The 55961-nt window shown below is 71.3% G+C and carries 56 protein-coding genes, 1 pseudogene and 1 riboswitch (2 of these 58 running past the window's edge); of the genes and pseudogenes, 35 read left to right on the forward strand and 22 right to left on the reverse strand.

The features are described 5' to 3' along the window. The 5 genes from smpB to ACLQ2S_RS18605 form a co-directional block, all read right to left on the reverse strand. Positions 1-188, reverse strand: the 5' end (the start) of a protein-coding gene (gene smpB / locus ACLQ2S_RS18585) for an SsrA-binding protein SmpB (RefSeq protein ID WP_155219780.1). 304 nt of this gene lie to the left of the window's left edge; 188 of the gene's 492 nt are visible here — the first part of the coding sequence; the start codon lies at positions 186-188; the stop codon falls past the left edge of the window. 50 nt (positions 189-238) lie between these two features. Next, complete coding sequence (locus ACLQ2S_RS18590) at positions 239-2581, reverse strand: hypothetical protein (RefSeq protein ID WP_425702205.1); 2343 nt, start codon at positions 2579-2581, stop codon at positions 239-241. 122 nt (positions 2582-2703) lie between these two features. Continuing rightward, positions 2704-3216 carry an NUDIX domain-containing protein gene (locus tag ACLQ2S_RS18595; protein WP_155219774.1) on the reverse strand — a complete coding sequence of 171 codons (513 nt, stop codon included), beginning with the start codon at positions 3214-3216 and terminating at the stop codon, positions 2704-2706. A gap of 33 nt (positions 3217-3249) precedes the next feature. Further along, entirely contained in the window at positions 3250-5310 is a 2061-nt protein-coding gene (locus ACLQ2S_RS18600) for an amylo-alpha-1,6-glucosidase (RefSeq protein WP_155219771.1), read from the reverse strand. Next, positions 5307-5696 (reverse strand): SCP2 sterol-binding domain-containing protein, encoded by a 390-nt coding sequence (locus tag ACLQ2S_RS18605; RefSeq protein ID WP_196222566.1) that lies wholly within the window; start codon positions 5694-5696, stop codon positions 5307-5309. Before ACLQ2S_RS18605 ends, ACLQ2S_RS18600 begins: the two co-directional genes overlap by 4 nt. Here ACLQ2S_RS18605 and ACLQ2S_RS18610 point away from each other — a divergent pair. Next, positions 5671-6174: a hypothetical protein gene (locus tag ACLQ2S_RS18610; RefSeq protein ID WP_196222565.1), complete on the forward strand. Its 504-nt coding sequence runs from the start codon at positions 5671-5673 to the stop codon at positions 6172-6174. The genes ACLQ2S_RS18605 and ACLQ2S_RS18610 overlap by 26 nt on opposite strands. After that, the gene (locus tag ACLQ2S_RS18615) at positions 6167-6487 is read left to right on the forward strand and encodes a TraR/DksA family transcriptional regulator (protein WP_155219765.1); all 321 of its coding nucleotides are present in this window, start codon (positions 6167-6169) and stop codon (positions 6485-6487) included. Before ACLQ2S_RS18610 ends, ACLQ2S_RS18615 begins: the two co-directional genes overlap by 8 nt. Positions 6488-6597: 110 nt before the next feature. Here ACLQ2S_RS18615 and ACLQ2S_RS18620 read toward each other — a convergent pair whose 3' ends face one another. Continuing rightward, a complete protein-coding gene (locus ACLQ2S_RS18620) occupies positions 6598-7128 on the reverse strand; it encodes an ATP-binding protein (RefSeq protein WP_425702183.1) in 531 nt (176 codons plus the stop codon). Between the two features lie 268 nt (positions 7129-7396). On the opposite strand from ACLQ2S_RS18620, the gene glpK reads away from it, so the two are divergent. Next, on the forward strand, positions 7397-8914 hold the full coding sequence (gene glpK, locus ACLQ2S_RS18625) for a glycerol kinase GlpK (protein ID WP_425702184.1): 1518 nt from the start codon (positions 7397-7399) through the stop codon (positions 8912-8914). Positions 8915-9054: 140 nt separating this feature from the next. Further along, positions 9055-10377 (forward strand): carbohydrate-binding domain-containing protein, encoded by a 1323-nt coding sequence (locus ACLQ2S_RS18630; protein WP_155219756.1) that lies wholly within the window; start codon positions 9055-9057, stop codon positions 10375-10377. 66 nt (positions 10378-10443) lie between these two features. On the opposite strand, the gene ACLQ2S_RS18635 is transcribed toward ACLQ2S_RS18630, so the two are convergent. Then, positions 10444-11343: a TetR family transcriptional regulator gene (locus ACLQ2S_RS18635; protein ID WP_425702185.1), complete on the reverse strand. Its 900-nt coding sequence runs from the start codon at positions 11341-11343 to the stop codon at positions 10444-10446. Positions 11344-11450: 107 nt separating this feature from the next. On the opposite strand from ACLQ2S_RS18635, the gene ACLQ2S_RS18640 reads away from it, so the two are divergent. The 3 genes from ACLQ2S_RS18640 to ACLQ2S_RS18650 all read left to right on the forward strand — a co-directional run bounded on the left by ACLQ2S_RS18640 (position 11451) and on the right by ACLQ2S_RS18650 (position 15109). After that, the gene (locus ACLQ2S_RS18640; protein ID WP_155219751.1) at positions 11451-12368 is read left to right on the forward strand and encodes an ABC transporter ATP-binding protein; all 918 of its coding nucleotides are present in this window, start codon (positions 11451-11453) and stop codon (positions 12366-12368) included. Further along, a complete protein-coding gene (locus ACLQ2S_RS18645) occupies positions 12365-13987 on the forward strand; it encodes an ABC transporter permease (protein WP_425702186.1) in 1623 nt (540 codons plus the stop codon). Before ACLQ2S_RS18640 ends, ACLQ2S_RS18645 begins: the two co-directional genes overlap by 4 nt. Before the next feature lie 186 nt (positions 13988-14173). Next, the gene (locus tag ACLQ2S_RS18650) at positions 14174-15109 is read left to right on the forward strand and encodes a DUF559 domain-containing protein (RefSeq protein WP_425702187.1); all 936 of its coding nucleotides are present in this window, start codon (positions 14174-14176) and stop codon (positions 15107-15109) included. Positions 15110-15126: 17 nt separating this feature from the next. Here ACLQ2S_RS18650 and ACLQ2S_RS18655 read toward each other — a convergent pair whose 3' ends face one another. From ACLQ2S_RS18655 to ACLQ2S_RS18665, 3 genes are read right to left on the reverse strand one after another with little or no spacing between them, the layout of a single operon-like run. Then, entirely contained in the window at positions 15127-15858 is a 732-nt protein-coding gene (locus ACLQ2S_RS18655; RefSeq protein WP_155219742.1) for an amino acid ABC transporter ATP-binding protein, read from the reverse strand. Continuing rightward, on the reverse strand, positions 15855-16637 hold the full coding sequence (locus ACLQ2S_RS18660) for an amino acid ABC transporter permease (protein ID WP_309223501.1): 783 nt from the start codon (positions 16635-16637) through the stop codon (positions 15855-15857). The genes ACLQ2S_RS18655 and ACLQ2S_RS18660 overlap by 4 nt, the downstream gene beginning before the upstream one ends. A gap of 35 nt (positions 16638-16672) precedes the next feature. Next, positions 16673-17530 carry an ABC transporter substrate-binding protein gene (locus tag ACLQ2S_RS18665; RefSeq protein WP_309223500.1) on the reverse strand — a complete coding sequence of 286 codons (858 nt, stop codon included), beginning with the start codon at positions 17528-17530 and terminating at the stop codon, positions 16673-16675. 279 nt (positions 17531-17809) lie between these two features. Further along, positions 17810-17919, reverse strand: a riboswitch (SAM riboswitch). Positions 17920-18307: 388 nt separating this feature from the next. Between ACLQ2S_RS18665 and ACLQ2S_RS18670 the strand changes: the two genes are divergently transcribed. From ACLQ2S_RS18670 to ACLQ2S_RS18695, 6 genes and pseudogenes are all read left to right on the forward strand, one after another. Then, positions 18308-18610, forward strand: coding sequence for an urease subunit gamma (locus ACLQ2S_RS18670; protein ID WP_309223499.1), 303 nt, complete (start codon positions 18308-18310; stop codon positions 18608-18610). Continuing rightward, on the forward strand, positions 18607-18930 hold the full coding sequence (locus ACLQ2S_RS18675) for an urease subunit beta (protein WP_309223498.1): 324 nt from the start codon (positions 18607-18609) through the stop codon (positions 18928-18930). The genes ACLQ2S_RS18670 and ACLQ2S_RS18675 overlap by 4 nt, the downstream gene beginning before the upstream one ends. A 55-nt stretch (positions 18931-18985) precedes the next feature. Next, positions 18986-20689, forward strand: a complete 1704-nt coding sequence (locus ACLQ2S_RS18680; RefSeq protein ID WP_425702188.1) for an urease subunit alpha — start codon at positions 18986-18988, stop codon at positions 20687-20689. Beyond that, entirely contained in the window at positions 20689-21447 is a 759-nt protein-coding gene (locus ACLQ2S_RS18685) for an urease accessory protein UreF (RefSeq protein ID WP_155219731.1), read from the forward strand. Before ACLQ2S_RS18680 ends, ACLQ2S_RS18685 begins: the two co-directional genes overlap by 1 nt. Then, positions 21437-22189, forward strand: a complete 753-nt coding sequence (gene ureG / locus ACLQ2S_RS18690) for an urease accessory protein UreG (RefSeq protein WP_305070132.1) — start codon at positions 21437-21439, stop codon at positions 22187-22189. The genes ACLQ2S_RS18685 and ureG overlap by 11 nt, the downstream gene beginning before the upstream one ends. Then, positions 22189-22857: pseudogene (locus ACLQ2S_RS18695) on the forward strand (urease accessory protein UreD); the annotation flags it as partial. The gene ureG and the pseudogene ACLQ2S_RS18695, both read left to right, overlap by 1 nt. 120 nt (positions 22858-22977) lie before the next feature. Here the strand turns inward: ACLQ2S_RS18695 and ACLQ2S_RS18700 are convergent. Then, complete coding sequence (locus tag ACLQ2S_RS18700; RefSeq protein ID WP_425702206.1) at positions 22978-23520, reverse strand: MarR family winged helix-turn-helix transcriptional regulator; 543 nt, start codon at positions 23518-23520, stop codon at positions 22978-22980. Between the two features lie 6 nt (positions 23521-23526). On the opposite strand from ACLQ2S_RS18700, the gene ACLQ2S_RS18705 reads away from it, so the two are divergent. The 7 genes from ACLQ2S_RS18705 (at position 23527) to ACLQ2S_RS18735 (ending at position 32031) form a co-directional block, all read left to right on the forward strand. After that, positions 23527-24654, forward strand: a complete 1128-nt coding sequence (locus ACLQ2S_RS18705) for a substrate-binding domain-containing protein (protein ID WP_230462706.1) — start codon at positions 23527-23529, stop codon at positions 24652-24654. Positions 24655-25107: 453 nt separating this feature from the next. After that, the gene (urtA, locus tag ACLQ2S_RS18710) at positions 25108-26352 is read left to right on the forward strand and encodes an urea ABC transporter substrate-binding protein (protein ID WP_425702189.1); all 1245 of its coding nucleotides are present in this window, start codon (positions 25108-25110) and stop codon (positions 26350-26352) included. 73 nt (positions 26353-26425) lie between these two features. Further along, positions 26426-27313, forward strand: coding sequence for an urea ABC transporter permease subunit UrtB (gene urtB, locus ACLQ2S_RS18715; protein ID WP_309223497.1), 888 nt, complete (start codon positions 26426-26428; stop codon positions 27311-27313). Beyond that, the gene (gene urtC, locus ACLQ2S_RS18720; protein ID WP_230462705.1) at positions 27310-28476 is read left to right on the forward strand and encodes an urea ABC transporter permease subunit UrtC; all 1167 of its coding nucleotides are present in this window, start codon (positions 27310-27312) and stop codon (positions 28474-28476) included. Before urtB ends, urtC begins: the two co-directional genes overlap by 4 nt. Beyond that, positions 28473-29246 carry an urea ABC transporter ATP-binding protein UrtD gene (gene urtD, locus ACLQ2S_RS18725; protein WP_155219722.1) on the forward strand — a complete coding sequence of 258 codons (774 nt, stop codon included), beginning with the start codon at positions 28473-28475 and terminating at the stop codon, positions 29244-29246. The genes urtC and urtD overlap by 4 nt, the downstream gene beginning before the upstream one ends. Positions 29247-29254: 8 nt before the next feature. Beyond that, positions 29255-29938: an urea ABC transporter ATP-binding subunit UrtE gene (gene urtE / locus ACLQ2S_RS18730; protein WP_230462704.1), complete on the forward strand. Its 684-nt coding sequence runs from the start codon at positions 29255-29257 to the stop codon at positions 29936-29938. Between the two features lie 110 nt (positions 29939-30048). Further along, positions 30049-32031 (forward strand): cellulase family glycosylhydrolase, encoded by a 1983-nt coding sequence (locus ACLQ2S_RS18735; protein WP_155219714.1) that lies wholly within the window; start codon positions 30049-30051, stop codon positions 32029-32031. Between the two features lie 141 nt (positions 32032-32172). Here ACLQ2S_RS18735 and ACLQ2S_RS18740 read toward each other — a convergent pair whose 3' ends face one another. From ACLQ2S_RS18740 to ACLQ2S_RS18765, 6 genes are all read right to left on the reverse strand, one after another. Then, positions 32173-32667 carry a Rieske (2Fe-2S) protein gene (locus ACLQ2S_RS18740; protein ID WP_155219711.1) on the reverse strand — a complete coding sequence of 165 codons (495 nt, stop codon included), beginning with the start codon at positions 32665-32667 and terminating at the stop codon, positions 32173-32175. Between the two features lie 26 nt (positions 32668-32693). After that, positions 32694-33257 (reverse strand): DUF6529 family protein, encoded by a 564-nt coding sequence (locus ACLQ2S_RS18745; RefSeq protein WP_196222571.1) that lies wholly within the window; start codon positions 33255-33257, stop codon positions 32694-32696. Between the two features lie 68 nt (positions 33258-33325). Then, positions 33326-34120: a hypothetical protein gene (locus ACLQ2S_RS18750; RefSeq protein WP_155219706.1), complete on the reverse strand. Its 795-nt coding sequence runs from the start codon at positions 34118-34120 to the stop codon at positions 33326-33328. A 103-nt stretch (positions 34121-34223) separates the two neighbouring features. Next, entirely contained in the window at positions 34224-34892 is a 669-nt protein-coding gene (locus ACLQ2S_RS18755) for an STAS domain-containing protein (RefSeq protein ID WP_155219704.1), read from the reverse strand. An 87-nt stretch (positions 34893-34979) separates the two neighbouring features. Beyond that, positions 34980-35249 carry a GlsB/YeaQ/YmgE family stress response membrane protein gene (locus ACLQ2S_RS18760; RefSeq protein WP_155219701.1) on the reverse strand — a complete coding sequence of 90 codons (270 nt, stop codon included), beginning with the start codon at positions 35247-35249 and terminating at the stop codon, positions 34980-34982. Positions 35250-35295: 46 nt separating this feature from the next. Then, positions 35296-35739 (reverse strand): STAS domain-containing protein, encoded by a 444-nt coding sequence (locus tag ACLQ2S_RS18765; protein WP_309223496.1) that lies wholly within the window; start codon positions 35737-35739, stop codon positions 35296-35298. Positions 35740-35892: 153 nt separating this feature from the next. Here ACLQ2S_RS18765 and ACLQ2S_RS18770 point away from each other — a divergent pair, with 153 nt between their 5' ends. The 8 genes from ACLQ2S_RS18770 (at position 35893) to ACLQ2S_RS18805 (ending at position 42300) form a co-directional block, all read left to right on the forward strand. Then, positions 35893-36582: a response regulator transcription factor gene (locus ACLQ2S_RS18770; protein WP_155219695.1), complete on the forward strand. Its 690-nt coding sequence runs from the start codon at positions 35893-35895 to the stop codon at positions 36580-36582. Next, on the forward strand, positions 36579-37934 hold the full coding sequence (locus tag ACLQ2S_RS18775) for a HAMP domain-containing sensor histidine kinase (protein ID WP_155219692.1): 1356 nt from the start codon (positions 36579-36581) through the stop codon (positions 37932-37934). Before ACLQ2S_RS18770 ends, ACLQ2S_RS18775 begins: the two co-directional genes overlap by 4 nt. A gap of 83 nt (positions 37935-38017) precedes the next feature. Then, positions 38018-38566, forward strand: a complete 549-nt coding sequence (locus tag ACLQ2S_RS18780; RefSeq protein ID WP_309223535.1) for a GerMN domain-containing protein — start codon at positions 38018-38020, stop codon at positions 38564-38566. Between the two features lie 137 nt (positions 38567-38703). Next, on the forward strand, positions 38704-38973 hold the full coding sequence (locus ACLQ2S_RS18785; RefSeq protein ID WP_309223495.1) for a GlsB/YeaQ/YmgE family stress response membrane protein: 270 nt from the start codon (positions 38704-38706) through the stop codon (positions 38971-38973). A 239-nt stretch (positions 38974-39212) separates the two neighbouring features. Beyond that, on the forward strand, positions 39213-41069 hold the full coding sequence (gene htpG / locus ACLQ2S_RS18790) for a molecular chaperone HtpG (protein ID WP_196222569.1): 1857 nt from the start codon (positions 39213-39215) through the stop codon (positions 41067-41069). A gap of 87 nt (positions 41070-41156) precedes the next feature. Beyond that, the gene (locus ACLQ2S_RS18795; RefSeq protein WP_230462703.1) at positions 41157-41342 is read left to right on the forward strand and encodes a hypothetical protein; all 186 of its coding nucleotides are present in this window, start codon (positions 41157-41159) and stop codon (positions 41340-41342) included. Between the two features lie 260 nt (positions 41343-41602). Next, positions 41603-41947 (forward strand): hypothetical protein, encoded by a 345-nt coding sequence (locus tag ACLQ2S_RS18800; RefSeq protein ID WP_155219690.1) that lies wholly within the window; start codon positions 41603-41605, stop codon positions 41945-41947. 50 nt (positions 41948-41997) lie between these two features. Then, positions 41998-42300, forward strand: a complete 303-nt coding sequence (locus ACLQ2S_RS18805) for a hypothetical protein (RefSeq protein WP_425702190.1) — start codon at positions 41998-42000, stop codon at positions 42298-42300. A 38-nt stretch (positions 42301-42338) separates the two neighbouring features. Here the strand turns inward: ACLQ2S_RS18805 and ACLQ2S_RS18810 are convergent, their stop codons facing one another. Further along, positions 42339-42665: a hypothetical protein gene (locus tag ACLQ2S_RS18810; RefSeq protein ID WP_155219685.1), complete on the reverse strand. Its 327-nt coding sequence runs from the start codon at positions 42663-42665 to the stop codon at positions 42339-42341. 160 nt (positions 42666-42825) lie between these two features. Between ACLQ2S_RS18810 and ACLQ2S_RS18815 the strand changes: the two genes are divergently transcribed. From ACLQ2S_RS18815 to pdxY, 3 genes are read left to right on the forward strand one after another with little or no spacing between them, the layout of a single operon-like run. Further along, entirely contained in the window at positions 42826-43494 is a 669-nt protein-coding gene (locus ACLQ2S_RS18815) for a HEAT repeat domain-containing protein (RefSeq protein WP_425702191.1), read from the forward strand. Between the two features lie 6 nt (positions 43495-43500). Then, the gene (locus ACLQ2S_RS18820) at positions 43501-44505 is read left to right on the forward strand and encodes a MerR family transcriptional regulator (RefSeq protein WP_309223493.1); all 1005 of its coding nucleotides are present in this window, start codon (positions 43501-43503) and stop codon (positions 44503-44505) included. Positions 44506-44554: 49 nt separating this feature from the next. Further along, positions 44555-45406 carry a pyridoxal kinase PdxY gene (gene pdxY, locus ACLQ2S_RS18825; RefSeq protein ID WP_425702192.1) on the forward strand — a complete coding sequence of 284 codons (852 nt, stop codon included), beginning with the start codon at positions 44555-44557 and terminating at the stop codon, positions 45404-45406. A 450-nt stretch (positions 45407-45856) separates the two neighbouring features. On the opposite strand, the gene ACLQ2S_RS18830 is transcribed toward pdxY, so the two are convergent. The 3 genes from ACLQ2S_RS18830 to ACLQ2S_RS18840 all read right to left on the reverse strand — a co-directional run bounded on the left by ACLQ2S_RS18830 (position 45857) and on the right by ACLQ2S_RS18840 (position 48591). Further along, positions 45857-46735, reverse strand: a complete 879-nt coding sequence (locus tag ACLQ2S_RS18830; RefSeq protein ID WP_425702193.1) for a hypothetical protein — start codon at positions 46733-46735, stop codon at positions 45857-45859. Positions 46736-46816: 81 nt separating this feature from the next. Then, positions 46817-47518 (reverse strand): LytR/AlgR family response regulator transcription factor, encoded by a 702-nt coding sequence (locus ACLQ2S_RS18835; protein ID WP_309223491.1) that lies wholly within the window; start codon positions 47516-47518, stop codon positions 46817-46819. Next, the gene (locus tag ACLQ2S_RS18840) at positions 47515-48591 is read right to left on the reverse strand and encodes a sensor histidine kinase (RefSeq protein WP_425702194.1); all 1077 of its coding nucleotides are present in this window, start codon (positions 48589-48591) and stop codon (positions 47515-47517) included. Before ACLQ2S_RS18840 ends, ACLQ2S_RS18835 begins: the two co-directional genes overlap by 4 nt. 118 nt (positions 48592-48709) lie before the next feature. Here ACLQ2S_RS18840 and ACLQ2S_RS18845 point away from each other — a divergent pair, with 118 nt between their 5' ends. Next, positions 48710-50311, forward strand: coding sequence for a TolB family protein (locus tag ACLQ2S_RS18845; protein WP_425702195.1), 1602 nt, complete (start codon positions 48710-48712; stop codon positions 50309-50311). A 162-nt stretch (positions 50312-50473) separates the two neighbouring features. Beyond that, on the forward strand, positions 50474-52099 hold the full coding sequence (locus ACLQ2S_RS18850) for a sugar ABC transporter permease (protein WP_425702196.1): 1626 nt from the start codon (positions 50474-50476) through the stop codon (positions 52097-52099). 59 nt (positions 52100-52158) lie between these two features. On the opposite strand, the gene ACLQ2S_RS18855 is transcribed toward ACLQ2S_RS18850, so the two are convergent. Beyond that, positions 52159-52539, reverse strand: a complete 381-nt coding sequence (locus ACLQ2S_RS18855) for an MmcQ/YjbR family DNA-binding protein (RefSeq protein ID WP_155219664.1) — start codon at positions 52537-52539, stop codon at positions 52159-52161. A gap of 342 nt (positions 52540-52881) precedes the next feature. Between ACLQ2S_RS18855 and ACLQ2S_RS18860 the strand changes: the two genes are divergently transcribed. Next, a complete protein-coding gene (locus ACLQ2S_RS18860; RefSeq protein WP_309223490.1) occupies positions 52882-53937 on the forward strand; it encodes a serine/threonine-protein kinase in 1056 nt (351 codons plus the stop codon). A 13-nt stretch (positions 53938-53950) separates the two neighbouring features. Further along, a protein-coding gene (locus ACLQ2S_RS18865) for a helicase-related protein (protein ID WP_425702197.1) crosses the window boundary here: on the forward strand, positions 53951-55961 show its 5' portion. It continues 788 nt past the right edge of the window; only the first 2011 of its 2799 coding nucleotides appear in the window; it begins with the start codon at positions 53951-53953; the stop codon falls past the right edge of the window.

Raw genomic sequence — 55961 nt, forward strand, 5'->3', positions numbered from 1 at the left:
AGCATGATCTCCCCGTCGCGTTCCTGCGCGAAGGCGTCCACCAGCGAGACCCGTCCCGCCCGCAGCGACTTGACCTCGGTCCCGGCGAGCACGATGCCGGCCTCGTAGGTCTTGAGCACCGTGTAGTCGTGGCGGGCTCGGCGGTTCGACGCGATCAGGGTCCGCTCGGCGCTGGGGGAGGTGCCCATTCGGGGAAGGATAGCCGCACCGCGCGCCGAGTCGTACCGGCTTCGACTGGTCAGTGCGGCCGGGGAGACTGCCGCCGCAGCCGGTCGGTCAACTCCGCCATCGCGGTCGCGAAACGCGGGTCGGACTCACCCGGCCAGTGCCCGGTGATCGGCGGCGGGACGCTGTCGCCCGGCGGCGGTACGACGTCCACCGGGTCGCGCAGCCGACGGTCCACCGTGCCGGCGGCACCGCGCACGGTCGGCGCTCGGCCAGGCCGGTGCGGCGAGAAGACCCAGCCGCCGATCGGGTCGGTGTCGCGCCACAGGTTGATCCACCGCCAGCCGACCCGCTTGCCCACCTCGCAGAGCGCCGCCTCGCTGACGTAGGCCGGGAACAGCCGCATGTAGAGCCGACGCAGCGGGGAGCCGTACGTCAGCAGCGCCAACCGGCCGCACACCTCGGTCGGCAGTTGGAGGATCGTGGCGGCGAGCAGCACGGAGCCGTGACTGTGCCCGGTGAGCAGTACCCGGTGACCGTGTTCGGTGAGGTACCCGATCCGCCGGGCCAGCTCCGGGACGGCGCGTTCGGCGTAGCAGGGCGGCGCGAAGGGGTGCGCCACCCGGGGCCAGAACGTCCCCAGGTCCCACAGCACGCCGACGTACCTGCGGAACTCGGACGTACGGTAGGCGAAGATGCCGCCGATCAGCAGCGCGAGCACGACCGACGCGATGACGAAACTGCCCACCTGGATGGCGAAGCTGGTCGCCGCGGCCGGGATGCCGGTCAACCGCTGCACCGTGGTGTCCGGGGCCAACTCCAGCATGCCGAGCAGGCTGCTGGGCATGCCCACCCCGACGACACAGGCGTAGACCACGGCGATCGTCTCGAGCCGCTCGGTGAACCGTGCCCGGGCGATCGTCCGTTCGACCTGGTGTAGTCGATATGCGGCGGCCGGTGGCGCGTCCGGGAAGTCGTACCCGACGGTGGCCCGGGCGGTACGCATCCGGGCACGCCAGCTGACCAGGCTGATGACGACGGCCGACACCAGGGTGCTCGCCGCCGCCAGGAGGAACACGAAGATGGCCCACTTGTAGCCGAGCGGTGGGCTGATCGCCTGGTTCTCGTCGGCGGTGGCACCACGGTTGAGCAGGTCGGCGACCCGGTAGACGAGGTCCGCCGAGATCGCCACCGCCAAACCGGTGGCGGCGGCCGCGATCACGGGTGCCCCCAACCCTCGTAGCGGCCCCGAGCTGAGTCCGTCGCGGCCGAAGCCGCGTCGCATCTCGCCGGGCTTGATGCCGACGGCGGGCGCCGGTTCGGGACCGGCACGACGAGGATCGCCCGCTCCGATGCCACGGGTGGCGCCCACCCGGCTCCGGTTGATCAGCACGCCGGTGCCGAGCAGGAACAGCAGGATTGCCTGCGAGAGGATGGTCAGTCCCACCGTCGTCGTGTAGCCCGGCAGCCCTCCGCTGACCCGCCACGGGGTCGGGTCCACCGCGATCGAGCCCAGCACCATCGCGGTCAGGACGATGGCCAGGGCGCAGAGCCCGCGGACGATCCGGTCCGCGAACGAACCCACCGGACGCAGGTCGATCAACGGGTGGACGCAGACCAGCACGACGCAGGTCAGCAGCACCGACCCGGTGACGACGGCCAGGGCCATGCCGAGGGGCGACGGGCCGGAGTCGATCCGGGCGGCGACCAGACCGAGGCTGAGGGTCATCAGGCCGGTGGCGACGTGCAGCGAGCGCAGTCGGCCCACGGTCGGTGCGCCGTCGGACTGGCCGACCGCGCTGAGCTGGTGCACCCCTGCCATGGTGGTGGGGGTGCGGAAGGCGTCGAAGTTGTGGCCGGGGTGCGCGGCGAGCCGCCAGACCAGCCCGAGCGCGCCGACCGGCAGGAGCGCGAAGGCGGCCAGCGTCAACCCGGTGGGGCGGTCGCCGATCCAGGACAGCCATGGCCGCCCGGCCAGACAGGACGGGTTCGGCATGCACCGCCAGGCGATCAGGTCCAGTGCCACGCCCATCGCCGCGAGCACGTACAGCATCGTGAGGGTGAGGGCGAGCAGCCGGCAGACCGCCTTCAGCACCGCACTGGAGCTGCTCTCACTGCGGGTAGGTCGCATCCAGATCGCGACGTTGCAGAGCATGAAGGGCAGCAGGAACATCAGCGACAGCGTCCGGACGGTGGTGCCGGAGGGAAGGTCGCTCCAGCGGTACGCCTCCACCGTCACGCCGGCCGTGCCCCTACTGTCCGGGTAGCCGGGACGCGGCCGGAAGAACCCGCCGCTGCGGTCCCCGGCCACCTGGTAGCTGTGCGGGCGGTCGAGAATCTGTTCGGCGCTGGCACCGGACACCCCGTGCACCCGCAGCTCCACGACGTCGTCCGGCGCCTCCGGCTCGTTGGTCATCGACACCCCCGGAACGTGTCAACGGGCCCGATCCGGCGCAGGCCCGCCACTCCGGAGTCCCGGTGCGGCTTCGCTCGTCTACCCGCGCAGCCGTCCGGCACGCCTGCCCGTGGGGTGGACGGTCAGGCCGGGTGACGCGCGAGGAAGTCCGCCAGCACCTGGGTGTGCGTGGAGAAGGCCAGCTCGGTCGGCTCGGTCACCACCAGCCACTCGGTGGCCTCCTCGGTCGGCGCCGACGGCGGAAGCTCCTCGACGGGGCGTACCGGCAGCTCACCGAAGATCAGCATGGTGCCGCCGGCGGGCGCGCTGAGCACGGTGACCAGGGTCGCGCCCTCCGCCTCGGCGTGCAGCCCGGTCTCCTCACGTAGCTCGCGGACCAGTGCGTCCTGCCACCGCTCGCCGTACTCGATGAAACCGCCGGGCAGTGCGAGCAGCCCACGGGCGGGTTCGATGTCGCGTCGGACCACGACCACACCGACGCCGGTGGCGGTCCGCACCGGCTGCACGGCCACCGCCACCGGCAACGGGTTACGCCATACCTGCTGACCGCAGGCGGTGCAGAGCCGGGGCCAGCCGGCCTGCGGCGGATAAGCCGCGCCACAGTACGAACAATGCGAGTGCGCCACGCCGGTCATGCCGCAGCACGTTACGCCGTGCCCGGTGAACGGTCACCGTCGGACCTGATCGTGGCGGGCGGGGCGCGCGTTGCCGATCGCGTCCTTGCGACCCCAGCGGCCCGGGATGTCCAGCAGCTCGATCCGGCCGAAGCGCTCCGGGATGGCCGGCTGCACCACCAGGTGCTCGCCGTACGGCTCCAGACCCAGCAGGGTGCGTACCAGCAGGAAGGTGGCGCCGGTCGCGGACGCCTGCGGACTGTTCGCGGCCGGGTACGGCACCGGATAGCGGGTCAGACTGCGGTCGTAGCCGGCGAAGGCCTCCGGCATCCGCCCGGCGAAGTACCGGGACGCCCTGACGACGGACTCGGCGATGATCCCCGCCTCCTCCAGGAAACCGTAGCGGCGTAGCCCGTAGGCGATCAGCGAGTTGTCGAACGGCCACACCGTGCCCAGGTGGTAGCCGAGCGGGTTGTAGCTGGTCTGTCCGGTGGCCAGGGTGCGTACCCCCCAGCCGGAGAAGAGTCGTGGCCCGAGCAGGTGGCCGGCGACCAGGGCGGCCCGGGACGGGTCCACGATGCCGCTCCACAGCAGATGTCCCATGTTCGAGGCCAGTGCGTCGACCTGGTCACCGTCGGGGCCGAGCGCCAACGCGAAGTACTCGCCGCCGTCGATCCAGAAGTCGCGGTTGAACCGTTGCTTGAGCTCCTCGGCCTCGCGCTCCAGCCGATCGGCGTACGCCGGGTCGTCCCAGAACTCGCGGGCGAGCCGTGCCCCGCGTCGCTTAGCGTCGTACACGTAACCCTGCAACTCGCAGGTGGCCCGTGGCTGCCCGGGTATCCGGCCGTCCCGGTAACAGATCGCCTCCGGGCTGTCCTTCCAGCAGTGGTTCTGCGCCCCGCTCTCGTTGTTGCGCGGCTGGTACCAGAGGTAGCCGTCGCCGCGCAGGTCGCCGTACTCGTCGATCCAGCGCAGCGCCGCGCGGGCGGCGTCCTGGAGGTCGCGCACCAGCGTGGCGTCGCCGGTCCAGCGTTCGTACTCGTCGAGCAGCACGACGAACAGCGGGGTCACGTCCGCTCCGCCGAAGTACGGCGACTGGGGGCGATGTTCGAAGGCGGCCATCTCCCCGTATCGGAACTCGTTGAGGATCTTGCCGGGTTCCTCGTCGCGGAAGTCGTCGAGCACCGTGCCCTGGTCCAGGGCGAGCAGCCGCAGGGTGGTCTCCGCCATCCGGGGGACGAACGGCAGCGTCTGGAAGCAGGTGAGGATGTTGTCGCGGCCGATGATGGTGGCCGACCAGGGCAGTCCGGCGGCGAGCATGGTCTTGTTCGGCATGGCCAGGGGGGAGAAGCGCAGACCGGCCAGGTCGATCAGGCCCCGCTGGTACGTCTCGGTCAACTGCCGCCAGTCGCAGTGCAGCCGTGGCGCGTCGGCGAGCCACTGGCTCAGGTCGTGGTGCAGCGGGGCGCCGACCTTGCCCCGGGGATGCCGTAGTCGTTCCCGTACGTCTGCCCCGTCCGGGCGCAGCACCCGCCCCGCCACCCGCAGGAGGGTGCTCCAGCGGCGTTGCGCCTCGACCCGGATGCGGAAGGTCAGCCCACGTTCGTCCAGGTCGGCCGGTTCGCTGCTTGATATGTCGGTCACCCGGTGGAACTTCTCCCGCCGGTAGCCGAGCCGCAGGCGGCCGTCGGACACCTCCCGGTAGCCGCGCAGCGCGGAGCGGTGCGGCCAGACCACGTCGTAGACCGGGGCGAAGTCGCTGTCCACGTCGATGCGCACCACGAAGTCGACGGCGTCGTTGCTGTGGTTGAGCACGGTCAGGTGCTCGGTGAAGGCGCTGTCGGAGATCCAGCGGTCGCGGATCACCGAGACCTTCGCGTCGACGTAGTGGGTCGGATGACCGGGCACCAGGAAGAAGCGGATCTTGTAGTAGCTGGCGTCGTGCACGGCCAGCGGCGAGAGCTGCTGCCCGTCGATGCTCAGCCGCCAGGTGGACAGGAAGCGGGTGTCGAAGGCGAAGAACCCACTCGGGTTGGTGGGGCTGAAGACCATGTCGCCGTTGACCTCGCTCAGCGCGAAGATGTTGCCGTCGAGGATGCGGACCAGTTTCCTCATCGCGGCCCCCGGTCGTCGGCGGTGGAGTTCACCGCGCCCGGCGCGGGCGCTCGGCGCTCGGGCGAGGTCGGGGATTTCTGGCTGACGGCCACCTCGCGGGGGTGGCGGGCGTTCGGCGGCGGTGCGAACAGTCGCTCCAGCACCATCACGAGGCGGAACTCTCCGTCGGCGGTGAAGTCGTTGCGTAACCACGCGGGCACCGGCTTGACCTCGCCGTGCGCCATCCGCAGGAAGAGTTCCTCGTCGGTGTGGATCACGGTGTCCACCTCCGGTGTCCCACCGTGCGTCACGGTGATCCGACCCTGGTCGATGCGGAGGTTCCAGTGGTCGACCCGGTTGGGATAGCGCAGGTCGAAGCGCATGGTGCCGGAGATCTGGCGCAGCATCCGACCCCCGCTTCTGACCAAGTTGTCGAAGAAGGTGTGCACAGCCTCCGACATCCGGCACCTCCTGCTGGCCGTGCCCGGCCACGGGCTGCCGCCGGGCGGGGTCCGCGCCGATGGCGAAGTGCTGCCCGAACTCCTCCGCCACGGCAACCTTAGCGACTTTGATCCGCCCTCGTACCGGTTCGGCGGTGTTGGTGCCGGTACGTCAGGTGCGGCGCAGATCGGCATTGGCTTCCTGCGCGCCGCGGCCTATGGTGGTTTGATGCGACCCGCCGTGCTGCTCACCCGCGTCGCCGCCGTCACGGCGGCGGCGCCGGTCGTGCTGCGCGCGCAGGCGCGTCGAGTCCCCGCGCGGGCTGGTCAGCCCCGTCCCGCCGGTCGGAGCCCTCCGGAAACCGTTCACCAACACGTGACGGCAAGGGCGAAGCGCACAGCTTCGGCCCTTTTTCTTTTTCCGGGAAGGAACCGACATGAGTGAACGGACCGACGTTCAGGACCAGCAGTGGCTCACCAACCTTGAGTCGACGCTGAATCACGAGTTCGAGGCCCAGACGGCTCGGCTGACCCAACTGACGGCCGACACCGGCGATCCGGCGCAGGCGCACACCAACGCCGCGCTGATCGCCGCCACCCGGCAGAGCATCGAGCAGATCTCGGGCGCGTTGAAGCGCCTCACCGCCGGTGGCTACGGCCGCTGCGAGAAGTGCGGCACGGACATCCCCCGGGAACGCCTGGAGATCCTGCCGCACGCGCGGTTCTGCGTGCCGTGCCAGCAGAAGCAGAACCGCTGACCCTCGGGGATCGGCAGCGGGTCACGGGATCGGCTGACCGGAATGCCGGGGCCCCGCCCCGGCGGACCCGCGTCGCGTTCTCCTGACGCTCGCGAGACCGGCCGTCGGACTTACGGGTACGGCGGCCGGTCCGTGGCAACCTGCGGCTGCGGCTGCGGCTGCGGCTGCGGCTGCGGCTGGGGCGCGGTCGGCGGTGCGGCGGGCAGGCTCGCGGTGACGGTCGCGGTCAGGCCGTCGGGTCGGCGGGTCAGCGTCAACGCCCCGGTCAGGTGGTGGGCGAGCCAGAGACCACGACCCCCGGGGGTGTTCGTCGCCGGCAGGTTCACCGGCAGGTCCCCGCCGGACTCCTGACCATGGTCGGTGACCTCGCAGACGAGCAGGTCGGCCCGCCGGAACAGGTGGAGTCGCCCGCGACCCCCGCCGTGCAGCACGGCGTTGGTGACCAACTCGTGCACCGCCAGGACGAGATCCTCGGCCACGTCGCCGGTGAGACCGGCGGCGGCCACCCGCGCGCTGAGCAGGTGCCGCAACGCCGTCACGGTCTGCGCGGTGAACGACTCGGACAGCAGCGCGACCGCCTCCTCGCCCCCGCAGGACGGATCGCCAGGATCCGGGGCGTCCGGCGGGCTGAGGTTGTTCATGCAGGCAGAGTACGTTGTCCACCGATATCCGCGACTATTGCCGAGGGGCAATGATCCGGCGCCGCCCCCGCCACCGGCCTGGGGACCGGGCCCGGCGGCGTAGCTCCCGCCGCTGCCCGACCGGATCCGCCGCCGCGCCAAGTGGGTCGACCGCCCGAGTGCGCGGCCACTGACCGGTGCCTCAGGCGCGCATGGTGGGCGGCGCGGAGATCGGGAAGGATCTACCCGAGGCCCGCACCGCAACGAGGACCATGACAAGGAGAACCGGATGGCGGATTTCGTCGGCGCCGTGGACCAGGGCACCACCAGCACCCGGTTCATGATCTTCGACCACGGTGGCAACGAGGTCGGTCGCCACCAGCTCGAACACCAGCAGATCCTGCCGCGCGCCGGTTGGGTCGAGCACAACCCGCTGGAGATCTGGGAACGGACCCAGACGGTCGTGCGTACGGCGTTGAACACGCACAGCCTGGCCGCCAGCGACCTGGCCGCCCTCGGCGTCACCAACCAGCGGGAGACGACGGTGGTGTGGAACCGGCGCAGCGGTCTGCCGTACTACAACGCCATCGTCTGGCAGGACACCCGGACCGACCGGATCGCCTCCGCCCTGGAACGCGACGGGCGCGGTGAGGTCATCCGGCGCAAGGCCGGTCTACCGCCGGCCACCTACTTCTCCGGCGGCAAGATCCAGTGGATTCTGGAGAACGTCGACGGGGTGCGGGCCGCCGCCGAACGCGGCGAGGCGATCTTCGGCAACACCGACACCTGGTTGCTCTGGCACCTCACCGGTGGCGTCGACGGCGGCGCGCACGTCACCGATCCCACCAACGCCAGCCGGACCATGCTGATGGACCTGGAGACCCTCGACTGGGACGACGAGCTGCTGTCGTTCTTCGACATCCCACGCGCCATGCTGCCCCGGATCGTGCCGTCGTCCGATCCGGACGCCTACGGCGTCACGCTGCCCAACGGCCCGTTCGCCGGTGCCGTCCCGATCACCGCGGACCTGGGCGACCAGCAGGCCGCCACCGTCGGGCAGGTCTGCTTCGCGCCGGGCGAGGCGAAGAACACCTACGGTACGGGCAACTTCATGCTGCTGAACACCGGCTCGGAGATCGTCCGGTCCGAGGCCGGGCTGCTCACCACCGTGTGCTACCAGTTCGCCGGCCAGCCGCCGGTCTACGCCCTCGAAGGGTCCATCGCCGTCACCGGTTCGGCCGTGCAGTGGCTCCGTGACCAGCTGAAGATCATCAGCAGTGCCGGGCAGAGCGAGGATCTCGCCCGCCAGGTCGACGACAACGGCGGGGTCTACTTCGTACCGGCCTTCTCCGGCCTGTTCGCCCCGTACTGGCGCTCCGACGCCCGGGGCGCGATCGTCGGTCTGTCCCGCTACAACACCGACGGGCACATCGCGCGGGCGACGCTGGAGGCCATCTGCTACCAGAGCCGCGACGTGGCCGAGGCGATGGCGCAGGACTCGGGCGTGGCGTTGGAGTGCCTCAAGGTGGACGGCGGCGTCACCGTCAACGACCTGTGTATGCAGTTGCAGGCGGACATCCTCGGCGTGCCGGTCAGTCGGCCGGTGGTCGCCGAGACCACCGCCCTCGGCGCGGCGTACGCCGCCGGGTTGGCCGTCGGATTCTGGCGGGACACCGACGAACTCCGAGAGAACTGGAACGAGAGTCGGCGTTGGCAACCGTCCTGGTCGCCGCAGCAGCGCGCGGCCGGCTACGCCGGTTGGCGCAAGGCGGTGCAGCGCACTCTGGACTGGGTGGACGTCGACTGATCAAGAGACGTGCGGTCGATCACGTTTCGGATGGATTACGTCACTGCGTGTCCATCGTTGGGATGCCGGGATGTCCGGTAGGTCTGCCTTAGCATCCCGATGTCCGGCATCTGCCGGAGGTGTGGACAGGGAGGGCATCCATGCGGATCACGCGCGGGATCATGGCGGTCGTGGTCGTACTGTCGGCCGGTGTCTTGGCCGGCGCGGCACCCGCCGCGTCACCGTTCACCGTGGTCAACGGTTCGATCCAGCCGGCGACGGGCACGCCGAGGCCGCCCTCGGGCACCCACGCCACGCTGTGGCACAACGCCAGTTACGCCACCATCTCGGTGCCGGGCGCGGGTCGCCTGGTCGTCGGCGCGATCGGGGACCACTGCGACGGCTGGCCGACGCTGCGGGTCAAGGTCGGTGGCGACCCGGTCGGCGAGATCACCGTGACCAGCGCCACCGACTACGGGAGTTACCCGGTCGGCGGGGAACTGCCGGAGGGGCGGCACGACGTCCGGATCGAGCTGGTCAACGACCGGTACACGGGCACGTGTGACCGCAACGCGCATCTGGCGTACGTGCGGACGCAGCCACCGGTCATCGACACGAGGTTCGCCTTCGCCGTGGTCCCGGACACGCAGGAGGAGGTGCTGACCGCCGGCGACGCCCGGTTGCGCCAGCGCGTGGACTGGCTGGTCGCCCAGCGCGCCGCCCTCGACCTGCGTTTCGTCGCGCACTCCGGTGACGTGGTCAACTACGACACCGCCGACCACGTGCAGTACGAACGTGCGCGCGCCGCGCTGCGTCCGTTGGAGACGGCCGGGATGCCGTACACCCTCGCCATCGGCAACCACGACACCCAGTCGGCTGGCCCGGGTGGGGAACTGCGTCGACCCGCCGGGCAGTTGTTGCGCGACACGACGGTGTTCAACCGGTACTTCACGGCCGCCCGGTTCGGCGCGGTGGGCGGCCAGTTCGAGGCGGGCAAGGTGGACAACGCGTACGCCACCTACACCGCAGGTGGGGTGCGGTGGCTGGTGCTGAGCCTGGAACTGTGGCCCCGCCGGGCTGCCGTCGCCTGGGCGCAGTCGGTGGTGGCGGCCCATCCCCGGCACAACGTCGTGATCGTCACCCATCACTACCTGGAGAGCGACGCCACCATCGGGCAGTCGGCCGGTTACGGATCCACCAGTCCGCAGTACGTCTTCGACAACCTGGTGGCGAAGTATCCCAACATCCGGTTCGTCTTCTCCGGCCACACCGGAACGGCGGCCTCCCGGGTGGACACCGGCGTGCACGGCAACCGGGTCTACTCCTTCCTCCAGACCTTCCACTCCCGGCGCACCAACCCGGTGCGGCTGGTCGAGATCGACACGGCGGCGCAGTCGCTGCGTACCTGGATCTACGCGCCGCACACCGACGAGGACTTCCCGGCGCACGAGCGCACGTACGCCGGGATCGACCTGCTGCGGTGACCTGCGCCGGTGGTGGCCCGCGACGCGTCCGGGGGCCACCACCGGCCGAGCCGTCCCGTCTCAGAACTATCTCAGAACTGTCTCATTATCGTCCGGCGCGTCGAGGTGTCGGTAGACGGTGGCGCGCGAGACGCCGAACTCGGCGGCGATCTCGTCGGCCGAGTGGGTGCCCGCGAGGTGCATCCGGCGGGCGGCCCGCGCCTGCTCCGGGCTCATCGACCGGGGCCGTCCCGGCCGTCGCCGGCCCACCCGGCCGGGCGTCGCGGCAACCGCCTCGGCGACCCCGCCAGCCGCGTCAGAGGTCTCGCCGGTCACCGCCTCCGCGCCGGTCGGTGTCTTCGTGCCGGGCGGCGGTTCCGCACCGGGCGGTGTCTCCGTGCCGGGCGGTGTCTTCGTGCCGGTCACCGCCTCCGTGTCGGTCGGTGTCTCGCCCAGCAGGCGGCGGACGCCGTCGAGCATGTCGGCCCGCAACGCCGACGCCGGCACGTCGATCAGGAACACCACCGGATCACTGCACACGCCGATCGCCTGGACCGCCCGGACCCGCTCCCGTCGGCTGGCGTCCGGCCCCGCGACGATCTCGTTGGCCCGCATGACGATCCGCAGCAGCCGGTGGTACGTGCTGCTCCGTTCGACCAGCGCGAGATCGTGGAAGAGCATGCCCAGCGGGCCACGGTGCTTGAGCATGGTGTCCACCCAGCCCTCCAGCAGGGCCCACCTCGCCTGGCGTCCCGGCAGCGCCTCGGCGTGCTCCAGCAGCGCCTCCAGGTCGCCCAGCAGCGGTTCGGCCAGTGCGATGAGCAGGTGTGACTTGCTCGGGAAGTGGTAGAGGATGGCCGCCTTGGTCAGCCGCAACCGCTCGGCGATCTGCCGCAGGGAGGTGCGTTGGTATCCCTGCGCGGAGAAGAGGCTCAACGCGGTGCGCAGGATCCGGTCGCGGGTGCTGTCCGCCTCCTCCACGGTCATGGTCCCAGCCTAAGTCACCGCTGACCGAGGGACGGGACCACTCGCGCCGATCCCTTACCATCGGTCAGTGGAGTGGTTCGGTAGACACCGGTACGGCGGGAGGACCCATGTCCGTGATCTCCATCGAAAACCTCGTCAAGACCTTCGGCGGCGTACGCGCGCTCGACGGGCTCGACCTCACCGTGGAGCCGGGGGAGGTGCACGGATTCCTGGGGCCCAACGGCTCGGGTAAGTCCACCACCATCCGGATCCTGCTCGGTCTGCTGCGCCGCGACTCCGGGCAGGTCCGCATCCTCGACGGCGATCCGTGGCGCGACGCGGTCGCGTTGCACCGGCGTCTGGCGTACGTGCCGGGTGACGTCAACCTCTGGCCCAACCTCTCCGGCGGCGAGGCGATCGACCTGTTCGGCGCGTTGCGCGGCGGGCTGGACCGGCGTCGACGCGACGAACTGCTGCGCCGCTTCGACCTGGACCCGACGAAGAAGTGCCGCACCTACTCGAAGGGCAACCGGCAGAAGGTCGCCATCGTCGCCGCCTTCGCCTCCGACGTCGAGCTGTACATCCTGGACGAACCCACGTCCGGGCTGGACCCGCTGATGGAGGCGGTGTTCCAGGAGGAGGTCCGCCGACTCAGCCAGGCCGGCGCGAGCGTCCTGCTCTCCAGCCACGTGCTGGCCGAGGTCGAGGCGCTCTGCGACCGGGTCAGCATCATCCGGGAGGGGCGGATCGTGGAGGCCGGCACCCTGTCGGAGCTGCGGCACCTGGCGCGTACCACGGTCACCGTCGAGACCGGACGCCCGGTGACCGGCCTGACGGACCTACCCGGCGTGCACGAGGTCCGCCCGGTCGACGGGCGCGTCCGGTTGGAGGTCGAACCCGAACACCTCGACACCCTCCTGGCGCACCTGGTCCGCTTCGAGGTCCGGGCGCTGACCAGCACACCGCCCACCCTGGAGGAGTTGTTCCTGCGGCACTACGGCGAGACCACCGACGATCCGCGAGCGGCGAGCGGAGCCACCCGATGAGCGCCTTCACCGGCACCGGCCGACTCGCCCGGCTCGCACTGCGGCGCGACCGGGTGCGCCTGGTCGTCTGGGCGCTCGGTACCCCGCTGCTCGGCTACGCCCTCGCCGAGAGCGTGGCCGGCATCTACCCCGACGAGCAGAACCGCCTCGGTTACGTCGAGGTGGCCAACACCAGCGTCGTCGCCCGCGCCTTCAACGGTCCGGTGGCCAGCACCGAACTCGGCGCGGTGGTGGTCGCCGAGACGTACCTCACCCTGGCCGTGCTCGCCGCGCTGCTGAGCACCTTCGCGGTGATCCGGCACACCCGGCAGAACGAGGAGACCGGCCGGGCCGAACTGCTCGGTGCCGCCGCCGTCGGCCGGTACGCCCTGCTCACCGCCGCCCTGGTCGTCGTGGTCGGCGCCAACGTCCTCGCCGGGGCGCTGCTCGCGGTCGCCTTCGTCGGCGCCGGGCTACCCGCCGCCGGGTCGGTGGCCGCCGCCGCGGCGATCACCGGCGTCGGTCTCGCCTTCACCGGTGTCGCCGCCGTCACCGCCCAACTGTCGGTGACCTCCCGGGGCGCCAACGCTCTCGCCGCCGCCACCGTCGGCGTGACGTTCCTGCTCCGGGCCGCCGGCGACGTGCTCGGTGAGCGTTCCGCCGACGGGTTGCTGGACAGCGCCTGGCCCACCTGGCTGTCGCCGCTGGGCTGGGGCACCCAGGTCCGCGCCTTCGGTGCGGAACGGTGGTGGGTGCTCGCGTTGCCGACCGCCCTGCTCGTCGCCGGGGTCGCCATCGCGTACGCGTTGGCCGAACGCCGTGACGTCGGCGCCGGCCTGCTCGCCGCGCGACGGGGGCCGGACCGGGCCGCCGCCGGACTGCTGAGTCCGGCCGGGCTGACCTGGCGGCTGCACCGTGGCGCGTTGACCGGTTGGGCGATCGCGGTGGCGGTGCTCGGCGTGGCCATGGGACTGGCCGGGCACGAGGTGGACGACATGATCGCCGACAACCCGGCCGCCGCCGAGGCGATCGCCCAACTCGGTGGCGGGGACGAACTGCGCGACGCCTTCCTGGCGGCGATGCTCGGGCTGTTCGCGCTGACCATCGGCGCGTACGTGGTGCAGGCCCTGCTGCGGGTACGCGGCGACGAGTCGGACGGCATCCTCGAACCGCTGCTCGCCACCGCCGTCAGCCGCACCCGGTGGTTGACTACGCAGGTGGCCGCCGCCGCGCTCGGTGCGCTGGCGTTGATGCTGCTGGCCGGTGCCACCACCGGGCTCGGGTACGGGCTGGCCGCCGGAGATCCGGCCGGTTGGACCGTCGAGCTGACCGGTGCGGCCCTGCTGTGGTTGCCCGCACTGCTGGTCGTCGCCGGGGTGGTGACCACCCTGTTCGGGGCGCTGCCACGCTGGTCGGTCGCGTCCAGTTGGGCGGTGCTGATCGTCTTCCTGCTGCTCGGCCAACTGGGCGCCGCGTTGGACCTGCCACAGACCGCGCTGAACCTCTCCCCGTACACCCATGTGCCGTCCGTGCCCGCCGCCGACCTCACCGTCCTGCCCCTGGTGGCACTCACCGCGATCGCCGCCGTACTGCTCGCGGTCGGCCTGACCACCTTCCGCCGCCGCGACACCCCCACCTGACCCGGCCGGTTCAGACTTGATCGTTTGCAGTCGACTGACTCGACACGCCGCTGGCACGGTCACTCGACTGCAAACGATCAAGGACCCCTACCACACGCGGCGTTGGAGCGGTGCGTTGTGCACAGGGGGTGCGGTGTCCACAGGGGGGCAGTGGGGGCGGGGTGGGGTGGGGCAGGCTCGGTCGGTGTGGATGCCGTGCTTCGATCGCTCGTCGAGGCCGGTGGCGGTGTGGTGACCCGCGCCCGCGCACTCGAGGTGGTACCGCCCTGGACGCTGCGGCGGGCGTACCGCATCGGTTGGCTGCGTCGCGTGTTGCCGGCGGTCTACGTCGACGGCTCGTTGCTCGCCGGCCCGGAGTCGGCCAGCGTGCTCGCACGGGTGACACCCGAGGTCGCTCGACGGGCGGCGCTCGCGTACGCCGACGGCCGGGCGGCCTTGAGCGCGCTGACCGCGTTGGACGTGTACGGCCTCCGGCCCCAACCAGCCGGCGAGCCGGTGTACCTCGACGTGCCCGCCGGTACCGGCCTGCGGAGCAGGGAGAGCCTGGTGGTGCGGCATCGGAGGGCATTCGCGGCGGAACCGCCACACGTCGTGGTGCGACGGGGCGTACCGCTCGTCCGGCTGGAGGAGGCGTTGGTGCGCTCGTGGTCGTTGTTGCCCGAGGAGAGCCGCATCGGGCCGGTTGTCCGCGCCGTGAACGACCGGTTGACCACGGGCCACCGGCTCCGCGGCGCGCTTGCCCCGAAGACGACCGGACGGGCGGCGCTGTCCGCACTCATCGACCGGCTCGACGCGGGTTGCCGCAGCCCCTTGGAGATCTGGGGACACGACCGCGTCTTCACCGGTCCTGACCTGCCGGTGCTGATGCGTCAGGTACGCGTCCGGGTGGGCAGACGAACCATGTACCTGGACCTGTTCGCCGAGCAGGAGCGGGTCGACATCGAGCTGGACGGTGCCAGCTCACACGGCGATACCCGCCAGCGCGAGATCGACCTGCGGCGCGACGCGTTGCTCGCCACCGTCGGCATCCTGGTGGTCAGGTTCAGCCACCGACGCCTCGTGCGGGAGCCCGACGAGGTGCGCCGGGAGACTCTTGCGATCCTCGCCGGGCGCCGTCGTTGACCAGGGGCGGTCGGAGGTCACAGCACCTGGGACAGGAAGCGGCGCAGCCGGGGGTGCTGCGGCGACTCGAAGAGGGCCTGGGGTTCGCCGGCCTCCAGCACCACCCCGGCGTCCATGAAGGCGACGGTGTCGGCGACCTGGCGGGCGAAACCCATCTCGTGGGTCACCACCACCATGGTCATGCCCTGGGCGGACAGCTCCGCCATCAGCGCCAACACCCCCTTGACCAGTTCCGGGTCCAGTGCGGAGGTGGCCTCGTCGAAGAGCATCACCTGTGGCCGCATGGCCAACGCCCGGGCGATGGCCACCCGCTGCTGCTGCCCACCGGACAGGTGCGCGGGTCGGGCGTCGGCCTTCGCGGCCAGTCCGACCCGGTCGAGTTCGGCTCGGGCGCGAGCCACCGCCTCGTCCTCGCCGAGCTTGCCGATGCGGCGCAGCGGCAGGGTGATGTTGCGTTCCACGCTCATGTGCGGGAAGAGGTTGAACTGCTGGAACACCATGCCGATGCGCTGCCGCAGCGCGTCCGGGTCGTCGCGCAGCACACTGCGTCCGTCCAGCAGCACGTCGCCCCGGTCCGGTTCGAGGAGCCGGTTCACCGTCCGCAGCAGGGTGGACTTGCCCGACCCGGACGGGCCGATCACGCACGCGGTGCCGCCGCGCGCCACGTCCAGATCCACTCCGCGCAGCACCTGATGACGCCCGAAGGCGAGGTGCACGTCGCGCAGGCTCAGACTGACCGAGGTGCTCATCGTTGATTTCCTCCGGCGGCGCCGGGCAGCGCCAGGTCCAGGTCGTCGGGGTCGTCGTCGGTCGGCCCGGCCGTCGGGCGGCCCTGCCGCAGCCGCCGGTCGATCCAGTTGACGACGTGGGTCAGCGGCACCGTCAGGGCGAGGTAGAACAGCCCGGCCAGCAGCAGCGCCGACTGGTTGCCGGTGTTGGCGGCGTAGTCCTGCCCGATCCGGAACAGCTCCCGCTGGCTGGCCAGCAGGCCGAGGAAGTAGACCAGGCTGGAGTCCTTGATCAGGGCGATGAGTTGGTTCACCCAGGCCGGCAGGATGCGCCGGATGCCCTGCGGGATGATCACGACCCGCATCGCCTCGCGCCAGGAGAACCCCAACGCGCGGGCCGCCTCCAACTGGGTGGCCTCCACCGACTGGATGCCGGAGCGGAAGATCTCGCCGATGTACGCCGCGGCGATCAGCGACAGCGCCAGGATTCCCAGCGGGTACGGGTTGGGCCCCCACACCTGCATCCCCAGCGGGGCCAGCCCGACCCCGATCAGCAGGATCGTCGCCGCTGCCGGCAGACCCCGGAACACGTCGGTGTAGACCCGGGCCGGCCAGCGCAGCCAGCGGGTACGCGAGATGCCCGCCACGGCCAGCAGGATGCCCAGCGCCGAGCCCAGCAGGGCGGCGGTGACCGCCAGGATCAGCGTGTTCGGCAACCCGACGGTGAGCATCTCGGGTAGCGCCTCACGCATCGACTCCCAGTCGAAGAACGTCTCCCACAGGGTGCGCAACGGATCCACGGTCAACCTCCGCCCTGCTCGCTCGTGGCCCTGGTTCAGGAGGCGGGCGACGCCGAGGGCACCGCCACGTCGCCGCTGCCCGGGGTGAAGTCGGCCGGGATCGGCCGGTCCGGGTAGTACTGCTGCTGCAACCGGGTCCAGGTGCCGTCGGCGATCACCTCGTCGAGGGCCTTGTTCAGCGCCTCGCGCAGCGCGTCGTTGCCCTTGGCGAAGGCGTACGCGGTGGGTGCCGGGCTGAGCTCCTTCGCCGCGACCGTGATCTTGCCGCCGCTGTCCGCGGCGGTCTTCTCACCGATCTCGGCGGGGGCGATCCACGCGTCGGCGGTACCCGCCTTGAGCTGGTTGATCGCGCCGTTGTAGTCGGGTACGCGTACCGGGTTCAGGCCCTTGGTGGTGGCGTAGTCGTCCTGGACGGTGCCCTGCACGACCACCACCCGCTTGCCGGGCAGCTCGTCGAAGCTGCGCAACGCCGATCCGGCGGGCACGTCGAGCCCGAAGTACCCGAAGTCGTACCCGTTGCCGAAGTCCACGGTCTTCTTGCGCGCCTCGGTGATGGTGATCGAGGAACTGCCGACGTCGAACTTGCGGTTGTTGACCTGGGCGAGCAGGCCCGAGAAGTCGGTGCCGACGAACTCGACCCGCAGCCCGAGCTTGTCGGCGGCGGCGACCAGCAGGTCGTTGTCGAACCCGGTGAACTTGCCGTCCTTGAGGTACACGTTCGGCGGGGCGTCGGTGAGCGTGCCGGCCCGCAGCACGCCCGGCTGAAGCAGGTTGTACGGGTTGTCGGCCGCGCTGTCGGCGGAGTTCGAGCCGCAGGCGGTCAGGGTGGTCGCGGCGAGGATCGCGGCGACGCCGACGGCGGCGGCACGGGTCAGGGCGGGAAGGAATCGCACAGGTGTCTCCTGGTTGAGCTGCGGCGGGCACGGACGTGCCGCACCGACGGTCCGCCGCAGGACGGACCGCTGGGATGGAATCGATGACGCAGCGGGAGGTGGTCTGCCGACCGGGTGGGGATCGGTGACCGGGAGCGACGCGGTCAGCTACACGCGGCGCTGCACACCCGCATCATGTCGACGTGCCGACGTCGGGTCAGGGCGAGACAGGCCGCGACGGGAGCGGGTCGACTGCGGTACGACATGGTTCTCCTCAAGGTCGTGATGACCTGGGGACCCAGGCCACGCTTGCACCGGACGCTCCGGTGCCTGGTCCTCACCCGGGGCACCCCTGCGCGGAGGAGGGTTGCCGGCCAGCAAGCCGGGGCTTGACGCTGGCACTCATGACCTGCGGCCGAGGCTAGCACCAGGTGACCGGGCCGCGTCCACCCGATATGAGGCCCCTCACGCCGCGCGCTGACCTGGGGTGGGAGGCGCGAGCGCGTCCGGCGTCCGGGGAACCCGGGCAGGTCACCGCCGGGGTGGCTCAGGGGTGGCGGCCATCGGCGGGTGTTGCCGACGGGCCGGGCGATCCCTTACGGTCTGCTCAGCGGTGGGCGGTGCGGTCCGCATCCGAAGACACCGCCGGTGGTCCACCACGTGGGCCGGGAGGGTGGAACTCCCGGGCTCGACGCGCGTGGTGGCGCGCCGGCTGGGCGAACCCCGAACCGTGCGGCGGCGCGTCGAGGCGCCGAGCCGACGGTGCGCCGGGGGCGCGGACACCCACCGGGAGCACCCGTGTATCTCACTCCCCACGAGCAGGACCGTCTGCTCGTCCATGTGGCGGCCGATGTCGCCCGGCGACGCCGGGAACGCGGCCTGCGTCTCAACTATCCGGAAGCCGTCGCGGTGATCACCGCCTTCCTGCTGGAGGGCGCACGCGACGGGCAGTCCGTGGTCGACCTGATGGCCTCCGGCCGCACCGTGCTCAGCCGCGACGACGTGCAGGACGGCATCCCCGAGTTGCTGAGGGAGGTGCAGGTGGAGGCGACGTTCCCGGACGGCACCAAGTTGGTGACGGTGCACCACCCGATCCCGTGATCCCCGGGGAGATCCTGCCGGCGACCGGACCCGTCGAGATCAACGCCGGGCGGCCGGTGACGGTGGTGACGGTGGTCAACACCGGCGACCGGCCGGTGCAGGTCGGATCGCACTACCACTTTGCCGAGGCCAACCCGGCGCTGGACTTCGACCGGGACGCCGCCTGGGGGCAGCGGCTCGCCGTACCGGCCGGCACCTCGGTGCGTTTCGAGCCGGGCGTGAGCCGCCCGGTGGACCTGGTGCCGCTGGGCGGCGCCCGGATCGTGCCGGGCCTGCGGGGCGAGTGCGCCGGGGCGCTGGACGGGGGACGGCAGGCATGAGCGAACGGATCAGCGCGGTGCCGCAGGGCGGCCCGCGACGAAGTGGAGCGCCGGCATGAGCACCGTGGATCGGGACCGTTACGTCGCCCTGTACGGACCGAGCACCGGCGACCGGATCCGGTTGGCCGACACCAACCTGCTGATCGAGGTCGAACACGACCACTGCGCCGGTGGCGACGAGGCGGTCTTCGGCGGCGGCAAGGTGATCCGTGAGTCGATGGGTCAGTCCCGGGCCACCCGCGCCGAAGGGGCCCTGGACACCGTCATCACCGGGGCGGTCGTCCTCGACCACTGGGGTGTGGTGAAGGCCGACGTCGGGCTGCGCGACGGTCGGATCGTCGCGCTGGGCCGGGCGGGCAACCCGGACACCATGGACGGCGTCCACCCGGACCTGGTCATCGGCCCGGCCACCGAGGTGATCGCCGGCAACGGTCGGATCCTCACCGCCGGGGCGGTCGACACCCACGTGCACTTCATCTGCCCGCAGATCGTCGACGAGGCGCTCGCCAGTGGGGTCACCACCCTGGTCGGTGGTGGCACCGGGCCGGCGGAGGGCACCCGCGCCACCACGGTCACCCCGAACGCCTGGCACCTGGCCCGGATGCACGAGGCCCTCGATTCGTTGCCGGTCAACGTGCTGCTGCTCGGCAAGGGCAACACGGTGGCGGAGGAGGCGCTGTGGGAGCAGCTGCGGGCCGGAGCGGGCGGGTTCAAGCTGCATGAGGACTGGGGCACCACGCCCGCCGCGATCGACGCCTGCCTGCGGGTCGCCGACGCCTCCGGCGTGCAGGTCTCCATCCACACCGACACCCTCAACGAGGCCGGTTTCGTCGCCGACACGCTGCGCGCCATCGGCGGTCGGGCGATCCACTCGTACCACACCGAGGGGGCTGGGGGCGGGCACGCGCCGGACATCATCACCGTCGCCGGTGAGCCGAACGTGCTGCCCTCGTCGACCAACCCGACCCGCCCGTACACTCGCAACACCCTCGCCGAGCACCTCGACATGCTGATGGTCTGCCATCACCTGAACCCGGCGGTGCCGGAGGACCTGGCCTTCGCCGAGAGCCGCATCCGGCCCTCCACGATGGCCGCCGAGGACCTGCTGCACGACCTCGGGGCGATCTCCATCATCGGCTCCGACTCGCAGGCGATGGGTCGGATCGGGGAGATCGTGTTGCGTACCTGGCAGAGCGCGCACGTGATGAAGGCCCGAGTGGGCACCCTGCCCGGCGACGGTGCCGCCGACAACCGCCGGGCCCGCCGGTACGTCGCGAAGTACACCATCTGCGCGGCCATGGCCAACGGTCTCGACCACGAGATCGGGTCGGTGGAGCCGGGCAAGCTCGCCGACCTGGTGCTGTGGGAGCCGGCCTTCTTCGGCGTACGACCGCACCTGGTCATCAAGGGCGGCATGATCGCGTACGCGCAGATGGGTGACGCGAACGCCTCGATCCCCACCCCGCAGCCGATGCTGCCCCGGCCGATGTTCGGCGCGTACGGCGGGGCTGCCGCCGCCACCAGCCTGGCCTTCGTGGCCCCCGCGGCGCTGGAGGCCGGGCTGCGGTTGGACGTGCGGCGTCGGGTGGTGCCGGTGACCGACGTACGGTCCCGGGGCAAGACGGATCTGCCGGAGAACGGCGCGTTGCCGCGCATCGAGGTGGACCCGGACACCTTCACCGTGCGGATCGACGGCGTGGTGGTGGAACCCGATCCGGTGTCCGAACTGCCCATGGCCCAGCGGTACTTCCTGTTCTGATGGCCACCCCGACGATGCTGCTGCTCCTCGCCGACGGTCGCTTCCCGGCCGGGGCACACGCCCACTCGTCGGGCCTGGAGGCGGCCGTCGCCGCGGGGCGGGTGACCGATCTGGCCACGCTGGGGGAGTACCTGCGGGGGCGGCTCGCCACCGCCGGGCTGGTCGCGGCGGCCTTCGCCGCGGCGTCCTGCCGGGCGGCCGTCGGGCCGCCGGGGTCGTCGACGGTCGGTCGCCGGGCCGTCGACGGCGACCGACCGGCGGGTGACCCCCGCCCTGATGGCCCGTCGCGTCGCGCCACGCTGGTCCGGCTCGACGCCGAGCTGGACGCCCGGACCGCCTCGCCGGCCCAGCGCGCGGTCTCCCGCCGGCAGGGCCGGGCGTTGCGGCGGGCGGGTCGGGAGATCTGGCCGGAGGCGGTCTTCGACGACCTGCCGGCCACCTCGGACGGTCCGCACCAGCCGCTGGTGCTGGGGCTGGTCGGTGCCGCCGCCGGTCTCGACCCGCCGCAGGTGGCCACCGTCGCCGCCCACGCGACGGTGACCGGCTCGGCCAGCGCCGCCGTACGACTGCTCGGCCTGGACCCGTACCAGGTCCAGGCGCTGTTGGTGCGGCTCGCCGATGCCTGTGACGCGGTCGCGGCGCGGGCGGCGCGGGCCGCCGAGGAACCACCGGAGCGGCTGCCGGCCGCCGCCGCTCCGCTCGCCGATATCCATGCCGAAGCGCATGTCACCTGGGAGGTGCGTCTCTTTGCGTCCTGAACTCGACCACGACGAGTCCGTTCCCCACACCCACCCCGAGCCGGGGGTGGATCCGCACGCCCCGCTACCGACCGCCGCGCGGGCGTTGCGGGTGGGCATCGGCGGGCCGGTCGGCTCCGGCAAGACCGCCCTGGTCGCGGCGTTGTGTCGGGCGTTCGCCGACGAGTTGCGCCTGGCCGTGGTGACCAACGACATCTACACCACCGAGGACGCCGACTTCCTCAAGCGGGCGGGGGTGCTCGACCCGACGCGGATCCGGGCGGTGGAGACCGGCTGCTGCCCGCACACCGCCATCCGCGACGACATCGGCGCCAACCTCGACGCCATCGACGAACTGGCCGACGCGTTGGGACCGTTGGATCTGGTGCTGGTGGAGAGCGGCGGCGACAACCTGACCGCGACGTTCAGCCGAGGACTCGTCGACCGGCAGATCTTCGTGGTGGACGTGGCCGGCGGCGACAAGGTGCCGCGCAAGGGCGGACCGGGGGTGACCGCCGCTGACCTGCTGGTGATCAACAAGACCGACCTGGCGCCGATGGTCGGCGCCGACCTGTCCGTGATGGACCGGGACGCCCGCGCCCGCCGGGGTGACCTGCCCACGGTGTTCCAGTCCATCACCGAGGATCCGCTGGCCACCCGGGTGGCCGCCTGGATCCGCCACGAACTGGCCCACCACCGGGCGGCGATGCCCGGCACGGACCAGGCCGCGCCGGTCCTGGCGGCCGCCGCCGGGCAGGTCTGATGCGGGCCACCGCCCGGCTGGTGGCCCGCGCCGACCGGCACGGCCGCACCATCGCAACCGAGCTGCGCGGGGAGAGCCCGCTGCTGTTGCGCCAGGTGCCGTCCCCCGGCGGTGGCGTCACGGTGTACGTCGTCGGCGGGGCGGCCGGTCCGCTCGCCGGCGACGACCTGCGGCTGGACATCGAGGTCGGCCCCGGCGCGGTGGTCCGCGTGCACACGGTGGCCGCGTCGATCGCGTTGCCGGGCCGCCCCGGCGCGGTTTCCCGGACGCTGGTCCGGGCGACCGTCGCCGACCGGGCGGCCCTGTTCTGGCTGCCCGAGCAACTGATCGCGGCGGCGGGCTGCGCGCACGTCGCGGATTCCCAGGTGGACGTCGCCGAGGGCGGCGCCCTGCACTGGCGGGACGAGTTGATCTGCGGGCGACACGGCGAGCGGCCCGGCGACGTCGAGATCAACACCTGGGTCGACCTGGCCGGGCGGCCACTGTTGCGGCAGTCTCTGGCGGTGGGGTCGAACGCGCCCGGCTGGGCCGGACCGGCGGTGTTGGCCGGCGCGTCCGCCACCGGCTCGCTGCTGGTCGTGGACCCGTCCCACCCGGTGGAACCGCCCGCCGTGGGCGCTACCTGGGCCCGGCTACCGCTGGCCGGTGGCCCGGCGACCCTGTGGAGCGCCACCGCACCGGACGCGCACACCCTGCGCGGGTACCTCGAACGTGGTCCGGAGGTTCCGCCCGGTCAACGGCGGCTGACGTCCACTCCGGCCCTCCGCGTTGGCAGGGCTGGGGTGTGGTCAGGCGGAGGTGTGGGCCGGGGTGGGGTGGCCGGCGTTCAGCCGGGCGATGAGGGCGTCGAGCAGGCTGGCCAGGTAGGTGTCGTCGGTCGTGTCGAGGCCGGCGAGGTGGGCGCGGATCTGCGCGTCGACCCGCGCGTGTTCGCTACGACCCCGGGCGGTGAGGTACGCGCGGATGCGGCGACGGTCGATCGGGTCGACCCGGCGGAAGACGAGGTTGCGGTCGACGAGCTGGTCGACCAGCTTGGTCAGGGTGCCGGGGGGCAGCGACGCTTCGGCGGCCACCTCGCTCATCGGGTGCCCGAGACCGTCGGCGAGCAGGCAGAGCACCCGCCACGCCTCGATGCTGAGCGACTCGGCGGAGAGCACGGTGCCGACCCGGCGCGAGAGCAACCGCTCGGCGCGGGTCAGCAGGGGTAGCAGGTCGGCTGCGGAACCGGGAAGGTCTGACATGGCACTCCCGCCTCGCGAGTTGCCGTCATGGTACCGAGATGTCCCGCTGGTTGGGGAGGGCTGGTCTTCACCAGCGACGGCGGCCACCATGTGTTCATGTCCGCGCCGGCACCGGGGTCCGGGCGCCCGCAGGCGGGGGAGAGCATCACCGCTGGGGCGTCCTGGCTGACCGTCGACCGTGGCGTGGTCAGCATCGCGTTGGTCTACCCGATGCGTGGGCCGGCGGGCATGTTCGGCCCGAGTTGTGAACTCTGTGCGCAGCTCGCCGTCGAGGAGTTGAACCGCCGTGGCGGCGTCCTCGGCCGGGAACTGCGGTTGGTGCCGGTCGACGGCGGGGCGCCGCCGGCCGAGGTGGCCGCCGAGGTGGAGGCGCTGGTGTCGATGGGCGCTGTCCAGGGCGTCACCGGCTGGCACATCTCTTCGGTACGTCAGGCGGTGGCACCGCGTATCGCGCACCGGGTGCCGTACGTCTACACCGCGCTGTACGAGGGTGGTGAGCGTACCGAGGGTGTCTTCCTGACCAGCGAGACGCCGGACGCGCAGCTGTGGCCGGCGATGCGGGTGCTCGCCGGGGATCTCGGGGTGCGGCGCTGGTTCGTGGTCGGCAACGACTACGTCTGGCCCCGCCGGACGACCCGGGCGGCGCACCGGTACGCGCTGCGCAGCGGCGGACGCGTCGTCGGCCAGCACTTCCTGCCCCTGGAGACGCACGACTACGCCGAGGTGCTGCGCCGCATCGAGCACAGCGACGCCGACGCGGTGCTGATGCTGCTGGTGGGTGCGGACGCGGTCCGGTTCAACCGGGCCTTCGCACGGGCCGACCTGGATCAGCGGTGCCTGCGGCTGAGCACCCTGATGGACGAGAACATGCTGCTGGCCAGTGGTGCCGCCAACACTCGTGGGCTGTTCAGCACGGCGGGCTTCTTCGCCGGCCTGGTGACCCAGGAGAATCTCGACTTCCACGGCAGCTTCGGTCGCCGCTTCGGGCTGGAGGCGCCGCCGCTGGGCAGCCTCGGCGAGTCCTGTTACGAGGGCGTCATGCTGCTGGCCGCGTTGATCGCCAAGGCCGGCACGTTGGACGTGCGGGCGGTGGAGGCCGCCGCCGACGTGGTGTCCTACGACGGGCCGAGGGGTGAGTTGCGGCTGCGCCAACGGCACGTCCGCCAGCGCATCTACCTCGCCGAGGCCGACGGGCTGGACTTCACCGTCCTGGCTGAACTGTGATCTCCGTGGCGTGACCGGATCGCGCCTTGACACGCCCGACAGCCGGGGGCAAAGATACTTCCTACGTGAAGCATCCGGCCGTCGAGCCGGATGTCACCACCGTCCGGTGATGGACGGAAATTGCAGTCGACTGTGGCTGACAATCGTGCGCCGGTGCCATTTCGCCGATTTTCTCCGGTGAGGTGCCGGCATTTTTCGTGCCCGCGATCAGGGCGGTCTGTGCCAGCGGAAACAGTCTATTGAGCGCCGGGAAACATCCGCGCAATGAAACGGATCGAAGCTTTCCCTGCCCGATATTCGAATCGCTGCTCGATCGGCGTCCACCCGCCATATCGGACAGCGCCCAATGTTCCGACGGACCGCACCGCAGTTAGACAGATCCGCACTTCGACTCGGGGTCGATGATCGCCCCCGGGCACTGACTTGACGTCACACGCGACGCAGGGAGCTTTGATGACACTGATCCGGGGCCGCCGCATCCTGGCGGGTGCCATGACCCTGGTCGCCGCGGCCGCGCTGGCCGCGTGCGGCAGTAAGACCACCGACGGGAACACCTCGGCGGGAGTCGCCGCCGACGTCTCCGGCGACACCGTCAAGGTGGGCCTGCTCAACTCGCTGTCCGGCACGATGGCCATCAGCGAGGTCACCGTCCGGGACTCGATCATGCTGGCGATCGAGGAGATCAACGCAGCCGGGGGCGTACTCGGCAAGAAGATCGAACCGGTCGGTGAGGACGGTGCCTCGGACTGGCCGACCTTCGCCGAGAAGGCCGAGAAGCTGATCCGGGAGGACCGGGTGGCGGCCGTCTTCGGCTGCTGGACGTCGGCCAGCCGCAAGGCGGTGAAGCCGGTGTTCGAGAAGAACAAGGCGCTGCTGTTCTACCCGGTGCAGTACGAGGGGCTGGAGCAGTCGCCGTACATCTTCTACACCGGAGCCACGACGAACCAGCAGATCGTCCCGGTCCTGGACTACCTCAAGGCGCAGGGCGCCAAGTCGCTGTACCTGGTCGGTTCCGACTACGTCTTCCCGCGCACCGCGAACAAGATCATCAAGGCGTACGCGGAGGCCAACGGGATGAAGGTGCTGGGGGAGGACTACGCCCCACTCGGATCCACCGAGTTCGGCACCATCACCAACAAGGTGAAGTCCTCCGGCGCGGACGCCGTCTTCAACACCCTCAACGGCGACAGCAACGTGGCGTTCTTCAAGGAGTACAAGTCCGCCGGGTTGACCGCCGCCACCATGCCGGTGGTGTCGGTGTCGATCGCCGAGGAGGAGGTCAAGAGCATCGGCACCCAGTACCTGGAGGGGCAGCTGACCGCCTGGAACTACTACCAGACCACCCCGGGGGCGGCGAACGAGAAGTTCGTCGCGGCGTACAAGGCCAAGTACGGGGCGGACAAGCCGACCAGCGACCCGATGGAGGCCGCGTACGTCTCGGTCTACCTGTGGAAGGCGATGGTGGAGAAGGCCGGCGCCTTCGACGTGGAGAAGGTCCGCGAGGCCGCTGACGGCATCACCTTCGAGGCGCCCGAAGGACTGGTCACCGTGGACGGTGCCACCCAGCACATCGCCAAGACGGCGCGCGTCGGCAAGGTCGGCGCGGACGGGCTGATCACCGAGGTCTGGAACTCCGGCGAGCCGATCACCCCCGACCCGTACCTCAAGAGCTACCCGTGGGCCGGCGGCCTGAGCTAGCCGGGCGGCAACCGGTTCGGGCGGGACTCAGGTCCCGCCCGAACCGCCCCACCACCAGTTCGGAGTACGCACCGTGACAGTTCTCTTCGGTCAACTCTTCACCGGCGTCAGCATCGGGGCGGTGCTGCTGCTCATCGCGCTCGGTCTGGCCCTCACCTTCGGCCAGATGGGCGTGATCAACATGGCCCATGGTGAGTTCATCATGGCCGGCGCCTACACCACGTACGTCCTGCAACAGGTCATCACCGCGGCCGGCTGGTCGCTGCTGGTCGCTCTGCCGGTCGCCTTCGTGGTGGCCGGCGCGATGGGCGTGTTGCTGGAGTTCCTGCTGATCCGCCGACTCTACGCCCGCCCGCTGGACACCCTGCTGGTCACCTGGGGGGTGTCGCTGATCCTGCAACAGCTCGCCCGGGACATCTTCGGCAGTCCCAACGTGCAGACCCGCGCCCCGGAGCTGCTCACCGGCAACATCGGGCTGCCCGGCGGCATCACGGTGGCCAACAACCGGTTGTTCATCCTCGCCCTGGCCGGTGGCGCGGTCGTCGCGTTGACCGTCGCCCTGCGGTTCACCCCGCTGGGCCGCCGGATCCGGGCCGTCGTGCAGAACCGGGACCTGGCCGCCGTCTCCGGCATCGCCACCGCCCGGGTCGACCGGATGACCTTCTTCATCGGATCCGGCCTGGCCGGCATCGCCGGGGTGGCGCTCACCCTGCTCGGGCCGATCGGCCCCACCATGGGCACCAACCTGATCATCGACGCCTTCCTGGTCGTCGTGGTCGGCGGCATCGGCCAGCTCAAGGGCACCGTCATCGTCGCCTTCGCGCTGGGCGTGCTCCAGGCCGCCGGCGAGTACCTCACCACCCTCAGCGTCGCCAAGGTGATGGTCTTCATCGCCATCGTCGCGTTCCTCCAGTGGCGACCCCAGGGCATGTTCACCCTGCGCACCAGGAGCCTGGCATGACAGCCGTCGTCCGAGATCCCGTCACCGCCGACCCCGCCCCGATCCCACCGAGCAGACCGACGGCCGGTCCGTCCCGGCACCGGTTCCGGGCCGCCGCCGGGTTCGCCTTCGGCGCGGCCCTGCTCTTCGCCGTCGCGCCACTGGCGCTGTCGGACTTCCGGCTCTCCCTGCTGGCCAAGTACCTCTGCGTGGCCATGGTCGCGGTCGGCATCGGCCTGGCCTGGGGTCGGGGCGGCATGCTCACCCTCGGCCAGGGGGTCTTCTTCGGCCTCGGCGGCTACGCGATGGCCATGCACCTCAAGCTCGCCGACGCGGGCCCGGGCAACATGCCCGACTTCATGCTGCTGTACGGGCAACTCGACGAACTGCCCCTGTGGTGGCGACCGTTCGCCAGCCCCTGGTTCGCCCTGCCGGCCACCGTGCTGTTGCCGATGGCGGTGGCCTTCGTGCTCGGATCGCTGGTCTTCCGCCGCCGCGTCCGGGGCGCCTACTTCGCCATCCTCAGCCAGGCACTCGCCGCCGCCATGGTGATCCTGCTGATCGGCCAGCAGGGCACCACCGGTGGCACCAACGGGCTCACCGACATCCAGGGCTTCTTCGGCTACGACCTGGACGACCCGGTCAACCAGCGGATGGTCTACTTCATCATCGCCGGCACCCTGCTGGCGCTGTTGGCCCTGGCCCGGCACCTGATCCAGAGCCGCTACGGTGAACTGCTGGTGGCGGTGCGCGACTCCGAGGAACGGGTCCGGTTCCTCGGCTACGACCCGGCGACGGTCAAACTGGTCGCCTACGTGGTCGCGGCGGGCATGGCCGGGCTGGCCGGTGCGCTGTTCGTGCCGGCGGTGGGCATCATCTCCCCGGCGCTGATCGGGATCGTGCCCTCCATCGAGTTCGTCATCGGCGTCGCCGTGGGCGGTCGGGCGACGCTGCTCGGTCCGGTGCTCGGCGCGGTCGCCGTGGCCTGGGCGCGTACCGCCCTGTCGGAGCGGTTCCCGGGCACCTGGACGTACCTTCAGGGCCTGCTGTTCGTGGTGGTGGTGGCGTTCCTACCCGGCGGCCTGGCCTCGCTGGTCGGCCTGGCCCGCCGCCGCGACGACGGTGCGGCGCGCCCGCGCCGGTTCGGTCGGCTACGGCTGCGGCGGCGGGAGGAGTCGGCATGAGCAGCCAGTTGCACGGGCTCTACGTGCGTGATCTGCGGGTCAGCTTCGACGGGTTCACCGCCGTCGACGGGGTCTCCCTCGACGTCGCTCCCGGCGACATCCGGTTCCTGATCGGACCCAACGGTGCCGGTAAGACCACCCTGGTGGACGCGGTCACCGGGCTGGCACGGGCCACCGGCTCGGTACGCTTCGGCGACCGGGAACTGCTCGGCCGACCGGTGCACCGGATCAGCCGGCTCGGTGTCGGCCGCACCTTCCAGACCTCGACGGTGTTCGAGGGGCTGACCGTGTTGCAGAACCTCGACATCGCCGCCGGTGCCCGGCGCGGTTGGACGACGCTGCTGCGTCGCCGACACAGCGTGCCCGACGAGGTGGCCGAGGCCCTCGACGTGATCGGCCTGGCGGGCCGGGCCGACCAGCTGGCCGGCACTCTCGCCCACGGGCAGAAACAGTGGCTGGAGATCGGCATGCTGCTCGTGCAGGACGCCCGCCTGCTGCTGCTCGACGAGCCGGTCGCCGGCATGAGCCACGAGGAACGCGACGCCACCGGGCGACTGCTGGAGAAGGTGAGCCAGGACCGCACCGTGGTGGTGATCGAGCACGACATGGACTTCCTGCGCCGCTTCGCGCGCACCGTCACCGTGCTGCACGCCGGTCGGGTGCTCAGCGAGGGCACCGTGGCCCAGGTGCAGGCCGATCCACGCGTGCAGGAGGTCTACCTCGGTCACCCGGTCGACGCCGGGTCGGCCCCGACGCACACGGAGGCATGATGCTCGCGATGCGTGGCGTGCACGCCGGTTACGGGCGCAGCCGGGTGCTGCACGGCGTCGACGTGGCGGTACCCGCCGACGGGGTCGCCACCGTGCTCGGCCACAACGGCGCCGGCAAGTCCACTCTGCTGCGGGTGGCCGCCGGCCTGCTGCGCCCCAGCGCCGGACGGGTCGAACTGGACGGTGAGGACATCACCCGGCTCTCCCCGCACGAACGGGTCGCCCGGGGGATCGCGTACGTGCCGCAGGGGCAGCAGTGCTTTCCGCACCTGACCGCGGCGGAGAACCTGCGCCTGGTGGCCGACGGCCGGCGTGACGGCGCGGCGGCCACCGCGGAGGTGTTGGACCTGTTCCCGGCGCTGCCGCCGTTGCTGCGTCGGCGGGCCGGGCTGCTCTCCGGCGGCCAGCGTCAACAGTTGGCCATCGCCCGGGCGCTGATCACCCGGCCCCGGCTGCTGATGCTCGACGAGCCGACGGAGGGCATCCAGCCGTCGGTGGTGGCCGAGATCCAGGAGCGGATCGTGGCGCTCATCGCACAGACCGGTTTCAGTGTCCTCCTGGTCGAGCAGCATCTCGGGTTCGCGCTGCGGGTGGCCGACCGCTACCACGTGTTGGAGTCCGGTCGGGTCACCTCCGCCGGGGACGGCGGTGCCACCGCGGAACACACGGTTCGGGAGGCGCTCGCGGTGTGACGCTTCCCCTGGTGGCCAAGACCGCCTAGGGTGTCGATGGAAGCGCTCCCACGACCCTTGGGCACGGGTCGTCGTCGACGTTCCTCGTCACCAACCTCAGAGGAAGTCGCATGTCCGCACGTACCACAATCACGGCCGTCGCGGCGGCGGCCGTCGTCCTGTTCGGCGCGGCCGCCGCCGCACCCGCCGCCACCGCGGCCCCGACGGTCGGGGAACCGGCCGTCGCCGCCGCGGCCACCGCCGACTGGCTGCACACCGACGGCAACCGGATCGTCGACGAGGCCGGAAACGAGGTCTGGCTCACCGGGGCCAACTGGTTCGGCTTCAACGCCAGCGAGCGGGTCTTCCACGGCCTGTGGTCGGGCAACCTCGAATCGATCACCCGCCAGATGGCCCAGCGTGGCATCAACATCGTCCGGGTGCCCATCTCCACGCAACTGCTGCTGGAGTGGAAGGCCGGGCAGACCATCCGGCCCAACATCAACACGTACGTCAACCCGGAGCTGGAGGGCCTGAACAACCTCCAGGTCTTCGACCACTGGCTCGACCTGTGCGAGAAGTACGGCCTGAAGGTCATGCTCGACGTGCACAGCGCCGAGGCGGACAACTCCGGCCACGTCTATCCGGTGTGGTGGAAGGGCAGCATCACCGCGGAGCAGTTCTTCCAGGGCTGGGAATGGATCACCACCCGGTACCGGACGAACGACACCATCGTCGCGATGGACGTCAAGAACGAGCCACACGGGACCCCGAACGACCCCGAGCGGGCCAAGTGGGACTCCAGCACCGACCAGGACAACTTCAAGTACGCGTGTGAGACGGCGGGCCGGCGGATCCTGGCGATCAACCCGAACCTGCTGATCCTCTGCGAGGGCATCGAGGTCTACCCGCGTGCCGGGGCCACCTGGGACTCGCCCAACACCAACCCCGATCTCAGCCCCAACTACCACTACAACTGGTGGGGCGGCAACCTGCGCGGCGTCGCCGAACACCCGGTCGACCTCGGCGCCGGACAGGACCAGCTCGTCTACTCACCGCACGACTACGGGCCTCTGGTCTACGAGCAGCCGTGGTTCGCCGGGGACTTCGACAAGGACTCGCTGACCAACGACGTGTGGCGGCCGAACTGGTTCTACATCCACGAGCAGAACATCGCGCCGCTGCTGATCGGGGAGTGGGGCGGCCGGCTCGGGCAGGACGCCCGCCAGGACCGCTGGATGGCGGCACTGCGTGATCTGATGATCGAGAACGGCATCCACCACACCTTCTGGTGTCTCAACCCGAACTCCGGTGACACCGGTGGCCTGCTGCTCGACGACTGGGCCAGCTGGGACGAGACGAAGTACAACCAGATGCTCAAGCCCGCGCTGTGGCAGCACAACGGCAAGTTCGTCGGCCTCGACCACGACGTGCGCCTCGGCGGCGCCGACTCCACCACCGGCATGAGCCTCGCCGAGCGCTATGCCGGTGGCCCCGGCCCCGGCGACACCACCGCCCCGACCGCGCCCGGCCAGCCGACCGCCACCGACGTGACCGCCACCGCCGCCACCCTGACCTGGGCGGCCGCCACGGACAACGTGGGTGTCACCTCCTACGAGGTGCTGCGGGCCACCGGCTCCGCGCCGGCCACTGTGGTCGCCACGGTCTCCGGAACCAGCTACCGGGCAACCGGCCTGAGCCCGTCGACCAGCTACACCTTCACCGTCCGGGCCCGCGACGCGGCCGGCAACACCTCGACGGCGTCACCGCCGACGACCGTCACCACCCCGGCCGACAACGGCAACGGCAACGGCGACGCCGGCTGCGCCGCCACGTACCGGGTGACCAACTCCTGGCAAGGTGGTTACCAGGCGGAGGTGACGGTGCGAAACACCGGCACGGCGGGCATCACCGGCTGGACGGTCACCTGGACCGCCCCCGCCGGCACCACGATCGCGTCGCTGTGGAACGGCCGACTCACCACCGACGGGGACACGGTGACGGTGCGCAACGAGCCCTACAACGGGCAACTCGCCGCCGACACCAGCACCACCTTCGGCCTGACCGGCAACGGATCGGGTACGCCCACCGGGCTGACCTGCACCGCGTCCTGACCTGCGGTCGACTGCCCCACCCTGCGGATCGCGGGTGGGGCAGGGGCCGTCCGGGGGGCGTCGTGACGCACCTCGGACGGCCCCGCGCGGCCCGGGCCTGGGGTGGGCCGCGTCACCGCGTTCGCATCGCCGGACGCCCGGTCAGGCCAACCGGATGGCGTCACCGTCGACGGTGACGTTCGCGGCCGGCAGCGGCGCCCGCGCCGGGCCACTGCGTACCGAGCCGTCGGCGATGTCGAACACACTGTTGTGGCAGCCGCAGACGATGGTGCCGTCGGTGACCGAGGTGACCGTGCAGCCCTGGTGGGTGCAGGTCGCCGAGTACGCCTTGATGGTCCCCTCGGTCGGCTGGGTCACCACCACACCGGCGTCGGCGAAGATCGCGCCGCCGCCGACGGGGATGTCGGCCAGCGTGGTCAGCGCCGGCGGAGCGGCGTCGGCACCATCGGCACCCGGGGAAGCGGCGCCGGACGGGTCGGCGCTGGACCCACCGGCGGCCGGGGCGGCCGGTGGTGCGGGTGCCGCCGCCGGCTCACCGTAGGTCGCGCAACCGGTCAACGCGGCCACGCCCACCGCGCCGGTACCGGCCAGCAGGGCTCGTCGCGACCGGCAGCAGCCAGCCTGCTCGTGGTTCATCTGAGGTGCCTTGCCTTTCCGGGGGATCAGAACTGGACGCCGAACGTGGTGAAGTACCAGACCGACGAGGTCAGGAAGATGCCGATCAGGGCGACGAACACCAACCCGCCGACCGTGGGGAGCACCCAACCGGCGAGGCCGCGTTTGGGCAGGGTCAGCATCTTGGTGGCGAACACGCCGAAGAAGAAGCAGCCCAGCAGGGAGTGCAGCAGCGTACGGGTGTCGTAGTCGGCGAAGCCGAGCGCGTAGAGGCAGTGCACCGCGACCGGCACGGTGAGCAGGAAGGCGATCCGTCCCGACCAGCGGTGCGCCGCGCCGGCCCAACTCGGGGAGAAGCCGCCGAGGCGACCCCACATCGACAACGCGGACAGCAACTGGATCACGGCGAAGAAGGCCGCCCCGGTGCCCAGCCACACCTTCACGGTCAGCGGGGAGGAGAAGCCGGCCACGTTGACCGCGATGCCGGTGGGGGTGTGGGTGCGCCCGTAGACACCGAGCGCCACCGCCACCCCGGCCCCGACGACCAGCGGGACCAGCAGCGAGGGCCGCTGCCTCGGCGCGCTCGGCGCGGGGCCGCCGAAGTCACGCATCACCTCGACCGTGGGTTCGGCCGCCCGGCGGGGCACCGTGCGGGTCCCGCCATGCCGGTGTTGGGACATCACCGCCCTCCGGGGATGACCGGCTCGGCGACGAGCGTCACGCCGTCGACCACCGTGCTGTTGAAGGCGGGGTCCAACGGCGGTGCCGGAATCGGCTTGCCGTTCCAGGTGACGATGCCGATCTGGGTGCCGTCGGGCAACATGATCCAGCCACCGTCGTAGCCGCCCTTACGGGTCGCCTCGGTCACCCGGTAGATCGCCGGAGCGGTTCCCGGACCGGACTTCACCACCGCGTCGTCGACCGCCGTGTCGTCGGGCCGGGCGGTGAACTTCCAACGCCGGACGCCGACGACCATCTCGCCGCTGGCCCGGTCACCCCGGATGACCCCGGTCAGCTTGGCGTCCTTACCGGTCAGCTCGATCTTGCCGTCCCGTACCGTGCCGGACAGCCACAACTCCATGCTCCGCCCGTCACAGACGTACGCCTCGGCCTTGCCGTTCTTCACGGTGATGGCGATGGTGGCCCCGTTCTCGAGTTCACCGATCCAGTTCTGTTCGACCGAGTTCACCTCGGTGCCGCCCGACGAGGAGTCCGGTTCCGTCGGCGGTGACGTACCCGCCGGACGCCGGGCGTCGGCGTCGATGTCGCCCGGCTCGTCCCCGGGCGCGGCCGGGTCGACGTCGTCGTCGGCGTCGGGCTCCACATCGGCGGGTTCGGCCGGTGCGGCAGCCGGTGGGGCACCGTCGGCCGCGGGCTGGGTGCCCGGCGGGGATGCCTGTGCACTCATCGTGAACAGCACGGCAGCCGTCACCGCCCCCGACAGGAGGGTGAGCAACGGGGTCAGGCGCTTCATGGGCCACTCCCTTCGCCCAGAGGTACGGAGGAGGTGGCGGATCGGTTCAATCGGGACGCCGGGAAACTGTCTCGCCGATCAGGGTCAGACTCGCCGATCAGGGTCAGACGGAGACGCGGCGGGTCGGGCGGCGACGGCGAGGGCTGGGCGTGGCACGGGCCTCGGTGGTGGGGCGTGGCACGTCGGCCGGTGTCACGTCGACCGGTTGGATGCCGGCGGAGGGGGCGTCCTGGAGCGCCGCCGCCCGCAACTGGTCGAGGGCCACGTCGAGGCTGTCGAAGATCGGGAAGACCCCGTCGAGCTTCATCGTGTGCAGCACGGTGCGGATGAACCTCGACGGCGCGGCGAGGCAGAGCCGCCCACCCCGGTCCCGGACGTCCCGGTGTGCCCGGACCAGCATGCCCAGCCCGACGGAGTCGATGACCTGGACCCGGGTCAGGTCCACCACCACCGTCCCGCTCACGTCGTACGCGGCCCGCAGCGCGGCCCGCAACTCCTCGCCGGAGTTCTGGTCGAGCGCACCGTCGGCGGGCACCGCCGGCTCCGCGGCAGCACCGGCGCCGTCGCCGTGCGGTGGGGCGCCCGGCGGCAACGCACTGCACCGGGGGCAGCGGTGGGGACCGGTGGCGAACGGCGAACCGCTCCACCCGTGGTCGGAGACCAGTGTCCAGACGACCTCCGCGTCGGGCAGCACACAGGCGTTCCCGGTGGTGGTCTCACCGCAGACGTCGCAGATCAGGGTCATCAGGTTGTCGTCCGGTACGACGGTCATCCTGCTTCCTCTCCGGTGCCACGGCTGCTCGGCCGGGGTACGGGACTCGGGGCGGCGGGCGAAGGACGCCGTCGCCGTGCGGACTCCTCACCGGGAGTCGGAGTGTTCCTTACCGGTGGTGGCCACCGCGACGACCACGGCGACGGCCGCGAGCCCGGCCTGCACGACCAGGCCCACCAGGCTGAAGCCCTGCACACCGGCGAGCCAGGCGGTGATGGCGCCGAGCAGCGCGGCAACGGCGCCGATGGTCATGGTGAGCCACAGCGGCACGCTCGGACGGCCGGGCAGGACCAACCGCCCCAGCGCACCGACGGCAAGGCCGATGGCGAGGGCCGTGACGATCCCGGCGCTGGTCATGCTGCTCCTTGTGCTCGCGGTCTGATGCGTCGGCTGCGATGGCGGGTCAGGTGCGCGCGGTGACGGCGGCGCGGCCGTACGCGACGGCCCTCGGCACCGTGCCCGTCGGCGGTGTCACGCCGGGTGTGACGTCGGCCGGTGTGGGGCCGACCTCGGTGACCGGGGCGGCCGCGGCGGCCGCGTCGGTGTGCACCGGCAGGATCTGGTCCAGCCGGGCGGTCTGCAGGATGCGGGTGATGCGCGGGTTCGGATTGCGTACCGCCAGCACGCCGCCGGCACGGACCATCCGGCGGTGCACGTCGAGCAGCAGGCCGATGGCGGCGGCGTCGATGTGCCGGCAGCCGGCCAGGTCGATCACGATCTGCTGGGGGCGCAGCGCCAGGAGCTGGTCGAGGACCGCGCCGGTCTCCGGTAGGCAGGCCAGGTCGAACTCGGTGATGGACACCTCCACCAGCGGCACCGAGCACTCGGGGCGTCGTGGTGCGGTCACGGCGAAGACCCCCTCTCCTGCTGTCTCCGAATGGCTCTCACCCTGCCCAGCGGGGTTGGCGGCCACTTCGCGGACCGATGACAGTTGCGTGACAAAACACCCGGATGCCGGTCGCGGTTGGCCCGGTGGTGAGGGCTTGGGGATGATTCCGGTATGACAGCGGTACTGGTGATCGAGGACGACGACCGGATCCGGTTGGCGTTGCTGCTCGCGCTGGAGGACGAGGGCTACGAGGCCCGGGGTGCGGCCACCGCCGAGGAGGGGCTGCGGATGCAGCGTCGGGATCCCGCCGACTACGTCCTGGTCGACCTGATGCTGCCCGGCATCGACGGCTTCGAGGGCATCCGCCAGTTGCGCCGCGACGACGACGTGCCGATCGTCGTGGTCAGCGCCCGGGACGACACGCATGACATCGTCGCCGCGCTGGAGGCCGGTGCCGACGACTACGTGGTGAAGCCGGTGGCGATCAAGGAACTGACCGCCCGGCTGCGCGCCCTGCGCCGCCGGGGCCGCACCGTGACCGCGCAGGACGGCCCGGAGCCGGTGCCGGTGCTCACCTTCGGTGACCTGGAGGTCAGCCCGGAGGCGGGGGAGGTGCGCCGCTCCGGCGAGGCGGTCGCGGTCACCCGGACCGAGTTCCGGCTGCTGTGCGAGCTGGCCGAGCACGCCGGCCGGGTGCTCTCGCGCCAACAACTGCTCAGCCGCGTCTGGGGGTACGACAGCGGCGACGAACGGCTGGTCGACGTGCACGTCGGTCGGCTGCGGCAGAAGATCGAGGCGGATCCGGCCAACCCCCGGCACCTGGTCACGCTGCGCGGCCTGGGCTACAAGCTGCAACGATGAGACGCCTCGGACTGCGTGCCCGGGTCACCGCCGCGTTCGCGATCGGTGCGTTGCTGCTGTCCGCCTCGATGGCCCTGGTGTCGTACGAGCTGACCCGCCGCACCCTGCTCGACGAGCGGGAACGCACCCTGCTGCGCGCGGCGTACTACGACGCGGCGGTGGTCCACGCCGGGCTGAACGCCGAGAACCCGGACGTCGCCGAGGCGCTCCGGGCGCTGGACACCGGCACCGGGCGGCGACCGCTGGTGCTGCTCAACGGCGAGTGGTACGCCCGCAGCGCCGACAACGGGCTCACCAGCGTCGTGCCGACCCGGCTGCAGGAGCTGGTCGCGGCGGGCGAGCCGGCGGTGCAGCGGGTCCGCGTCAACGACCACCCGGTGATGCTGGTCGGCGTGCCACTGTCCGAGTCGACCGCGTTCTACGAGATCGCCTCGCTGCGGGAGCTGGAGCAGACCTTCCAGGTGCTGGCGCTGGCGCTGACCGCGGTGGCGATCATGGTGGCCGGATCGGGGGCGGCCCTCGGCTGGTACGCCACCCGGCACGGGCTGCGCCCGCTGACCGCCGTCGCCGACGCCGCCGGGCGGATCGCGGCCGGGGACTTCACCACCCGACTCGCCCCGGACACCGATCCGGACCTGACCCGCCTGTCCACCTCCTTCAACCGGATGGTCGACGAGTTGGCCGGGCGGATCGACCGGGACCGGCGCTTCGCCGCCGACGTCAGCCACGAGTTGCGCTCGCCGTTGCAGACGCTCGCCGCGGCGGCCAGTGTGCTCGCCCGCCGTCGGGAGAACCAGGACGAGCGGACCGCCACCGCGGCCCGGCTGGTCGCCGACGAGATCGACCGCTTCCAGCGGCTGGTCAACGACCTGCTGGACCTGGCTCGTGGCGATCAGCCGGTGCACCGGGAACCGGTGGACCTGCCGGAGTTGGCCCGGCAGGCGTGCCAGGGCCGGGACCTGCCGGAGTCGATGGTGCAGGTGGCGGAGGGGACACCCGCGACCTGGTGGGTGGACCGTCGCCGGGTCACCCAGATGTTGACCAATCTGCTCGACAACGCCGAGCGGTACGGTGCCGGACCGATCGCGGTGCGGCTGTCCCACGCGACCGACACGGGTGTGATCGAGATAGACGACGAGGGCCCGGGAGTGCCGATGGAGGACCGTGAGGTGATCTTCGATCGTTTCGTCCGTGGTCGGGCGGCCAACTATCGCGGTGGTGGTGACGGCACCGGCCTGGGACTGGCGCTGGTGGCCCAGCATGCCGCCGCGCACGGTGGGGAAGCCTCGGTCAGCGACCGCCCCGAGGGTGGCGCCCGGTTCCGCGTCACCCTGCCCGGGAGCATCTCGTGACCCGTACCGCCCCAGGCCGCCGCGAGTACGTCGCCCGGTCCCGGCACGCCGTCCGGTCCGGCCTCGCCGTCCGGGCTGCGGCGGTGGCCGCCGTGGCGCTCCTGCTGCTCGGTGCCTGCGGCGTACCCGGCGAGGACCGGCCCCGCACGGTCACCCCACCGCCGGTGCCCTTCCCGGCCAGCGCCAGTGCGGCCCCCACGGCCGCCGAGACCGGCGCGGTGACCGAGATGCTCTACTTCGCCAGCGACGACCGGCTGGTGCCGGTGATCCGCCGGGTCGACCAGGTGTCCGAGGTCGACGCGCAACTGCGTGGCCTGCTGGCCGGGCCGACCCCCGCCGAGCGCGACGACGGGCTGACCAGCGCCCTGCCGGGAGCCTTCACCAGCGCGGTGGTCGAACTCGTCGACGGGGTGGCCCGGGTCACCGTCGTGCTGACCGCCGTGGACACCGGCCGCAGTGACGGACGGCTGGCGTACGGGCAGATCGTCTGTACGCTGACCGCGCGGACCGACGTCGAGGCGGTGCTGTTCCTGGAGGGTGGCGCGCCGTTGAGCGTCCCCCGGGCGGACGGCTCGCTCTCCTCGGGGCCGCTCACCGCAGCCGACTACGCGGTACTGATCAACCCTCGTTGAGCATCCGGATGACGGGTCTTCTGCGATTGCGCGACGGTTGCGTGACAAAGCCGACGGAGGCCGGTGGTGGGGTTTGACAGCCCGACAGGGTAGGGCAACACACTGACGCTCAACTCGGACGTCGGAGGGACGCTCTCGTGGAAATCAGTGGCTTCTTCACCGCAATCATCATCGGTCTGATCATCGGCGCCCTCGGTCGGCTCGTCGTACCGGGTCGTCAGCGCATCCCGATCCTGCTGACCATTCTGATCGGTGTCGTCGCCGCGATCCTCGGCACGCTGGTCGCCGGGGTGCTCGGTGTCGACGACACCGCCGGCATCGACTGGATCGAGTTGTTCATCCAGATCGCCTTCGCCGCCGTCGGCGTATCGCTGGTCGCCGGTACCTACGGCCGTCGCCGCCGCTGACCATCGCTGCGACGCCGCCCGTCCCGTCCCGGGGCGGGCGGCGTCCGGCTGTCCCGGGCCCCGACCGGGTGGGTCCGTTCTCCGTCGGCATCCGTCCACCGACCACCTGAGGCACGCGCAGCGCGACGGCTCGTATCCTTTCCGCGAACAACCGTGGCGACGATCGGAAAGGACTTGGTGTGAACGACCGGGCCGAGACGTTGGAGTTCCAGGCCGAGGCGCGTCAGTTGCTCCGGCTCATGGTGCACTCGATCTACTCGAACAAGGACGTCTTCCTCCGAGAGTTGATCTCGAACGCCTCGGACGCGCTGGACAAGCTGCGCCTGGCGTCGATGGTCGACAAGGATCTCGCCGTCGACACCGACGACCTGCACATCGCCATCGAGGTCGACCGGGACGCCCGTACCCTCACCGTGCGGGACAACGGCATCGGCATGAGCCGCGACGAGGTGGTCTCCGTCATCGGCACCATCGCCAAGTCCGGCACCGCCGAGCTGCTGCGCCAACTGCGTGAGGCGAAGGACGCCGGCGCGTCGCAGGAGCTGATCGGTCAGTTCGGGGTCGGCTTCTACGCCGCGTTCATGGTCGCCGACCGGGTCGAGCTGGTCACCCGGCGGGCCGGTGAGACCGGCGGTACGCGCTGGGAGTCCTCCGGCGAGGGCACCTACACCATCACCGATCTCGACGAGGCGCCCCAGGGCACGGCGGTCACCCTGCACCTCAAGCCCGCCGACGCCGAGGACAACCTGCACGACTACACGGCGGAGTGGACGATCCGGGAGATCGTCAAGCGCTACTCCGACTTCATCGCCCACCCGATCCGGATGACCGTCGAACGTCCCGGCGCGGACGACGCCCCGGCCACCACCGAGACGGTGACGCTCAACTCGATGAAGGCGCTGTGGGCCCGTCCGCGCGGCGAGGTCGAGCCGGCCGAGTACCACGAGTTCTACAAGCACGTCAGCCACGACTGGGCGGACCCGCTGGAGACCATCCACATGCGGGGGGAGGGGACCTTCGAGTACGAGGCGCTGCTGTTCATCCCCACCCACGCGCCGCTGGACCTGTTCTCCCCGCAGGGGCGTCGAGGCGTGCAGTTGTACGTCAAGCGCGTGTTCATCATGGACGACTGCGACGCGCTGATGCCCAACTACCTGCGCTTCATCAAGGGCGTGGTGGACGCCCACGACCTGTCGCTGAACATCTCCCGGGAGATCCTCCAGCAGGACCGGCAGATCCGGGCCGTACGCCGCCGCCTGGTCAAGAAGGTGCTCGCCACGGTCAAGGACCTCAAGGCCGACCAGCCGGAGCGGTACCGCACCTTCTGGACCGAGTTCGGGCCGGTGGTCAAGGAGGGGCTGATCGAGGACACCGACAACAAGGACACCCTGCTGGAGATCCTGTCGGTCGCCTCCACCCACGACCCGGCCGAGTTGACCGACCTCGCCGGTTACGTCGACCGGATGCGCGAGGGGCAGACCGACATCTACTACGCCACCGGCGAGAACCGGGCCACCATCGAGAACTCCCCGCACATGGAGGCGTTCCGCGCCAAGGGCTACGAGGTGCTGCTGCTCACCGACCCGGTGGACGAGGTCTGGGTCGAGCGGGTCGGCAGCTACGACGGCAAGACGCTGCGCTCGATCGCCAAGGGGCAGGTCGACCTGGACACCGAGCAGGAGCGCACCGAGGCCGAGGCCGAACGCGAGCGGCAGCGCACCGAGTACGCCGACCTGCTCAGCTGGATGAGCGAGGTGCTGGCCGACTCGGTCAAGGAGGTCCGGCTGTCGTCCCGGTTGACCACCTCACCGGCCTGCGTGGTGGGCGACGCCCACGACCTGACCCCGACGCTGGAGAAGATGTACCGGGCGATGGGGCAGGAGGTGCCGAAGGTGAAGCGCATCCTGGAGATCAACCCGACCCACCCGCTGGTCACCGGCCTGCGCAAGGCGCACGAGCAGGGCGAGTCGGGTGACTCCCTGGCCGAGACCGCCGAGCTGCTCTACGGCACCGCGCTGCTCGCCGAGGGCGGTGACCTGGCCGACCCGTCGCGCTTCGCCCGGATCCTCGCCGACCGCCTCGCCCGCACCCTGTAGCCGGAGCATTGTCGAGAATCGCGCCCGCCGCCGGGATCGGCACCGACCCGATCCCGGCAGCGGGCCGGGTCTCTCTCGTCGGCATGAGTGCGAGTGCTGGTGGATCCGGACCGCCCGGCTCCCGCCGTCGCGGTCGGCACCATCACCGGCGGAGTTCCGGCCTTCGACGACGCCCGCCCCGACAGCGGCGCGCCGCAGATCGGAGTCTTGACCGCCAGCGGTGCCGTCGACTGGGCGCAGGACGCTGAGGAGACGGCCGCCGCGCCGCAGTGAGCCGGGCAGCGACAGCCTGACGTCCGTGCGACCATCGGTCGGTACCTGGACCGTCACGAGCGGCTCAGCATCCGGCCCCGTACTGTGGATCCCCGCAGCCGGCCCGCGTCGCGCCGCCGTTTGTCGGCGGCGCGTTCGAGCACGCGCAACGATTGGATGCAATGATGCGCAACACCGAGATGGCGAGGCTCGGCGGCCTCGTCGGCGCATGGACGACGACCATTTCGAATGCGGTCTTCCTCGATACGTCGGGTGCCGAAATGTCGGGCACCACCACAGTCGAGTGGCTCGGCGAGTCGCTCCTGGTCGTACGGTCGGAGATCGAGGGAGGCGATGGGCCGCGTTCCGAGATGGGTCTCGTGCTCGGCCGTAGCGACGCGAACGACCGGTTCGTCGCGCTCTACCAGGACGGCCGTGGTGTCTGCCGCGAGTTCGCCATGACCTTCGACGGTGGCCGCTGGACGTTGATCCGCGAGGACCCGGACTTCCACCAGCGGTTCGTCGCCGAGGTCGAACAGGACCGGATCGTCGGCCGCTGGGAGGCGTCCGAGGACCGGGGCACGTCCTGGCGGAAGGACTTCGACATCACCTTCGATCGCGTCTGACGACCCACCGGCACCGTCGACGAGTACGGTGCACCCGCTCCGACGTCGTCGTGCGGGTCAGCCGGGCTGACCGGCCGGCACGGGGGAGGGGTACGACGGCATCCGGTCGCGGCGGGCCAACCCCGGTCGGACATCGCGCGGCGGGCTCGTCGCGCGGCGGCCAGCCGCTGGCGGCGCTGTTCGGCGGCCTGCCGACTGCCCAGGCCGAGGGCCTCGGCGATCTGGTTCCAGGTCGCACCGGCCTGCCGGGCCTGGTCGATCAGGTCGAGTCCGGTGTCGTCAAGCCGTTCCCGGACGCCGGGGATGTCGGCGAGTCGGTCGAGCGGGTCGAGCATCCGTCAACGCTACATTGACGGTGCCGACCGTCGTCCGGTTCCTCGCGGTCGTCCGGTCAGGCGGCGGCCGACTCGTGGTGGGAGTGGTCGGTCGACCAGGCCGGTCGAGTCGCCGGGGCAGACCAGGTGCCCTCCTGCGGGGAGGTGGCTGCCGACGCCTCGTCGGCCGCACCGCCCTGGGCGAGGTTCAGGGCCCGCTGGGCCTGCTGCCACGGTTCGCAGGGCCACTCCTGGCCGGAGCAGAGCAGGTGGACGCAGCCGCCGTCCTCGCTCGGCGCGTGCGCGTCGGCGACATCCAGGGCGAGCCGCCACAGCAGCGGGTCGGTGACGTCGGCCGGGCGGTCGTCGGTGTGGTGATGCCGGTCGGTGGCGTTGTCGGACACGCGTGATCCCCCTCGTAGTCGAGCCTCACGCTCGTGATCTCCAGTCTGCACCGGGGGTAAACCCGAGATCGGGGATGGGCCGGGCGAGGTGGGCGCGGTCACCCACGGCTTGACCTTGACAGAGTGACAAGGTCTTCACTGTGTCGAGGAGGTGGTCGCGATGAGCACACCACAGCTGACCCCGGACACGACACGGATGTTGCGTGGGCTGGGACACCACGACGCGTCGGTGCGGCTGCGCGCCGCGCTGGCCGCCGGCACGACCCCGGACCACCGGTTCGTCGACCCGCTCGTCGAGCGCTGCGCGGTCGAGCCCGAGTTCTACGTACGCGAGATGCTCACCTGGGCGCTCACCCGCCACCCGGCCGCGCTGACCGTCCCCGCGCTCGTCGGGGAACTGCGCCGCCCGGAGGCGCAGGCCCGCAGCCAGGCGCTGCACACGCTGTCCAAGATCGGAGACCGGCGGGCCTGGCCGGCGATCACCCGGGAACTGCTGACCGACACCGACGACGAGGTGGCCCGCAGCGCCTGGCGGGCGGCGGTGGTGCTCGTGCCGGACGGTGCCGAGTCGGCCCTGGCCGAGGTGTTGGCGACCCAACTCGGGCGCGGCGGGCGTCAGACGCAGGTTAGCCTGAGTCGGGCGCTGGTCGCGCTCGGTGAACTGATCGAGCCGATCCTGCGGGAAGCGGCGCGGCACGCCGACCCCGGGGTGTGCCAGCACGCCATCGCCACCGAACGCCTGCTCGACGACCCGGACGCCGACTTCGAGTTCGCGATCGAGGAGGCGAAGCGCGTGGTGGCCCTCGGCGAGAACGAGCGGAGCCGGTGATCGTCGGTGCTGATCGGTGATGTGGCTCGGAGGTCCGGCGTCAGCGCCCGCATGCTCCGGCACTACGAGTCGCTCGGCCTGGTGCGGCCGACCGGCCGCACCGGGTCCGGCTATCGGGAATACTCCGACGAGGACATCCGGCGGATCTTCCACATCGAGAGCCTGCGGTCGTTGGGGCTGTCGCTGCGTGAGGTCAAGCGTGCGCTCGACGACCCGGGGTTCACGCCCGCGCGGCTCGTCGACGAGATGATCCGCCAGACCCGGGAACGCATCGCGGCCGAGACGGAACTGCTCACCCGCCTGCGTCGGATCGGTGCCGCGCAACCGACCGACTGGGCGGACGTCCTCCAGATCGTCGCCCTGCTCCAGGCCCTCGGTTCGGAGAACGCCGGGAAGCGCCAGAGCGCCGCCCTGTCCTCGGTCCGCGAGGTGCCGGTGCCGGTGGAGGCACTGGTCGAGGCGGCGTTGAGCGAGTCGGATCCGAACGTCGCCGGGGCCCTCCGCTGGGCTCTCGCCCAGTCCGTCGACGACGTGCTGGAGCCGCTGGCGGAGGGCCTGGACGCACCCACGGCAGAGGTGCGGGAACGAGCCGTCAAGTCCATCGCCGAGATCCCGGGCGACGACGCGACCGCGCTGCTGCGCGACGCCCTGGTGGGCCCCGACCCGGTCGTGCGCCGGTACGCCGCGCTGGCGCTCGGGGCGCGTGGCGTGACCGAGGCCATCCCGACCCTGGTCGAGATGGTCGTCGAGGAGACGAACGAGGCGGACGCGGCCGACGCCCTGACCGCGCTGGCCGGTGATCCCGCCGTGGCGGAGCAGATCGCCGGCCGGCTGGTGGAGCGCCTCGGCACCGACGGAGTCGCCTCGCCGGTGCGCAGCCGGTTGACGCAGGCGCTCGCCGACATCCCCGGGCCCACGGCCGCACGTGCCCTCGCCGAGCTGTCCCACGATGCCGACCGGGCGGTCGCGTACACCGCCCGGTACGTCCTCACGCTGCGCGACGGGCGATAGTTCCGGAGTGGGTCGTGGCCGGTCAACCGCCGTCGACCATGATGGGACGGTGAGGATCCTGTCCATCCAGTCGTCGGTCGCCTACGGCCATGTCGGCAACTCGGCTGCGGTGTTCCCGCTGCAACGGCTCGGTCACGAGGTGTGGCCGGTGCTGACCGTGCACTTCTCCAACCACACCGGGTACGGCGCGTGGCGGGGTCCGCTGCTGGCGCCCTCGGCGGTCGCCGAGGTGATCGCCGGCATCGCCGATCGTGGTGTGCTCGGCGACGCCGACGCGGTGCTCTCCGGCTACCAGGGTGACCCGGCGATGGGAGCGGTGATCCTCGACGCGGTGACCCTGGTCAAGACCGCCAACCCGGACGCCCTCTACTGCTGTGACCCGGTGATGGGTGACGTCGGCCGGGGCATGTTCGTCCGGCCCGGCATTCCGGAGTACCTGCGCGACGTGGTGGTGCCCCGCGCCGACATCGTCACCCCCAACCAGTTCGAGTTGGAGTTCCTCGCCGGCCGCCCGACGAACTCGGTGGACGACCTGCTCGCGGCCGTCGACGCGGTACGCGCCACCGGACCTCGGCACGTCCTGGTCACCAGCGTGGTGCATGACGACGTTCCTGCCGGTTCGCTGGAGGTGGTGGCCGTCTCGGACGCCGGCGCCTGGGCGGTGACCACCCCGTTGCTGCCGATCTACCCCAACGGCTGCGGCGACGTCACCGCCGCCCTGTACCTGGCGCACCTGGCCACCACCGGGTCGCCCGCCACGGCGCTGGAACGCACCACCGCCTCGATCTTCGCGGTGCTGGCGGCGACGCTGGCGGCCGGTACCCGGGAGCTCCAGTTGGTGGCCGCTCAGTCCGCGATCGCCGACCCACCGATGCGTTTCCCCGCCCGCCCACTGCGATAGCCCAGCGCCCCCGAGCGCCGTCACATCGAGTAATCGCCAGCCCCGCCGCCCCTATCACCCGCGCGCCCTTTGCTCTGCTTCAAAATACGCAACAGTCACGCTCTGTCATTGAACCGACGGTGGCTGTCGTGTGCCCGATTTTCATCGGGGCTGCTCCGGCGTAGTTGCGTGGATTGAAGCAGAGCAAAGCGTGGACTTCGGTTACCCGACTGGCCGGGAGGTCCGATACGGACCGTGACCATCACAGAAGGTGAAGCTCAATCGGTCGAACAGCTCCGGGGCCGTTCGGCCCGCCCGTCCGTTCGGCCCGCCCGTCCGTTCGGCCCGCCTGCTCGGGCGGGTTGAGGCCCGCGGACAGCAGACTGTCCGCGGGCCTCGGGTGGCGGCTCCACCCCCCCGATTCCGGGAAGCCGCCGTGGTGGCTCGTCGGCTGGCCACTGACCGGGACGGTCAGCGGGGAAGCTCCAGCGCGTCGAACGCCACCTGGTGAATGTCTCCATCTACGACGTAGAAGAGACGGTCCTGGTTCGGCGACAGTGACGGGTGGTACTCGTCGGCCGCCGTGTTCACCACCGACCCGACACCGGAGGGCCGCGACCAACCGCCGGCCACCCGGCGACTGGCCCAGATGTCGCCGTTGCCCGCGCCGCCGGACCGGTCCAAGCCGGTGAACAGCAGCAGCCGATTGTCCGCGGTGATGGTCGGGTTGAACTCCCAACCGGCCGTGTTGACCGGCGCGCCCAGGTTCTCCGCCGGGCCGTACCCACCACCCGGTCGCGGTCGTGCCCGGTAGATGTCCCAGCCTCCCAGGCCACCGGCCCGCTCGCTGGCGAAGTAGAGGGTGCCGTCGGCGGCGACCGACGAGTACAGCTCGTCGGCCGGGCTGTTGACCGGCCCCAGGTGCTCCGGCTCACCCCAGCGGCCATCGGGCGTACGCCGCACCCGCCACAGGTCCGCGTCGGTGCGCTCCTGCCCGTTGACCGGGCGGATCGAGGAGAAGTGCAGGGTTCGCCCGTCCGGGCTGAGGAACGGGTCCATGTCCGGGTACCGTCCCGAGAACGGCGCCACCGTCGGCGCCGACCAGCCGTTGCCCGTCCAGTGGGAAACCATGATGGTCGCCTGGCGGGTGGCCGGGAAGAAACCCTCGCTGCGCGGGAAGTACACGGTTTTCCGGTCCGGCGACACGGCCAGCCGCCACTCGTACGCGTCGGTCGAGATGACGCCGGGCAGGACCGGTTCCGGGGTACCGGGCGGTTCGTCCCACGGTCCCGAACCGCCCGGACATCCCAGCAGCGCCACGGTCACCACCGACGCCAGGTAAGCACGCATGAATCGATGGTGTCGTCGTACGCCCCGGCCGCGACCCGCCGATGTGACGGACGGGAGCGGACGGGGGACGAACGGGAGCGGTCAGGTGTGCAGGCCCAGTGCCCGCCGCACCTCGTCGCGGTAGCTCCGTCCCGAGATCAGCAACGCCCCGTTGCGCAGCCGCAGCGCCAACTCGCCGTGGCGCAGGGTCTGCACGTCACGTACCCGGTCCAGGCGTACCGCCAGCGACCGGTGCACCCGCAGGAACGCGGTGCTATCCAGCGTGGACAGCAGGGCGGTCAGGGTGGCCCGCACCGGGTAACTGGCGGAGCCGACGTACACGCGCACGTAGTTGCCGTCGGCCCGCAGGTAGTCCACCTCCGCCGGATCGAGCAGGCGGGTGTGTCCGCCGGTGCCGACAGCGAGCCGCCCGACGGCAGGTCGACGGTGTCGCAGATGCGCCCGGAGCCGGTCCAGCGCCATCGCCAACCGTTCCCGGTGGTACGGCTTGACGAGATAGTCCACCGCGGCGACGTCGAAGGCACGCGTGGCGTACCGGGTGTGCGCGGTCACGAAGACCACCGCCGGTGGGTCGGCGAGTTCGTCCAGCACGGTGAAGCCGTCCGCGCCCGGCATCGCCACGTCGAGGAAGACCACGTCCGGCCGGTCCACGGTGATCGCGTGCACCGCCTCGTCGGCGCTGCCGCACGAACCGCACACGGTGACGTCCGGATGGTGCCCGAGCAGCGCGATCAGCCGTCGGCGGGCCGGCGGCTCGTCGTCGACCACCAACGCCCGGATCACCGTACGCCCGCCGGGAACGACACGGCCAGCGGCTGCCCGCCGGCCGACCGCCACGGCACGCGCAGCACCACCCGGAACCCGCCGCCCGGCCGCGCGCCGGCCGTCAGCTCGCCCCGGTGGCCGTACGCGGCACGCAGTCGCGTACGGACACTGGCCAGCCCGATGCCCTCCGAACCGGCTCCGGCACGCGGACCGGCACCGTCGTCCTCGACCATCAGCCGCAGCGTGTCGTCGTGACGGTGCGCGACGATGCGTACCTCGCCGCCACCGGCCCGCCGGGCGAGTCCGTGCCGGACGGCGTTCTCGGCCAGCGGCTGGAGCACCAGTGGCGGCACCAGCGCCTCCGCCGCGTCGGGGGCGACATCCCAGGACACCCGCAGCCGCTCGCCGTACCGCTGCTGTTCGATGTCGAGGTAACAGCGGGTCAGATCCAGTTCGGTGGAGAGCGGCACCGGCCGGTCGTCGCCGTGTTCCAGGGCCTGCCGCAGCAGCGCCCCCAGGTCGACGACCATGCGTTCGGCGCGGTCCGGGTCGTCGTGCACCACGGCCGCGATGGTGTTGAGCGCGTTGAACAGGAAGTGCGGGCGGATCTGCGCGCGTAGCCGCGCCAACTCGGCGCGGGCCAGCTCGGCCTCGCGACGCCGGTGCGCCGCCGCGTAGTGCAGCGCGTGACCGACACCGGTCAGCATCACGTACGTGAACGCGTGCTGCGGACGCTGGTCGATGGCCAACTCGGCGAGCATCGGCAGGGCCGGCCAGCAGCCCAACCACTCGTCGAGCCGGTGCACGACCCACGAGCGTCCGAGCACCGCCACCGCCAGCCCGGCCAGGTGCAGACCCACGGCGACCGGAGTCGGCCGACCGAGCGGGAACCGGGTCGACAGGGCGAGGGCGAGAACGGTCAGCGGAATCCACAGCCCGGCAGTGATCAGCTCGGCGGTGAGCACCTCCGACCACGGGAGGTAGATGCCCCACTCCGTGGTGATCTGGTGGTAGTTGCGGGCGCTGATCCAGGCGTACCCGAGCCACCAGGCGGTCGCGCAGACCGCCCACAGTGTCAGCCGGCGCACCATACCGTGACGGTAGGGGCACCGTCACCGGTCGGACAAGCGCGGTCCCACGAACCGCGCCCGCTGCCGTCGGTCGAACCTTCGCAAGGCTCGACTTGCGTAGGTGATCACAATGGCGGGCATGAGAGGAACGCGCTGGACCGGGCTGACGGGATTGCTGGTGCTGGCTGTGGTCACCGGCTGCACCGGAGCGGAACCGACCGAGCTGCCGGTCCGGGTGGCATCGGTGCCGACCGAGGTGCGCGGGCTCGGCCCGGCGGTGCTGGCGGTGCCCGTCGCGGACGATCGGCGCACCGACCTGGTCGGCCTGCTCACCGTGGAACAGTTCGGCGACGACCTGGCCGACCGGCAACCCGACCGGCGGCACGCCGAGGTCGCCTTCGGTGATCCCCGCTACCCGACCATCGCCAGAGGGCTGGGGGACGACCGCCGGGACGCGTTGCTCGTCGGCGGTCGGCTGCGCGAGACCAACCTGCCCGACCACGTGTACGCCCGGCGGGCGACAGGCGTCACCGACGCGCTGTCGGTAACCGCATCGCGATGTCTCGCGGTGACCGGTGACGGCACGACCACCCGGCCCGCCGTCGAGGCCACCTGCACGATCGCCCGTGGCGGTGTGGTGTGGCAGGACCGGGCGGGGGAGCGTTACGGCGCGATCGACCTGAAGTCCGGGGCGGCGAGTCCGGCCATCGCGATGCCGTCACATCCCATCGCCGCCTCGGCGGACGGCCGCTACCTGGCCGCGCTGACCACCGAGCGCCCCCCACGGCTCGTCATCGCCGACACCAAGACCGGCCGGTCACAGCCCACGGTGACGGTCAGTGGACGGGACGTACCCGGCGTCTTCACCAGCGGCGGGTTCGCCGTGCTGCACCGTTCCGACAAGTACCGGACGATCAGCCTGGTCACCCCGGACAAGAAGGCGCGTAGCCTGCTCACCCCGGTCGGCGAGGTGGCCTTCGCCCCCGACGGGCGGCGCGCGCTCGTGGTGGACACCCGGTCCGGCACCGGACGGATCGCCGTGCTCGACCTGGCCTCCGGCACGGTCACCCCGGTGGTCGACGGCACACCGGACCGATCCGGCACCCAACTGCCGCCGGTCACCGGCTCGGTCACCGCTACGGTCTCCGGCGACACCGCCCTGGTCGTGGAGTTGGCGGCCGCGCCCGACGTCGGCCATCGGGCCCCCCGCCCCAGCCGCACCTGGTCGGTGCGGCTGTCCACCGCGACCGCGACCGTCCATCCGGACACCCCCGCAGCGTCGTCGGTGACGGTGCGCGCCGACGACGCCGCGCCGACCAACGCCGCGTCGGTGGCGACAGCGTCGTTCCAACCGGACGGCACGATCCTCACCCTCAGCCCCGACGGTACGGTCACCAGCGCCCCACCGGGAGCCACCCCCCGAGCGACCCTCGGTGACGGCGCGGTCTGGCACGCCCTGACCGACGACAACGGCGACGAACGGGCGGCCCGACTGCTGGTGACCGACAGCTCCGGCAGCCGGACCGAGGTACCCACCGGCGCCGGACCCGACCAGCGGATCGACACGGTGATCCTCACCCCCGACACCGGCCACCTGCTGATCTCACTGCGCTCCACCAGGGCCGGACCGCGACCGGGCCCCCTCGACACCGTGGTGATCGTCCGCCGTGACGGCACCGGTGAACCGGTCACCGTCTACCAGGGAGCCGTCCTGGCCAGCCTCGGCATCACCCCGGGCTGAGCACGCGCACCCACCCACGCTGAGTACGCGTACCCACCGCTGGCGGGTGCCCGTACCCGATCGACGCGATTCCGGCGATCTTCATCGGTCTGAATCGTGGCGTCGGTTGATCATCACGCCTATCGTCAGGTCCGGCCAGGGCTCGACGAGGCAAGGAGCATCATGAGCATCGCAGCACCCCCGGCGAAGGTGGCCCCTGGTGGGTTGGGCAGTGGTGCCCGGATCGGCATCGGACTCGTCCTGCTGATTCCCGCGTTGCTCGCCCTCGTGTGGTCGTACCTGATACCCACCGCGCTGACCGTGTGGCGTTCGACGACCCGAGACAACCTGCGCGGCCCGGTGCAGAGCGTCGGTGCCGACAACTACCAGCGACTCCTCGAACGGGGAATCGTCGCGGACTTCGGCTGGACCCTGGTGCTGACGCTGGTCCCGCTGGCGCTGGCTCTGCTGGTGGCGCCGCTGCTGGCGCTGCTCGCCGACCGCACCGGGCGTTCGGCCAGGCGGGCCACCCGTGCGCTCCTTGCCGTGCCGGTCGCCGGGTACGCGCCGGTGGCGCTGCTCGTGGGTTGGCGTCTCGACCGGTTGGAGCCGGCCGAGATCGGCGCCCGTCCGTGGGCCACCCTCGCGGAGTTGACCGCAGTCGGTGCCGCCGGGCTGGTCATGGCGGTCGCCACCACGGCATTCCTCGCCACGATGCGTGGTCGGCGGCACCGCCGAGACGCGCTGCCAGCGGCGCTGACCGTCGCCGGCCTGCTGCTGTTCGGGATCCTCGCGGCGACGTTGCAGAGCTTCACCGCGCCGCTGCTGACCGTCCGGACCGAGGTTCCGCTCACCCACGTGGTGATGGCCTCCCTGATCAGGATGGACCTCGGTGGCGGTTCGGCCGCCGCGGTACTGCTGCTCATCCCGCTGGCCCTGCTGGGGCTGGCCGCGACGGCGCTGCTGCTGGCCAGTCGCATCCGGATCGAAACCGTCGACCGCGCCGCCGACCGCGAGAACGACAACCACACCACCACCGATTCGAGCGCGGCGGCGGAGGGCGGCCGCCGAAAGAGCGGGATCGGGCTGGTCGTAGCGGGCGTGTTCCTCGTCGGTGTCATGCTGTGGGCGGCGTGGCCGTGGTTGCGCCGCAGCCTGCGGTACACCAACGACGTCGCGCCGATGCCGTCTCCCGACCTGGCCGAGATGCTGACGTTGACGTGGCTGCCGACGCTGGTGTCGGCGCTGGTCACGATCACCATCGCGGCAATCGGCGGGTTCGCCATCGGGGGGTTGCGCCCGCTCGGCCGCTTCAGCGAGTTGCTCCTCCTGCCGTTCGCGCCGTGGCTGTTCGTCGGCACCGGACCACTGGCCATCGAGGCGTACCTGCGGACCCGCGACGCCGGACAGATCGGCACGTTCCTCGGCGCGATGCCGCCCGGCTGGGTGAGTATCCCGGCGTTGTTCCTGTTCACCGTGCTGTTCCGTGGGCTGGAGCCCCGCTGGCGGGCGGGCGGGAGCTTCGGCCGCAGCATGGTCGCCCCGGCCGCGCCGATGGTCGTGCTGGTCGGTGTGGTCACCTGGCTGGTCAGCGCCGGACAGGTGCTCTGGCGGTGGCTCGCGGCGCAGCCACCCCGCCGACCGGCACCGCTGAGCGTCATCACGGACATCAACACCATGCGGATCCCGGCGGACGAACTGGCCCTGGGCGCGGTCCTGCCGCTTCCGCTCCTCCTGCTGTTCCTGGCCATACTCGTCTGGTTGCAGGTGTCCTACCTGGACCGACTGGCGGTCCGGGTCAGCCGCTGACCGCCGCCCGACCGGCACGCCCGGCGCAGGCGGGGCCCCGCGCGCAGCGGGTCAGGTCGCTACGACGCGGGGCTCTGCGGACCTGCCAGCCGGGCGAGCAGCGCCCGAGGTGCCACCGCCCGGTAGCCGTCCTCGATGACCTCGGCCAGCTCGGCCGCACCGATGCCGGTGTCGAGGCGTACCCCGACCCAGCCGCGATGGCCCACATAGGGCGGGCGGAAGTAGGTCCGCGGATCCTCCGCGATCAACTCCGCCGCCGAGCCCGGCGGCGCGGCACACCACAGGTGCGGAAAATCGTCCTGGTGGTGGCCGTCGGGCCAGACGGTGGCGAACGACTTCTTGCCCCGGACGAACCAGGTCGGGGTGCCGTGGCTCAGCCGTTCGCTGACCTCGGGAAGACGCAGGCAGGCCCGCCGGACGATCGCCTCCATGTCGCTCATCGCCCCACGCTACGACGGGGGTCCGACAAGACGCGGCACGTCGTATTCCGAGTGCGAACGGATCACCTGACGTCCCTGTCGCCGGTACGTGAAGGAGTAACAGCCAAAGGGGTGACCGTCAGATATCTGACTGCGGTGTGGCGAGCCCGAGGATCGACCGGCCGGACCGGCTCACGTCCTGCGCTTTTCTGTCCCCGTCAGGGTGACTGGCCAGGAGAAACGAGCGGATCGGCTGTTGGCCCACGGGTTGCCGTTCGTTGTACGGTCATGCGTCCCCGACCCGGCGCGCGGCTGGAACCGACGGGAGGCGATGGTCGTACGGGGGCGTCGTGAGGAGGACTGGTGGCACTGGGCAACATTGGCGGCTATCGACTGGTGAAGCCGCTCGGGTCCGGTGGCATGGGCGACGTGTGGTTCGCGGTGTCGCCGACGGCGGAGCGGGTCGCCATCAAAGTCATCAAGAAGCAGTTGCTGGACGCGCCGACCATGCAGGAGCGGTTCGCCGCCGAGGTGGAGAGCCTGAAGCTGGTCTACGGCTCCCGAGTGGCGCGGCTGGAGAACGCCGACCCCTTCGGTGATCCGCCCTGGTTGGCGGTCGAGTACGTCCCCGGTGCCACGCTGCGTCAGCACGTCGACGCCCAGGGGCCACTGCCGACGCCACACGGTGCCATGGTCGGCGCGATGCTGGCCGAGGGCCTGGCCACGGTGCATCAGGCCGGCATCCTGCACCGCGACCTGAAGCCGCACAACATCATCCTCGGACCGGACGGTCCGAAACTCATCGACTTCGGCCTCGCCGTCCTCGTCGATCGCAACGACTACCTCACCGAACCGGGCGCGATGGTCGGCACCCCCGCCTACATGTCGCCCGAGCAGGTACGCGGTGAACGGGACCTCACCACCGCCGTCGACGTCTACGGCCTCGCCGCGACGCTGGTCTTCGCGCTGACCGGGCACACCCTCTACCCGCAGAGCAACTCCTGGAACCTGCTGCTGCGCATCACCGAGCCGAGCGACCTGCCCGACCTCAGTGGTGTGCCCGGCGAACTGGCCCCGCTGCTGGGTGCGATGCTCGCCCACGACCCGACCGCCCGGCCCAGCCTCGACACCGTACGCAGTCGGCTGCTTGCCGTCGCCACCACAGCCGGCGGCACGAACGTGGTGGACCTGCGCCGGCAGGTGGCGGCACTGACCTACGTGGGCGAGACCGAACTGCTGGTGCCCCCTGACCTGGACGATCCCCAGCAGGATCCGGAGGGCGTGACGACAGTCGAGCCGACTGTCGAGGAATCCCGACCGGCCACCACCCTCGTGGAGCCCGGCCCGACCGGACAGGCCGATGTGCAGTGGCTTGTCGACAGGCTGCGCCGCCGGTACGCCCGCCGCGCCACCCTCTAGGAAGGCCGTAACGATGACCACCACCCAGGACGCCTTCGCCCCGGGCTCCCGCATCGTCGTCCGGGACGAGGAATGGCTGGTACGCAGCGTCAAGACCGGCACTGCCGACGGCGCCATGATCAAGGCGGTCGGTGTCTCCGAGTTCGTGCAGGACGTCGAGGCGACCTTCTTCGACGGCCTCGACGACATCCAGGCGATGCGTCCGGAAGACACCGTGCTGGTACGGGACACCTCCTCGCGGTTCCGGCAGAGTCGGCTGTTCCTGGAGGCGGTGTTCCGGCGTACGCCGTTGCCCCGCACCGAACGCGGTCTGGCCCTGGCCGATCGGTTCCTGCTCGACCCGCTGACCTACCAGCAGCGCCCGGTCGAGCTGGCCCTGTCCGGTCTCCGTCCCCGCATCCTGCTCGCCGACGTGGTCGGGCTCGGCAAGACCCTGGAGATCGGGCTGATCCTCGCCGAACTGATCCGCCGGGGCCGGGGCGACCGCATCCTGGTGGTGTCGCCGCAGCAGGTGCTCGAACAGTTCCAGCGGGAACTCTGGACCCGCTTCGCCATCCCCCTGGTTCGGCTGGACTCGACCGGCATCCAGCGCATCCAGCAGGAGATACCCGCCGGGCGGAATCCGTTCACCTACTTCAAGCGGGCCATCATCTCGGTCGACACCCTCAAGGACGCCGGTCAGTTCGGGCACCACCTCGACGCCAGCACCTGGGACGCGGTCGTCATCGACGAGTCACACAGCCTGATCAACAAGGGCACCCAGCGCAACGAGCTGGCCCGCCGGCTCGCCGCGAAGACCGACGCGCTGCTGCTGGCCAGCGCCACCCCGCACAACGGCGACAAGGAGTCCTTCGCCCAGCTGATCTCCCTGCTCGACCCGGCCGCGATCGCCAACCCGAGGGACTACCGGGCCGAGGACATCGCCCACCTCTACCTGCGGCGCACGAAGATCAGCCCGGAGGTACGCGACCAGATGGGCGACCGTTGGGCCGACCGTGGCCCCTCCCAGGCGGTGCACTGCCCGGCGACCCACGCCGAGGAGCAGATCTTCGACGAGTTGACCGACGTGTGGCTGGCCGGCAAGTGGAGCGACGAGGCGATCACCGGCCAGCACCGACTCTTCCCGTACACCCTGTTGAAGTCGTTCCTGTCGTCGCACCGGGCGCTGCACGAGACGGTGACCAACCGACGCAAGAAGGCGACCGGCACCGAACGGACGGCGCTGGATCGACTCGCGGAGCTGACCTCGGCGATGACCGACCGCGACTCCAGCAAACTCACCCACCTCGTCGACGAGTTGAAGCGGATCGGTGTCGGCAAGGGCAGCGACACCCGCGTGGTGGTCTTCTCCGAGCGGGTGCCCACCATCAAGTGGCTGGCCGAGACCGTCCCCGCACTGCTCGGCCTCAAGCCCAATGCCGTGCGGGTGCTGCACGGCGGAGTCGCCGACACCGACGAGCAACGCATCCTGCAAGAGTTCGAACTGGCCGGCAGCGAGGTGCGGCTGCTGTTCACCGGCGACGTCGCATCCGAGGGCGTCAACCTGCACCAGCAGTGCCACCACCTGATCCACTACGACATCCCGTGGAGCCTGATCCGCATCGAGCAGCGCAACGGCCGCATCGACCGGTACGGGCAGCGCCACCGGCCGCAGTTCCGGGCACTGATCCTCACCTCCAGCCGGGAGGACGCCAAGGACGACCGGACGGTCTCCGAGAAGCTGCTCCACCGGGAGGAGAACGCTCACCGCAGCCTCGGCAGCGTCGAGGCCGCCACCGGCCTCTACGACGCGAAGGCCGAGGAGGACCGGCTGGTCCGCGACCTGCTCAACGGCCGCACCGTGGACGAGTCGTACGAGGCCGCGCACGCCGAGGTCGACGTGATGGCCGACCTGTTCGGCGAGGTCGGCACCGCACCGGTCAACGCCGACGTGCTCCGCGCCCGGGTGCCGAAGCTGTTCGACTCCACCCGCGACTTCGTCGACGCCGCGCTCAGCGAGATCTACGACGATCGGCCGGAGGACC

The sequence above is a fragment of the Micromonospora sp. DT48 genome, from assembly GCF_049844495.1.
In the GTDB taxonomy this organism is placed as follows: domain Bacteria; phylum Actinomycetota; class Actinomycetes; order Mycobacteriales; family Micromonosporaceae; genus Micromonospora.

Coding starts and splice junctions, on each gene's coding strand:
- ACLQ2S_RS18590 (WP_425702205.1), bottom strand. CDS start 2,581: ATGACCAACGAGCCGGAGGCGCCGGACGACGTCGTGGAGCTGCGGGTG.
- ACLQ2S_RS18595 (WP_155219774.1), bottom strand. CDS start 3,216: ATGACCGGCGTGGCGCACTCGCATTGTTCGTACTGTGGCGCGGCTTAT.
- ACLQ2S_RS18600 (WP_155219771.1), bottom strand. CDS start 5,310: ATGAGGAAACTGGTCCGCATCCTCGACGGCAACATCTTCGCGCTGAGC.
- ACLQ2S_RS18610 (WP_196222565.1), top strand. CDS start 5,671: ATGGTGCCGGAGATCTGGCGCAGCATCCGACCCCCGCTTCTGACCAAG.
- ACLQ2S_RS18605 (WP_196222566.1), bottom strand. CDS start 5,696: ATGCTGCGCCAGATCTCCGGCACCATGCGCTTCGACCTGCGCTATCCC.
- ACLQ2S_RS18615 (WP_155219765.1), top strand. CDS start 6,167: ATGAGTGAACGGACCGACGTTCAGGACCAGCAGTGGCTCACCAACCTT.
- ACLQ2S_RS18620 (WP_425702183.1), bottom strand. CDS start 7,128: ATGAACAACCTCAGCCCGCCGGACGCCCCGGATCCTGGCGATCCGTCC.
- glpK (WP_425702184.1), top strand. CDS start 7,397: ATGGCGGATTTCGTCGGCGCCGTGGACCAGGGCACCACCAGCACCCGG.
- ACLQ2S_RS18630 (WP_155219756.1), top strand. CDS start 9,055: ATGCGGATCACGCGCGGGATCATGGCGGTCGTGGTCGTACTGTCGGCC.
- ACLQ2S_RS18635 (WP_425702185.1), bottom strand. CDS start 11,343: ATGACCGTGGAGGAGGCGGACAGCACCCGCGACCGGATCCTGCGCACC.
- ACLQ2S_RS18640 (WP_155219751.1), top strand. CDS start 11,451: ATGTCCGTGATCTCCATCGAAAACCTCGTCAAGACCTTCGGCGGCGTA.
- ACLQ2S_RS18645 (WP_425702186.1), top strand. CDS start 12,365: ATGAGCGCCTTCACCGGCACCGGCCGACTCGCCCGGCTCGCACTGCGG.
- ACLQ2S_RS18655 (WP_155219742.1), bottom strand. CDS start 15,858: ATGAGCACCTCGGTCAGTCTGAGCCTGCGCGACGTGCACCTCGCCTTC.
- ACLQ2S_RS18680 (WP_425702188.1), top strand. CDS start 18,986: ATGAGCACCGTGGATCGGGACCGTTACGTCGCCCTGTACGGACCGAGC.
- ACLQ2S_RS18685 (WP_155219731.1), top strand. CDS start 20,689: ATGGCCACCCCGACGATGCTGCTGCTCCTCGCCGACGGTCGCTTCCCG.
- ACLQ2S_RS18700 (WP_425702206.1), bottom strand. CDS start 23,520: ATGGTGGCCGCCGTCGCTGGTGAAGACCAGCCCTCCCCAACCAGCGGG.
- ACLQ2S_RS18705 (WP_230462706.1), top strand. CDS start 23,527: ATGTCCGCGCCGGCACCGGGGTCCGGGCGCCCGCAGGCGGGGGAGAGC.
- urtA (WP_425702189.1), top strand. CDS start 25,108: ATGACACTGATCCGGGGCCGCCGCATCCTGGCGGGTGCCATGACCCTG.
- urtC (WP_230462705.1), top strand. CDS start 27,310: ATGACAGCCGTCGTCCGAGATCCCGTCACCGCCGACCCCGCCCCGATC.
- urtD (WP_155219722.1), top strand. CDS start 28,473: ATGAGCAGCCAGTTGCACGGGCTCTACGTGCGTGATCTGCGGGTCAGC.
- urtE (WP_230462704.1), top strand. CDS start 29,255: ATGCGTGGCGTGCACGCCGGTTACGGGCGCAGCCGGGTGCTGCACGGC.
- ACLQ2S_RS18735 (WP_155219714.1), top strand. CDS start 30,049: ATGTCCGCACGTACCACAATCACGGCCGTCGCGGCGGCGGCCGTCGTC.
- ACLQ2S_RS18740 (WP_155219711.1), bottom strand. CDS start 32,667: ATGAACCACGAGCAGGCTGGCTGCTGCCGGTCGCGACGAGCCCTGCTG.
- ACLQ2S_RS18745 (WP_196222571.1), bottom strand. CDS start 33,257: ATGCGTGACTTCGGCGGCCCCGCGCCGAGCGCGCCGAGGCAGCGGCCC.
- ACLQ2S_RS18750 (WP_155219706.1), bottom strand. CDS start 34,120: ATGAAGCGCCTGACCCCGTTGCTCACCCTCCTGTCGGGGGCGGTGACG.
- ACLQ2S_RS18755 (WP_155219704.1), bottom strand. CDS start 34,892: ATGACCGTCGTACCGGACGACAACCTGATGACCCTGATCTGCGACGTC.
- ACLQ2S_RS18760 (WP_155219701.1), bottom strand. CDS start 35,249: ATGACCAGCGCCGGGATCGTCACGGCCCTCGCCATCGGCCTTGCCGTC.
- ACLQ2S_RS18770 (WP_155219695.1), top strand. CDS start 35,893: ATGACAGCGGTACTGGTGATCGAGGACGACGACCGGATCCGGTTGGCG.
- ACLQ2S_RS18775 (WP_155219692.1), top strand. CDS start 36,579: ATGAGACGCCTCGGACTGCGTGCCCGGGTCACCGCCGCGTTCGCGATC.
- htpG (WP_196222569.1), top strand. CDS start 39,213: ATGGTGCACTCGATCTACTCGAACAAGGACGTCTTCCTCCGAGAGTTG.
- ACLQ2S_RS18800 (WP_155219690.1), top strand. CDS start 41,603: ATGTCGGGCACCACCACAGTCGAGTGGCTCGGCGAGTCGCTCCTGGTC.
- ACLQ2S_RS18815 (WP_425702191.1), top strand. CDS start 42,826: ATGAGCACACCACAGCTGACCCCGGACACGACACGGATGTTGCGTGGG.
- ACLQ2S_RS18830 (WP_425702193.1), bottom strand. CDS start 46,735: ATGCGTGCTTACCTGGCGTCGGTGGTGACCGTGGCGCTGCTGGGATGT.
- ACLQ2S_RS18840 (WP_425702194.1), bottom strand. CDS start 48,591: ATGGTGCGCCGGCTGACACTGTGGGCGGTCTGCGCGACCGCCTGGTGG.
- ACLQ2S_RS18845 (WP_425702195.1), top strand. CDS start 48,710: ATGAGAGGAACGCGCTGGACCGGGCTGACGGGATTGCTGGTGCTGGCT.
- ACLQ2S_RS18850 (WP_425702196.1), top strand. CDS start 50,474: ATGAGCATCGCAGCACCCCCGGCGAAGGTGGCCCCTGGTGGGTTGGGC.
- ACLQ2S_RS18855 (WP_155219664.1), bottom strand. CDS start 52,539: ATGAGCGACATGGAGGCGATCGTCCGGCGGGCCTGCCTGCGTCTTCCC.